At 57.8% G+C, this 57,671-nt stretch carries 41 protein-coding genes (2 of these 41 only partly in view); 17 read left to right on the top strand and 24 right to left on the bottom strand.

All coding sequences use genetic code 11. The features are described from left to right. The 3 genes from Z947_RS0107530 to Z947_RS0107520 form a co-directional block, all read right to left on the bottom strand. Nucleotides 1–455: the 5' end (the start) of a TRAP transporter substrate-binding protein gene (locus tag Z947_RS0107530; protein WP_025043696.1), read on the bottom strand. The gene continues 526 nt to the left of window position 1, outside the view; 455 of the gene's 981 nt are visible here — the first part of the coding sequence; the start codon lies at nt 453–455; its stop codon lies beyond the left edge, outside the window. A 66-nt stretch (nt 456–521) separates the two neighbouring features. Next, complete coding sequence (locus tag Z947_RS0107525; protein ID WP_025043695.1) at nt 522–1,808, bottom strand: TRAP transporter large permease; 1,287 nt, start codon at nt 1,806–1,808, stop codon at nt 522–524. After that, the gene (locus Z947_RS0107520) at nt 1,808–2,977 is read right to left on the bottom strand and encodes an NAD(P)/FAD-dependent oxidoreductase (RefSeq protein ID WP_025043694.1); all 1,170 of its coding nucleotides are present in this window, start codon (nt 2,975–2,977) and stop codon (nt 1,808–1,810) included. The genes Z947_RS0107525 and Z947_RS0107520 overlap by 1 nt, the downstream gene beginning before the upstream one ends. Nucleotides 2,978–3,092: 115 nt before the next feature. Between Z947_RS0107520 and Z947_RS0107515 the strand changes: the two genes are divergently transcribed. Continuing rightward, nucleotides 3,093–3,740 (top strand): helix-turn-helix domain-containing protein, encoded by a 648-nt coding sequence (locus Z947_RS0107515; RefSeq protein ID WP_025043693.1) that lies wholly within the window; start codon nt 3,093–3,095, stop codon nt 3,738–3,740. After that, nucleotides 3,737–4,339 (top strand): class I SAM-dependent methyltransferase, encoded by a 603-nt coding sequence (locus Z947_RS0107510; protein WP_025043692.1) that lies wholly within the window; start codon nt 3,737–3,739, stop codon nt 4,337–4,339. Before Z947_RS0107515 ends, Z947_RS0107510 begins: the two co-directional genes overlap by 4 nt. 79 nt (nt 4,340–4,418) lie before the next feature. Here the strand turns inward: Z947_RS0107510 and Z947_RS0107505 are convergent, their stop codons facing one another. From Z947_RS0107505 to Z947_RS0107485, 5 genes are all read right to left on the bottom strand, one after another. After that, a complete protein-coding gene (locus Z947_RS0107505) occupies nt 4,419–5,432 on the bottom strand; it encodes an ABC transporter ATP-binding protein (protein ID WP_025043691.1) in 1,014 nt (337 codons plus the stop codon). After that, nucleotides 5,429–6,412 (bottom strand): ABC transporter ATP-binding protein, encoded by a 984-nt coding sequence (locus Z947_RS0107500; protein WP_025043690.1) that lies wholly within the window; start codon nt 6,410–6,412, stop codon nt 5,429–5,431. The genes Z947_RS0107505 and Z947_RS0107500 overlap by 4 nt, the downstream gene beginning before the upstream one ends. Then, complete coding sequence (locus Z947_RS0107495; RefSeq protein ID WP_025043689.1) at nt 6,409–7,290, bottom strand: ABC transporter permease; 882 nt, start codon at nt 7,288–7,290, stop codon at nt 6,409–6,411. Before Z947_RS0107495 ends, Z947_RS0107500 begins: the two co-directional genes overlap by 4 nt. Beyond that, entirely contained in the window at nt 7,287–8,261 is a 975-nt protein-coding gene (locus tag Z947_RS0107490) for an ABC transporter permease (protein ID WP_025043688.1), read from the bottom strand. The genes Z947_RS0107495 and Z947_RS0107490 overlap by 4 nt, the downstream gene beginning before the upstream one ends. A gap of 83 nt (nt 8,262–8,344) precedes the next feature. Beyond that, complete coding sequence (locus Z947_RS0107485) at nt 8,345–9,931, bottom strand: ABC transporter substrate-binding protein (RefSeq protein WP_025043687.1); 1,587 nt, start codon at nt 9,929–9,931, stop codon at nt 8,345–8,347. Nucleotides 9,932–10,062: 131 nt separating this feature from the next. On the opposite strand from Z947_RS0107485, the gene Z947_RS0107480 reads away from it, so the two are divergent. From Z947_RS0107480 to Z947_RS0107455, 6 genes are read left to right on the top strand one after another with little or no spacing between them, the layout of a single operon-like run. Continuing rightward, on the top strand, nt 10,063–10,641 hold the full coding sequence (locus tag Z947_RS0107480) for a MarR family winged helix-turn-helix transcriptional regulator (RefSeq protein ID WP_025043686.1): 579 nt from the start codon (nt 10,063–10,065) through the stop codon (nt 10,639–10,641). Beyond that, a complete protein-coding gene (locus Z947_RS0107475) occupies nt 10,638–11,354 on the top strand; it encodes a creatininase family protein (RefSeq protein WP_025043685.1) in 717 nt (238 codons plus the stop codon). Before Z947_RS0107480 ends, Z947_RS0107475 begins: the two co-directional genes overlap by 4 nt. Continuing rightward, nucleotides 11,347–12,366: a ketopantoate reductase family protein gene (locus Z947_RS0107470; protein WP_025043684.1), complete on the top strand. Its 1,020-nt coding sequence runs from the start codon at nt 11,347–11,349 to the stop codon at nt 12,364–12,366. The genes Z947_RS0107475 and Z947_RS0107470 overlap by 8 nt, the downstream gene beginning before the upstream one ends. Next, nucleotides 12,363–13,106: an SDR family NAD(P)-dependent oxidoreductase gene (locus Z947_RS0107465; protein WP_025043683.1), complete on the top strand. Its 744-nt coding sequence runs from the start codon at nt 12,363–12,365 to the stop codon at nt 13,104–13,106. Before Z947_RS0107470 ends, Z947_RS0107465 begins: the two co-directional genes overlap by 4 nt. Before the next feature lie 11 nt (nt 13,107–13,117). Beyond that, nucleotides 13,118–14,530 carry a M20/M25/M40 family metallo-hydrolase gene (locus Z947_RS0107460; RefSeq protein ID WP_025043682.1) on the top strand — a complete coding sequence of 471 codons (1,413 nt, stop codon included), beginning with the start codon at nt 13,118–13,120 and terminating at the stop codon, nt 14,528–14,530. Then, nucleotides 14,527–15,396, top strand: a complete 870-nt coding sequence (locus tag Z947_RS0107455; RefSeq protein WP_025043681.1) for a DMT family transporter — start codon at nt 14,527–14,529, stop codon at nt 15,394–15,396. Before Z947_RS0107460 ends, Z947_RS0107455 begins: the two co-directional genes overlap by 4 nt. A gap of 33 nt (nt 15,397–15,429) precedes the next feature. On the opposite strand, the gene Z947_RS0107450 is transcribed toward Z947_RS0107455, so the two are convergent. Then, entirely contained in the window at nt 15,430–18,552 is a 3,123-nt protein-coding gene (locus Z947_RS0107450; protein WP_025043680.1) for an efflux RND transporter permease subunit, read from the bottom strand. Continuing rightward, complete coding sequence (locus Z947_RS0107445) at nt 18,552–19,697, bottom strand: efflux RND transporter periplasmic adaptor subunit (RefSeq protein WP_025043679.1); 1,146 nt, start codon at nt 19,695–19,697, stop codon at nt 18,552–18,554. Before Z947_RS0107445 ends, Z947_RS0107450 begins: the two co-directional genes overlap by 1 nt. Nucleotides 19,698–20,231: 534 nt before the next feature. Between Z947_RS0107445 and Z947_RS0107440 the strand changes: the two genes are divergently transcribed. After that, on the top strand, nt 20,232–21,257 hold the full coding sequence (locus tag Z947_RS0107440; RefSeq protein ID WP_081781123.1) for an alpha-hydroxy acid oxidase: 1,026 nt from the start codon (nt 20,232–20,234) through the stop codon (nt 21,255–21,257). Here the strand turns inward: Z947_RS0107440 and Z947_RS0107435 are convergent. From Z947_RS0107435 to Z947_RS0107415, 5 genes are all read right to left on the bottom strand, one after another. Beyond that, nucleotides 21,242–22,087 carry an energy transducer TonB gene (locus tag Z947_RS0107435; RefSeq protein WP_025043677.1) on the bottom strand — a complete coding sequence of 282 codons (846 nt, stop codon included), beginning with the start codon at nt 22,085–22,087 and terminating at the stop codon, nt 21,242–21,244. The two genes, Z947_RS0107440 and Z947_RS0107435, sit on opposite strands and share 16 nt — an antisense overlap. Then, entirely contained in the window at nt 22,084–22,551 is a 468-nt protein-coding gene (locus Z947_RS0107430) for a biopolymer transporter ExbD (RefSeq protein ID WP_025043676.1), read from the bottom strand. Before Z947_RS0107430 ends, Z947_RS0107435 begins: the two co-directional genes overlap by 4 nt. Nucleotides 22,552–22,556: 5 nt before the next feature. Then, nucleotides 22,557–23,411, bottom strand: coding sequence for a tonB-system energizer ExbB (gene exbB / locus Z947_RS0107425; protein ID WP_025043675.1), 855 nt, complete (start codon nt 23,409–23,411; stop codon nt 22,557–22,559). A 3-nt stretch (nt 23,412–23,414) separates the two neighbouring features. Then, nucleotides 23,415–24,098, bottom strand: a complete 684-nt coding sequence (locus tag Z947_RS0107420) for a Fe2+-dependent dioxygenase (RefSeq protein ID WP_025043674.1) — start codon at nt 24,096–24,098, stop codon at nt 23,415–23,417. Between the two features lie 61 nt (nt 24,099–24,159). Beyond that, nucleotides 24,160–26,643 carry a TonB-dependent receptor gene (locus tag Z947_RS0107415; RefSeq protein WP_240477518.1) on the bottom strand — a complete coding sequence of 828 codons (2,484 nt, stop codon included), beginning with the start codon at nt 26,641–26,643 and terminating at the stop codon, nt 24,160–24,162. Between the two features lie 372 nt (nt 26,644–27,015). Between Z947_RS0107415 and Z947_RS0107410 the strand changes: the two genes are divergently transcribed. From Z947_RS0107410 to Z947_RS0107395, 4 genes are all read left to right on the top strand, one after another. Beyond that, complete coding sequence (locus tag Z947_RS0107410; protein ID WP_025043672.1) at nt 27,016–28,350, top strand: hypothetical protein; 1,335 nt, start codon at nt 27,016–27,018, stop codon at nt 28,348–28,350. 13 nt (nt 28,351–28,363) lie between these two features. After that, on the top strand, nt 28,364–31,156 hold the full coding sequence (locus Z947_RS0107405) for a hypothetical protein (RefSeq protein WP_025043671.1): 2,793 nt from the start codon (nt 28,364–28,366) through the stop codon (nt 31,154–31,156). 17 nt (nt 31,157–31,173) lie between these two features. Continuing rightward, complete coding sequence (locus tag Z947_RS0107400) at nt 31,174–34,320, top strand: hypothetical protein (protein ID WP_025043670.1); 3,147 nt, start codon at nt 31,174–31,176, stop codon at nt 34,318–34,320. 345 nt (nt 34,321–34,665) lie between these two features. Continuing rightward, complete coding sequence (locus Z947_RS0107395; protein ID WP_025043669.1) at nt 34,666–37,962, top strand: AAA family ATPase; 3,297 nt, start codon at nt 34,666–34,668, stop codon at nt 37,960–37,962. Here the strand turns inward: Z947_RS0107395 and Z947_RS0107390 are convergent. Genes Z947_RS0107390 through Z947_RS0107370 form a run of 5 tightly spaced genes read right to left on the bottom strand, consistent with a single transcriptional unit; the run spans nt 37,941 to nt 45,797 of the window. After that, on the bottom strand, nt 37,941–39,281 hold the full coding sequence (locus Z947_RS0107390) for an NAD(P)/FAD-dependent oxidoreductase (RefSeq protein WP_025043668.1): 1,341 nt from the start codon (nt 39,279–39,281) through the stop codon (nt 37,941–37,943). The two genes, Z947_RS0107395 and Z947_RS0107390, sit on opposite strands and share 22 nt — an antisense overlap. Continuing rightward, the gene (locus Z947_RS0107385) at nt 39,268–40,590 is read right to left on the bottom strand and encodes a radical SAM/SPASM domain-containing protein (RefSeq protein ID WP_025043667.1); all 1,323 of its coding nucleotides are present in this window, start codon (nt 40,588–40,590) and stop codon (nt 39,268–39,270) included. The genes Z947_RS0107390 and Z947_RS0107385 overlap by 14 nt, the downstream gene beginning before the upstream one ends. Beyond that, nucleotides 40,587–42,401 (bottom strand): ferritin-like domain-containing protein, encoded by a 1,815-nt coding sequence (locus Z947_RS0107380; RefSeq protein ID WP_025043666.1) that lies wholly within the window; start codon nt 42,399–42,401, stop codon nt 40,587–40,589. The genes Z947_RS0107385 and Z947_RS0107380 overlap by 4 nt, the downstream gene beginning before the upstream one ends. Continuing rightward, complete coding sequence (locus Z947_RS0107375) at nt 42,398–44,215, bottom strand: hypothetical protein (RefSeq protein WP_156026633.1); 1,818 nt, start codon at nt 44,213–44,215, stop codon at nt 42,398–42,400. Before Z947_RS0107375 ends, Z947_RS0107380 begins: the two co-directional genes overlap by 4 nt. After that, nucleotides 44,202–45,797 carry an FAD-binding oxidoreductase gene (locus Z947_RS0107370; protein WP_025043664.1) on the bottom strand — a complete coding sequence of 532 codons (1,596 nt, stop codon included), beginning with the start codon at nt 45,795–45,797 and terminating at the stop codon, nt 44,202–44,204. Before Z947_RS0107370 ends, Z947_RS0107375 begins: the two co-directional genes overlap by 14 nt. A gap of 320 nt (nt 45,798–46,117) precedes the next feature. Between Z947_RS0107370 and Z947_RS0107360 the strand changes: the two genes are divergently transcribed. The 4 genes from Z947_RS0107360 (at nt 46,118) to Z947_RS0107345 (ending at nt 48,682) form a co-directional block, all read left to right on the top strand. Then, nucleotides 46,118–46,525 (top strand): hypothetical protein, encoded by a 408-nt coding sequence (locus Z947_RS0107360; protein ID WP_025043663.1) that lies wholly within the window; start codon nt 46,118–46,120, stop codon nt 46,523–46,525. Continuing rightward, a complete protein-coding gene (locus tag Z947_RS0107355) occupies nt 46,522–47,376 on the top strand; it encodes an HNH endonuclease (protein ID WP_025043662.1) in 855 nt (284 codons plus the stop codon). Before Z947_RS0107360 ends, Z947_RS0107355 begins: the two co-directional genes overlap by 4 nt. 17 nt (nt 47,377–47,393) lie before the next feature. Next, nucleotides 47,394–47,939, top strand: a complete 546-nt coding sequence (locus Z947_RS0107350) for an SMI1/KNR4 family protein (RefSeq protein WP_025043661.1) — start codon at nt 47,394–47,396, stop codon at nt 47,937–47,939. 71 nt (nt 47,940–48,010) lie between these two features. Next, nucleotides 48,011–48,682: a cell division cycle protein 123 family protein gene (locus Z947_RS0107345; protein WP_162171868.1), complete on the top strand. Its 672-nt coding sequence runs from the start codon at nt 48,011–48,013 to the stop codon at nt 48,680–48,682. Nucleotides 48,683–48,701: 19 nt separating this feature from the next. Here the strand turns inward: Z947_RS0107345 and Z947_RS0107340 are convergent, their stop codons facing one another. From Z947_RS0107340 to Z947_RS21470, 4 genes are all read right to left on the bottom strand, one after another. After that, the gene (locus Z947_RS0107340; RefSeq protein WP_025043659.1) at nt 48,702–49,133 is read right to left on the bottom strand and encodes a response regulator; all 432 of its coding nucleotides are present in this window, start codon (nt 49,131–49,133) and stop codon (nt 48,702–48,704) included. Between the two features lies 1 nt (nt 49,134). Next, nucleotides 49,135–50,916: a sensor histidine kinase gene (locus Z947_RS0107335; RefSeq protein ID WP_240477517.1), complete on the bottom strand. Its 1,782-nt coding sequence runs from the start codon at nt 50,914–50,916 to the stop codon at nt 49,135–49,137. Between the two features lie 545 nt (nt 50,917–51,461). Continuing rightward, nucleotides 51,462–55,778: an Ig-like domain-containing protein gene (locus Z947_RS0107325; RefSeq protein ID WP_025043657.1), complete on the bottom strand. Its 4,317-nt coding sequence runs from the start codon at nt 55,776–55,778 to the stop codon at nt 51,462–51,464. 93 nt (nt 55,779–55,871) lie between these two features. Further along, a protein-coding gene (locus Z947_RS21470) for a caspase family protein (RefSeq protein WP_156026632.1) crosses the window boundary here: on the bottom strand, nt 55,872–57,671 show its 3' portion. 672 nt of this gene lie beyond the right edge of the window; the window shows 1,800 of its 2,472 coding nt (coding positions 673–2,472); its start codon lies beyond the right edge, outside the window; its stop codon occupies nt 55,872–55,874.

The following is a 57,671-nucleotide window of genomic DNA, read 5'->3' as shown; positions in this document are numbered from 1 at the left end:
AAAATGCCTGCGGCCTGTCCCACGGTATCCACCGCGAGCACACGCACGCCTTCTTGGGTTGTGGCGGCATTGATTTTCTCAAGCATGCCGCCTTCGTTCAGGGCGCGATCAACCTCTGCCATGTCCTTGAAAAAATAGGGCAGACGCAAACCATAGATGGTTTTGTCGATCGACCCGACAATGCCAAGGGGAGACATGCTGACTTCCAACAATCCCTGACTGATCTGGTCGAACAGTTCGTCGTCCCCGCCAAGCGCGCCGCGCTGGAATTCTTCGGCCTCCATCCCGTTCGCTTTGAGGTGTTCGGCAAATGTATGCGCCCAGACATAGCTGCCGGATCCTTCGAGATCAGCAGGGCTGTCGAGGGCCACTTTGACCTGCGCAAAACCGGCCTGTGCCGCAACGGCCATCGCCGCAGCAAGCAATGTGGTTTTCAAAAGTGAAGCAGTTTTCATTTTTTCGTCTCCCGTGTTGAAGTTTATTATTTTGGTTCGTTCGAATGATTTGGAAAATGGGGCCGCTTATCCCCCTGCAAGGCCAAAGGCTTGTGGCAGGGCCAGACTGATCTGCGGGAACGCCACCAGCAGCCCCAGCACGATAATTTCGACCAACACAAAAGGCAGGATCGCGCGGGCAAGTTTCCAGTAATTCAGGCCGGTGACGGTCGAGACCACCAACAGGCACCCCCCCATCGGCGGCGAAATCAATCCGATACACAGATTGAAGCTGAGCACGATGCCCAGATGCACAGGATCCGCGCCCTGTGCCAAGGCAACGGGGGCCAGCAACGGCACCAGCAGCGCCAGCGCAACCGGAATATCCAGCACCATCCCAGCCACGATAAAGATGACGTTGAGCGTGATCATATAGCCGACCGGCCCAAGACCCAGTGACGTGACAAGATCCGATATCGCCTCGGGGATACGTTCCAACGCGCCGAGGTGACCAAGCGCAGAAACCGCGCAGATGATGATAAAGATCGATCCTGACAACATCGCCGTACGGCGGAGCCCTTCAAGGATCGAGGCGGCGGTCAACCCCTCGTAAAACCAACCGGCAAACAGCGCAGTCACGACCGCAACCGCCGCCGCTTCGGTGGGTGTCATCCAGCCGAATACGATGCCGCCCAAGATAATCACCGGCAAGGCGAGCGCCGGGATCGACCGTATCAATGTGGGCAGAAAGGGTGGCATATCCGCGCGCGCGACGCTGGGCAAATCATCGCGCCACGCATAAAATGTGTTCAACGCGATCAACGACGCGGCCAGCAACAAGCCCGGTACGATCCCCGCGAGAAACAGCGCCGTAACAGAGGTTTGCATCAACGCGCCGTAAAAGATCAGGATGATCGAGGGCGGCACAATCGGGCCAATCACGGAAGACGCCGCAGTGATCGCACCCGCATAGGTCAAGCTGTATCCGCGCCGCGTCATTTCGGGGACCAACGTGTTCGACAACGCCGCTGAATCCGCCACGGCGGAGCCGGAGATGCCGGCGAAAAACACGGACGTCAGCACATTCACATGCCCCAATCCGCCCTTAAGCCGCCCGACCAAAGCCATTGACAGGTTGATCAAGGCAGAGGTAATGCCGCCGCGGTTCATCAACTCCCCCGCAAGGATAAACAACGGCATGGCCATCAGGGCAAAAACGTCGATCTTCGAAAAAATCTGCTGCGGCAGGATCGCCAGATAGCGGGCATTGTCCGTCGCCACAAAAGTGACAACAGCGGCCCCCCCGATGACATAGGCAATGGCCAAACCGGAGGTCAGCAGGATAAGCGCCAGAACGGGGACAAGGGCAAGCATCAGGACGCAACCTGTTCTGTGACGTTCACGCTCGGGTCTACACAAAGGCTGGCGGCTGTGACCCCTTCGTCCGCGATGTCTTGTGGGATCGGATCGCCCTGCACCAAGGCAGCCGCGGCGCGCGCAAGAGCTGGCGCGGTTTGAATGCCGTACCCCCCTTGCCCGGCCAGCCAGAAAAATCCGGCAGCCTGATCGTCATAAGCCGCAAGCGGGCAACCGGACGGCAGAAAGCTGCGCAAACCCGCCCATTTGTTTTCTATCCGCCGCACGGACAGATCAAACGCCCGCTCGATCCGGTCCACGCAATGGGCGACCCACAATTCGTCCGGTTGGGCATCACAAGGCGCTGAGGGCTCGGCATCAGCTGGCGAAATCAGTAACTTGCCAGCATCCGGTTTAAGATAGAATTGTTCTTCGACATCGACCACCATTGGCCAACTGTCTGGTGTCACGTTCGCAGGTGGGGCGATGATCATTGCGGTGCGTTGTTTGGGCGTCAGACCGCGCGGCGCAACACCGGCAAGGGCCGCAATTTCGTCTGCCCATGCACCAGCTGCATTCACAATGACCGCAGACGTGAACCGGCCCGCCTTGGTATCGACGATCCATTCGGTGCCCTGCGAAATCGCGGTCACATCCGCCCGCGCAACCAACCGCCCGCCCGCGGCTTTGAACGCACGCAGGTAATGTTGGTGCAAGGCGTGCACATCGATGTCGCTGGCCGTTTTGTCAAAAAGACCCGCGGCGGCGTAGCCCTGCCGCAAAAGGGGGACCATTCGTGAAACGTCGCTGGCGTCCAGCGGATCAACCGCATCCCCGAGTTCGGATTTCAGCGCCGCCATCGCCTGCGCCTGATCGGCGCGGGCCACGAACACCACGCCACGTGGCGACAACAGCGGGGCGCTCAAATAGGGGCTTTGCGGAGTGTGGAAAAACGGGCCTGACGCGCGGGTCAGGGCCCGGATCACGGGCGGCCCATATACAACTGTATATAGCGCAGCAGAGCGGCCCGTGGTGTGATAACCGGGCTGGCTTTCGCGCTCGATCAGAACGACGCTCATCTTCTGAGCCAGCTCTGCCGCTACGCTGGCACCAGCAATCCCTGCGCCAATAACGATGCAGTCAAAATCTCCGCCTTTTGAGGGGTCCTGATCTGTCGGCTGAATCATTCCACTGATACTCCTTTCGCAAAGGCTAGCACAGTTTTCCAATTGGAAAAGGGAAATTTTCCCATTGGAAAATATATCTACTTGTCAGGAAGACCTCCCGCTTTATGATTCAGCCATGAAACAAGACAGCGATCTCGCCACACAGCGCATCGAATTCGGGCACCGTATCAAGCGGTTGCGCACCGATAAGGGGTGGACGCTTGTCGACCTTGCCGAACGGACCGGCCTTGCCATTTCTACGATATCCAAGGCGGAACGGGGCATCATTGCGCTGACTTACGACCGCTTGGGCCAGCTTGCACATGGTCTGGGCGTGGACATGTCCGCCTTCTTTACCGATGCAGGAAAGGGTTTCGAACGCGGCAGTTTCGCCATTGCCCGCAAGGGGGATTTCCAACGGCAGGAAACCGATAATTACGTTTACGAAATGCTGTTTACCGAAACCTGGAACAAGTCGATGTTGCCGATGATGGGCACATTGAAAGCACGCGAGCTCTATCATTTTGATGCGTTCGTCCGCCACAGCGGGCAGGAATTCCTGATCGTGCTTGAGGGGGCTGTCACGGTGCACCTTGATGGGCGCGATCCCGTGGAGCTGGCACAGGGTGACGCCGTGTATTTCGACAGTGATATCGGACACTTATACGCGTCCAACGGGGGCGAGGACGCGCGTATTCTTGTAGTGTGCGAAAACGCTGCCGTCCGACCAGATCCGGCGGGGGATAACCGCCCCAAAGGGGTGATCAAGGCGGGCGACGTTTGAAACGGGCGCCGACCGAGTTGCGGGTGGATTTTGTGAACGGCCCCGTCGCGCACCGGCTGCGCTTTGGTGGCGGTCGCGGACAGGACCTTGCAAAGGCGATGGGGCTGCGCGGCGGCAAGACTCCAACAATCATCGATGCAACTGCCGGTTTGGGGCGCGACGCATTCCTGCTCGCATCCCTCGGGGCCGAGGTGACGCTGATCGAACGCTCTGACAAGATGCACGCGCTGCTGGAACAGGGCATGCAGCGCGCAGCGGCCGAAGGCGGGCAACTGCGCGAGATTATCGACCGGATGACGCTGTTGAAAGGCGACGCCAAAGACCTGCTGCCCGATCTTTCGGGCGAGTCCATCTTGATTGACCCCATGCATCCGCCCCGCAAAAGCAGCGCGCTGGTAAAGCAGGAACTGCGCCAAGTGCGCGAAATCGTCGGGAGCGACGAAGACGCCGCCGATCTGGTGCGTGTCGCACTGGCCAATGCAACGAAACGGGTGGTGTTAAAGTGGCCTGCAAAGGCGGATCCAATCGAGGGTATTCGCCCCTGCACCCATCAGATCCTGGGGAAATCAACCCGATACGACGTCTTTATGACCGGTTGAGACGCGGTTTTCACCGACCCATACGGTCGTTTGCAGGCCCTGCCCCCCGTCAAGGAAACCGCAAACGCGCGGCGGAGCTTCAGGCGTCAACCTCACCGGCCAACTGATCTTCAAAATGATGGCAGGCAACCGAGCGCAGGTCCGAAACCCCGCGCGTTTCAGGTTGCTCGGCCCGACATTCAGCCGTGGCAAGCGGACAACGCGGGTGATAATAGCACCCTTGCGGGGGTGACAGGGGCGACGGCACCTCGCCATCAATCGTGTCGAAATGCACCAGCTCTTCAGCATCAAGCACCAGCTTCGGAACACTGCCGAACAGCGCAGCGGTATAGGGATGCGCGGGCGTCCCGAAAACCTGTGCCACCGGTCCCAGTTCCACAATCCGCCCCAGATACATCACCGCAACGCGGTCGCTGACATGCTGCACCACTGATAAATCATGGCTGATGAAAACGCAGGTCAGCTCCAAACCTTTGGTCAATTCCAGAAACAGATTGATGATCTGCGCCTGAATCGAAACATCCAGCGAGGCCACAGGTTCATCGCAAATCAATACGTCCGGCTGCATGGCCAAAGCGCGGGCAATCGCGATGCGCTGGCGCTGCCCACCGGAAAACTGGTGCGGATACCGGTCGACCCATTCGGGATCAAGACCGACACGGGTGAACCAATCGGCTACATAGGATTTCGCATTTGCCTTGCTCGTCAGCCCGTGGGCAATCGGCCCTTCGCTGACGGTAGCGCCGACTTTCATGCGCGGATCAAGGCTGGCAAAAGGGTCTTGGAACACCGTCTGCACGCGGGTCGTTACCTTTTTGCCGTTCTCCATGACCGGCTTGCCGTCCAGCGTTACCGTACCTGTGGTCGGGGGCAGGATACCGGCGATCAGCCGGCCCAGAGTGGATTTCCCGCAACCGGATTCACCAACCAGCCCTAATGTTTCGCCCTTGCGCACAGACAGGGATACATCCGACACCGCACGTACCGAACGGGTTTCGACAGATGCGCCCAGTTTGGCGGCGATCTTTTCGCCAGTGGTGAGTTTCGGACCAAACAGGCGGCTCACGTCCGAGATTTCTAGAAATGCGCTCATGCCGGAAGTCCTGTGGTTTTGCCTGTGGGATGGAAACACCGCCATCCGCGATCCCCCGCCAGCGTCATTTCCGGTTTTTGGCCGCAGGCCTCGGTGCTGTAATCACAGCGCGGTGCAAACGGGCAGCCCTCTGGCAGGGACAAAAGCGATGGCGTGGTGCCACGGATTTGCGTCAGCGGCGTGCCGGGTTCCGCCATGGCTGGCAGGGACGCAATCAGCCCGGCCGTGTACGGGTGGCGCGGATCACGCAGCAAGGTCGCGGTCGGTCCCTGCTCGACAATGCGGCCGGCGTACATGACGGCCAGCTTGCTGGCGAGGCTCGACACGACGGCAAGGTCATGGCTGATCCAGATCATCGCAGTGCCGGTTTCTGCCGCCAGATCGCGCATTTGCAACAGGATTTGCGCCTGAATGGAAACATCAAGCGCGGTTGTGGGTTCATCTGCGACCAACACCGCAGGACGGTGGAGCAGCGCAATTGCGATTGCAACGCGCTGACGCATGCCGCCCGAGAATTCATGTGGATAGGCGCGCAAACGTGACTGCGCCGACGGTATGCCCACCTGTGTCAGCAGGTCGGCCGCGCGGGCCATAGCGGCGCGGTTGCTGAGCCGCTCATGCGCATCAATGGCCATCTTCATCTGCTGGCCGATGGTCAGCATCGGGTTCAGCGTCGCAATCGGATCCTGAAAGATCATCGAAATATCGCGGCCCCTGCGGGCGCGCAACTGGGCCGCAGACAATCCCGTCAATTCGGTCCCGTTCAATTTGACCGATCCCGACACAATCTTGCCCGGCGCATCGACCAGCCCCAACAGGGAAAAACCGGTGACCGTTTTGCCGGACCCGCTTTCGCCGACCAGCCCCATGATCTCGCCCTCGGCCAGATTAAAGGAAACACCGTCCACCGCTTTGACAACACCGGCGCGGGTGAAAAAATGGGTGGTCAGGTTTTCGACACTCAATACTGCTGCGCTCATTTGCGTAACCTCGGATTAAACTGGTCGCGCACCTGATCCCCGACGATATTGATCGCGACGATCAGGATGATTAGCGCCACGCCCGGATAGACAGAAATCCAGTAGCGACCGCTCATCATATACGGAAACCCGTTCGAGATCAGCATGCCCAGTGACGGCTCGGTCACCGGCAGGCCAAGACCAAGGAAACTTAGTGTTGCCTCAAGCGAAATAGAGTTGGCGATTTGGACCGTCGCAACCACGATGAGCGGCGGGGCGCAGTTGGGCAGCATATGACGCCAGACGACCAAACGCGCACTTAGCGGTGTTGCAAGGGCGGCTTCGATGTAATCCTTGCCGCGCTCGGCCTTTGCCGCGCCGTAAGCAGTGCGCGCGAAATAGGCATATTGTGCCGCAACCAGCGCGCCGATCAATTGCGCCTTGCCCTGCCCCAACATCGCAACAATGACGAGGGCCAGCAGGATCGCAGGAAAGGACAACTGCAAATCGACCAGACGCATGATCAGGGTTTCGACACGTCCGCCAAGGTAGGCCGCAAGTATGCCCAACGCGGAGCCGATGCTGAGGGAAACAAGCCCCGCCGCTAGGCCGATCTGGATCGAAATGCGCAGGCCATAGAAGATTGCCGACAACAGGTCCCGCCCCTGCGGATCCGTGCCCAGAATATGGGTGTAGCCGCCGGAGCCTACGAAACCGGGCGGTCTGCGGCTGTCCATCAGCGACAGGTTGGCCAAATCATATGGGTTCTGCGGCGAGATCACGGCGGCAAACAGCGCCATCAGGATCATCAGCACCACAACAGCAAGCGCCACGACAGCGATCTTGTTCTCGCGGTACTCCTGCCAGAACCGGCCCAGCGGGCTGGAAGCGTTTTTCATGCCGAAGCCCCTTTACGCACACGCGGATCAATCAGGGCAAAAACCAGATCAATCACAAAGTTAATGGTTACAAACAGGAAGGCCACAAGGATTAGATAGGCGACCATCACGGGGCGGTCCAACACGGCTATGCTGTCGATGATCAGCTTGCCCACACCGGGCCAGGAGAAAATCGTTTCCGTCACAACCGCAAAGGCAAGGGTGGATCCCAGTTCTAGGCCAAAAACAGTTATGATCGGAATGGAGATAAGTTTCAACAGATGCCGGCGCAGGATCGTGCCTTCGGAAAGGCCAGCCGCGCGGGCGAATTTGATGGTGTCGGTCAGCATGATTTCTCGGGTGCCTGCACGGGCCAGCCGGATCATCATCGCCAGCTTGAAAAGCGCAAGGTTCACCGCGGGCAGAATGATGTGCGACAGCCCGTTCAGTGTGGGGAAAGACCATGCCACCCCCCAGATTTCCACGGTTTCACCGCGCCCGCCCGCAGGCAACCACCCCAGATTGACGGCGAAAAACAGGATTAAGATCAGCCCAACCCAAAAGGAGGGCACCGAAAAGCCCAGAACCGAAACCGCCATAATGGCTTTCGACACCAGACTGTCAGGGCGATACCCCGCATAAATGCCAAGACTGACACCCAGCACGGTGGCCGACACAACAGAGATCAGAACCAGTTCCAGTGTGGCCGGAAGGCGTCCGCCAATCAGTTCGAGCACCGGCATATTATAGACAAAGGACCGGCCCAGATCACCCTGCAGCAGGTTTCCGACAAAGGTGAAATATTGCACAAGCAGCGGCTGGTCGAGGCCCAGCCGGCGGATCGCTTCGTCGCGGATGTCCTGTGTCGCGTCGGGCGGGATCACGATGTCGATCGGATTGCCAATGGCGTAAACGCCAAAAAACACGATCACCGACATCACGGCCATTACACCGCAGGCCTGCAAAAATCGCTGGATAACAAAGCCGAGCATCAGAGATCCTTTGGGGGGAGGAGAAAGAGATAAGGTCGGGCAGCATGGGGGCCGCCCGACCTGTTGCAATCAAGAAATCACATTCAGGACGCAGGCTTGATGAAGAACGCCAAGGTGTCTTCGTCAAATCGGGTTTCAAAGTCGAGTTTACCAGCCTTGGCACCCCAAACCGTCTGCAACTGCACCAGCGAGATATAGGCCTTGTCCGCCATAACCTTTTCCATCGCTTCCTCATAGGCCGCGCGGCGCTCGTCGGGGTTCATCATCGTGGCCCCCGCTTGCATCAATGCATCAACTTCGTCGTTTTTGTACTCGATGCGGTTGAACGCACCCAGCTTGACCTCTGGGTTGTTGGAATGTGCCAAGCTGCCCACGGTATAAGACGCCTCGCCTGTCAGCGTGCCCCAACCGTTCATAAACATGGAATACTCCAACCGCGCCTGAGCGGGGAAATAAACAGTCTTGGAAATCGCGTTGACGTTTGTCTTGATGCCGACCTGCGTCAGCATTTGGCCCAGCCCCTGACAAATCGCGGCATCGCCGGGCAAACGGTCACCCGTGCAATACAGATCAACCTCAAAGCCGTCGGGATAGCCCGCTTCGGTCAACATTTCCTTGGCCTTTGCAGGGTTGTACTCTGGCGTCGGGATTTTCTCGCTTGAACCGAAAAAACCTGCGGGCATCATCTGGTTGGCCGGTTTGCCCAGACCTTCCAATACGACCTCGACCATGGTTTCACGGTCAATCGCCAGATCAATCGCCTGACGGACCTTCAGATCGCGAAACGGGTTTTCATCCAGTTTGGAGCCGTCCTTGGCACGTACCAGCGGTGTTTCCTCGCGCTGGTCCAGCTGCAAGTTCATCACGTAAACACTGTCGCCTTTGATCGCATCAACGCTACTGTCGCGCTCAAGCGCCAGATAGTCTACGGACGACACGTAGTTGATCACATCAACCTGACCCGACTTCAGTGCCGCAAGCCGCGAACTGTCGTTAGGGATCTCCTTGCGGATCACTTTTTCCCAAGCGCCTTCACCGCGCCAGTAGTCATCATTGCGCTCCAGAACCAGATCGGCTTTCGGCTCCCAGCTGACATATTTGTAAGGGCCGGTGCCAATTGTCGCCTTGCCGGAGTTGAACCCTTCGGCGGCGGTTTCTGGGGTGGAGTAATCTGCGGCCGCCTCGGAAGAAACGATAAACAGACGGATGAAATCATTTGGCAGCGTCGCAGCCTGACCGTCCGTATTGATGTGCACCGTGTAAGGGTCGATGATATCAACGCTCGCCACGCGACGCACATAGATCGCTGTGGTCGTGGGGCCGGTCACAACCGGAATGCGCTCGATAGAGAACTTCACATCCTCGGCGTCAAAATCGCTGCCGTCGTGGAACTTCACGCCTTCGCGCAGTTTGAATTCCCACGTATCGTCATCAATCGCTTCCCAGCTTGTCGCCAAACCCGGTTCGATCTGCAAATCGGTGCCGGACCAGACCAACGTGTCGAAAATATGCTTGGCCGCCTCCGCGTGGGAGCCCAGCGCCGAGAAATGCGGGTCCATTGATTCAGGGCCGCCGCGCACGCCCATTGTCAGCGTCTGAGCCGATGCGACCCCCGCTGCAGCCAAGCCCAATGCGAACGCTATGGGGGCAAGGAAATTCTGGTGTCTCATGAGTATCCCTTCCAGTTGGTATTTTGTTTCGTTTCTAATTTAGTGTTCCATTTGGAACTTGCTTTATCAGAATGTGCGTGAATAATGGTGTAGTCAAGTTCAATTTGGAACTCATTTTGTTTAGGATAGATATGGCAGGCCCGCAGACAGCACATGATCAAAATTTCGGCAAACATGATGCCGAAAACACGCCCGACATGCTGGAGGCCAAGTTGTGGGACAACCCCTGCCCCTTCACATTCCGGCTCAACTATCTGGCATTGCTGTACAATACGCCCCTTTATACGTGGATTCAGGACACCTACGGCTTGAAGCGGCCCGAATATGTCGCGCTTTATTCTCTGGCGCTCGCCGATGGCAGCAGCGCGCGCGATATTTCCGAAACATCCGGTTTTCCCAAAAACACGCTCAGCCGCGCGATCAAACGTTTGGAACTCATGGGCATGATTGAAGAGCGTGAAAAAGCCCCCGGCGGTCGGCGCAAACAGGCGCTGCACCTGTCGGCAAAAGGGCGCGCGCTTTATGATGAAACCCGCCCCGCTTTTCAGGCGCTGGAGGAACGGATGTTGACCACCCTGACCCAAGGCGAGCGGCAGATCCTGTTTGAACTGATGTCAAAGGTTGTGGTGGGAGCCCCCGAATGGGCCGGCGAACTGCCTGCCGAAACCCGCCTTGCCACCCCGAAGTCCCAAATAGGAGAGCCGCAATGACAATTGCACAAATGAACTGGCGCGACATCGAAGCGGCGGCCGCGCGCGACCCGCGTTGTATTTTGCCCATCGGCTCGACCGAGCAGCACGCGCAATTATCGGTTTGCGTTGATATGATTCTTGCCGAACGCGTCGCGACAGAAGCCGCAGCGCCCCTGAACATCCCCGTTTTTCCCGTAATGCCCTACGGCCTTGCGCCCTATTTTAACGATTTCCCCGGCACGATCTGTTTGCGGGTCGAAACCTTGATGGCCGTTGTGCGCGATATCATTGCTTCACTCAGACGGGCCGGGTTTTCGCAAATCCTGATCGTGAATGGTCACGGCGGTAACAATCCCGTCGGCGCTTTGGCGCAGGAATTGATGTCGGAATACGGTGACGTTTCGATCAAGTTTCACAACTGGTGGAACGCGCCGCAGACCTGGGCAAAGATTCAGGCGACCGACAGCACGGGATCACATGCCAACTGGATGGAGAATTTTCCATGGACGCGGCTGGCCCATGCCCCCGCGCCGGAAGGTGAAAAGCCAATGGTCGACATGGCCCTGATGAAAGCCTGTCCGCCTGCCCAAACCCGCGAACTGCTGGGTGACGGATCGTTTGGCGGACCATGGCAGCGGCCCGATGCCGAAATGCAGGCGATTTGGGATGTTGGCGTTGCAGAAACCCGCGCAGCCCTTGAGGGCCCATGGGCGGCGTTGTCCCATGAATGATCCGGTTCTGATTTGGGGTGCCGGTGCGATCGGCGGTATTCTGGGGGCCTATTGGGCACGTGCAGGTGTGCCGGTATTGATGGTTGATATCGTGCCGGAACATGTCACCGCCTGCGCCACCAAAGGGCTGGTGATCGAAGGGCCAGTTGAGGAGTTTCAACAGCTTGTTCCCTGTGTAACGCCCGAAAACCTGACGGGCACCTATTCGCGCATTGTCCTCGCCGTGAAAGCACACGCAACCGAAGCGGCCTTGGCCCAGCTGATGCCGCATCTGGCCGAAGACGGCTATGTCCTGTCGGCGCAGAACGGTTTGAACGAACACGTGATCGCCAGCCATATCGGAGCAGAGCGCACCATCGGTGCCTTTGTGAATTACGGTGCCGACTGGGTCGAACCCGGGCGCATTCTGTTTGGCAATCGCGCCGCTGTTGTGGTGGGCGAGATCGACGGCTCCATCCAGAACCGCACAACAGACCTGCACAAGCTGCTTCAGATTTTCGAACCTGACGCGATCCTGACAAACAACATCTGGGCCTATCTCTGGGGCAAACTCGGCTATGGCGCGATGCTGTTTGCCACGGCGCTGAGCACTGACAGTATGACCGAGAATTTCGCAGACCCCGCGCGTGGCCCTGCCCTGATGGGGTTGGCGCGCGAAGTGATGCGCACAGCACGCGCCGAAGGGGTGAAGCCAAAGCCGTTCAACGGGTTTGATCCGCTCGCCTTTATGCCCGAAGCAAGCGATGATGCCGCGCTGCAAAGCCTTGCCGATCTGGCTGTCTTCAATTCGAAAACGGCCAAAACCCATACAGGGATTTACCGTGATCTGGCCGTGCGCAAACGCAAAACCGAAGTGGACCCGCAGGTCGGCACAGTGGCACAGATCGCGCAAAGCCACGGCATTGATACTCCCCTGCTGCGCCGTCTTGTCGAGTTAATCCACGACATCGAGGACGGCCGCCGCGAGATGTCGGCGGATACGTTTCACGAACTGACAAAGGTGCTGTCATGAGCGCGCGTACCGCCCTTGTGACCGGCGTGGTTGGCGGCATTGGTGCCGCCATTGCTACGCGTCTTGCCGCTGACGGTGCGCATGTGGTGCTGACGGATCTTGCAGGTGACGCGCTTGAGGCCACCTCCGCAGAGCTGGGCTTGCCCGCCTTTGGCTGCGATTTGTGTGATCCGTCTGAAGTGCGCGAGCTTCACGCGCGTATCACGGCAGATCACGGTGCCCCCACCCTGCTGGTGAACGCCGCCGGTGGCGTGCGCAATCAGGTCGGCACGCCGCTGGAAGAGGTCGACCCCGACGCCTGGCACAGCATCTTTGCCGTCAATGTCGATGCCACCTTGTACCTGTCCCAAGCGCTTGTGCCGGCGATGAAAACCGCCGGTTGGGGGCGCATTGTGACCATCAGTTCCGGTGCCGGATTGCGGCCCAGTCTGACCGGCATACACGCCTATACCGCCGCGAAACACGCGCTGGTCGGGTTAACAAAACAGCTTAGCCTTGAACTTGGGCAGCACGGCATCACAGTCAATTCCATCGCGCCCGGTTTTGTGCTGTCCAACCCCGCCACACGCCGGCAATGGGACGCTTTCGGCCCTGAGGGGCAAGCGCAGCTGGTGCAACGCATTCATACCCGCAGGCTTGGGACCGCCGAAGACATCGCCGCCGCCGCCGCGTTTTTGACATCCCCCGAAGCGGGCTGGATCACCGGCCAAATTCTTAGCGTCGATGGCGGCATTTCCTGAAGGACCCCAAGATGAGCGATCCCGTAGTAACCCATGCCCTTGCGCATGAAACGCAGCTGGTTGAAGACCTCAAAACGCTGGTGGCCTTTCCCTCTGTCGGGGCGGATCCGGCGATGGCGCAGGGCATGGAAGACGCACGTGTCTTTATCGAACAGCGGATTGCGGCGATGGGGTTTCAGAACACGCAACGTCTGACCCCGCCTGACGGCAGTGGCCACGCCGCCCTATACGGCGAGCGGATAGATGCGCCGGGCAAGCCCACAATGTTGATCTATGCACATTACGATGTGCAACCCGCCGACCCGCTGGAAAAATGGAATACTCCGCCGTTTACCGCTACCGAGGTCGACGGCAAACTGTTCGGGCGCGGGATATCGGACGACAAAGCGCCGATGATGATCGCCCTTGATACCCTCGCGGCTTTTATCGCCGTCGAGGGGTGTTTGCCCATCAATGTGAAACTGTTGATCGAGGGGGAAGAAGAAACCGGTTCGCCTTCCCTGATCGGGATTCTGGAAACCCACCGCGATCTTTTGGCCGCCGATGCGGTTCTGTCGGCAGATGGGGCGCGGTGGCGGCCTGATCTGGTTGCGCTGAATGTCGGCTCGCGCGGCAACACCGGTTTTGAGATGCGCGTGCAAACCGCGACCCAAGACCTGCATTCAGGACGTTTTGGCGGAATCGTTGCCAATCCTTTGCATGTGATGTCCAAACTGGTCGCCAGCCTGCATGACGCAGACGGCCGTATCGCGGCCGACGGTTTTTATGACGGCGTTACCGAACCGACCGAAGCCGAGCGCGCAGAGCTTGCCGCGATCCCGTCGAACGACGCAAACACCTTTGGCGCAATCGACGCGGCCCCCCATGGCGAGGCCGGATACTCCACGCTGGAACGCTTGTGGATGCGCCCGACGCTGGATGTGAACGGCATGTGGGGCGGTTACACCGGGGCGGGGTCCAAAACCGTGATCCCCAACGAAGCTTTCGCAAAAATCACCATGCGCCTTGTGCCGGGGCAGGTGCCGCAAAAGGCCAAGCAGGCCGTACTGGACCATCTGAACGCACAATTGCCGGATTACGCCACCTTGGACATCTACGGCGAGCGCGGACAAGGCGGGGCCTATGCCGTCCCGCCTGAACATCCCCTGCTGGGGGCTGCGGTCACTGCGTTGCAAAAGACCAGCGGACAAGTGCCGTTGAAAGTGCGCATCGGGGCGTCCCTGCCGTTGACAGAGATTGTGCACCGGATTTTGGGCATGGATACCGTGATGTTTTCCTTTTCCCTGTCGGACGAAAATTTCCACGCGCCAAACGAGTTCTTTCGCCTGTCCTCTATCACCGACGGGTTGGCAGCATGGGTGCAGATCATCCGCGAGATCGCCGAGATTGATCCAGCCGATTTTGCCCCCTACCGCCGCTTGTGACGCAACCTGCGGACATTAATAATCGGTACGGTGCGGCGCTGCTGATCCTTGGCGCGGCGGTCTTTACCGCTGACGTTACCGTGCTGCGTTTCCTCAGTCCCGAGGTGCCGTTTGCATTGATCATTTCCTTCCGGTCGATCAGCCAGCTTGTCATCGTCTCGATCTGGATTGCGTTGCGCAACCCTGCCCTGTTTCGTTCGGCCCGCTGGCCCGGTCTGGTGGTGCGCGGTGTCACAAGCCTGATCTGCTGGTGGCTGTATTACGCAAGTTTCCAACGGCTGGACCTTGCACTGGCATCAACGCTGACTTTCACCACATCCCTGTTCACCATTGCGCTGGCCCCGCTGGTGCTGGGCGAACGGATCGGCATAAAACGCGCGACCACGGCGATGCTGGGTTTTGTCGGCGTAATCATCGCCAGCGGGCTAAATGGGTTTCAGGTTGAAACGGGTGTGCTCTTCGGACTTGGGTCAGCCCTTGCCGCGGCTTTGTTGATCTTTCAGAACCGCGTTTTGGCACGCACGGAAAAAACCGCGACAATCATGTTCTGGATCGGACTGGTGGCCAGCCTTGGCACCCTGCCCGCCGCTCTTGCCGGTTGGACCGCGATCACCCTGCAAGATGGTTTGCTTTTGGCAGTTGCAGGCACTTTGGCCACCTTCGGGATGTTATGCACCGTCGAAGCGTACCGTTTTGGCGAAGTTTCTGCTTTGGCGACATTTCCCTACAGCCGCATCCTGTTTGCACTGGTCGTCGGGTATTTCATGTTTGGTGAACTTGCCACGCTGCGCGAAAGCATTGGCGCGGCGATCATCGTGTTTTGCGGGCTTGTCGCGCATGAGCGCAGGCGCAAATTGCAACCCTAGCGCACCATAAACGCGGGCAATGCGCCCGCGTTGTCACACCGTTGCGGGCCGCGCGGCGACGCCTTGGCGCCGGTTGCGCTCCCCCAACATCAACATTGCGGGCGTCACGACCAAGGTCAGAACCGTGGCCACGACCAACCCGCCGGCAATGGCCGAGGAAAGCTCGGTCCACCACTGCGTTGACGGCGCGCCATACACGATTTCGCGGGTGAAGAAGTTGAGGTTCACACCAATCACCATCGGCATCAGTCCGAGCGCCGTCGTCACCGAGGTCAGGATAACGGGACGCAGACGTTGCGCGCCGGTGCGCAATGCGGCCTCAAGCGGGGCTTGGCCGGATTTCTTCAGATCGTTGTAAGTGTCGATCAATACGATGTTGTTGTTCACAACAATACCGGCCAGGGCGATCACCCCGATCCCCCCCATCACCACACCAAAGGGGCGGCCCGTGATGATCAGCCCCAACAGCACCCCCGCAATCGAGAACACGATCGCGCTCATCACAATAAAGGCCTGAAAGAAGTTGTTGAACTGGATCACGAGGATCACAAACATCATAAAGATCGCAGCCGCAAAGGCGCTGACAAGGAAGATCATGCTTTCGGCTTGATCCTCGGCTTCGCCCGCAAAGCTGAAATTCACCCCCTCAGGCAGGTCGGCCCCGTTGAGGGCTGCGGTCAGGGCAACGACCTGATCGTTCACCAGAATGCCCGGGGCGACATTCGCCTCGATGGTGGTGACGCGTTTTTCATCAATGCGGCGGATGATGCCGGTGCGTTCGGAGGGGGCGAAGGTGACAAAATTCGAGATCGGAACAAGACCCGAGGCCGTGGGCACCCGCAGCCCTGCCAGTTCCGACAACGAACGCTCCTCGCGCGGGAAACGCACACGGATGTCCAGCGAACCGTCCACGTCATCAGGGCGGTAATCGGCCACAGTGATGCCTTGGGTCAGCAGCTGCACCGCCTGCCCCAGCAGGCTGACGTCCGCGCCAAAACGGGCGGCTTCCGCACGGTTCACAAGGATGGACACCTCTACCCCCGGAACCGGACGTGTATCGGTCACATCCGTGAACCCGCCCAGACCATCCATGATATCGCGAATTTGCTGGACGGCTTTGCCCTGCACCGCAGGATCACGGGCGGTGATTTGAAGGTTGACCGGCTTGCCGGCAGTCGGCCCGCCACTTTCGGTCTGCACCTGTACGTCGATGCCGGCGATGTCCGCGACGCTCTCGCGGATATCCTCGCCAATTTCGGCAGCGGTGCGACGGGTATCCCACTCCGTCAATTCAAGTTGCAGCGTGCCGATGGTTTCTTCGTCTCCCTGCCCGGCGCTCATCATGGAACGGGCATAGATGCTGGCAATTTCGTCATATCCAAGAAGGCGCTCTTCGACGGCCCGCACCAAAGCGTCCCTTTCAAAGATCGAAAAATTGTCGCGTGCGCGGACCTGAACCTGCATGAATTCAGGTTCCACTGAGGGAAAAAAGCTGACGCCCTTGCCAAAGACACCGTACATTCCGAAGCCGCCCAGCAGCAATGCAAACGCCAACAATAGCGTGGCGGCGGGGCGCAGGATGGCCCATTCCAGCAGCCGGACATACCCGCCCGTGAACCCCGTCATGTTACGCGGGTCGCCCAATTCGGCGGCATGCAGCTGTGATTTCGCTTTGGCGGTCTGGGGCTGGCGTTTGCCGATCAACCCGCCCACCACGGGAATAAAAACCAGTGCCATGAACAGCGAGGCAAACAGGGTGAGAATGACGGTGATCGGCAGAAATTTCATAAATTCCCCCACCATACCGGTCCAGAACAGCAGCGGGAAAAAGACACTCAGCGTGGTCGCCGTGGATGCGATGATGGGCCATGCCATACGTTTCGCCGCAAAGGCGTATGCCTCTTTCGGGGCGGCCCCGTCTTGCAGTTTGCGATCCGCCAGTTCGGTCGTGACAATGGCCCCATCGACCAACATGCCCACCACCAGGATCAACGAGAACAACACAACGATGTTCATGGTGAACCCCATCGACCAGAGCGCAATCACACCAGCAAGAAATGCCCCCGGAATAGAAAGCCCCACAAGGATTGCAGAGCGCATGCCAAGGGCCAGTACAATTACGATCATCACTAGGATCACGGCGGCAATGACATTGGCCTCCAGATCGCTCAGCATGTCTTTGACCTGTTTGCTTTGGTCCTGCAGATAGGTGATCTCGACGCTTTCGGGCCAGTCCACGCGCAACTCTTGGACCAGCGCCTTCACATCCGACACCGTATCAATGATGTTCGCGCCGGACCTTTTGGTCACCTCCAGCGCAAGGGCAGGTTGGCCGTTGATGCGCGCAAATGAACTCGGGTCCTCGAAGGTGCGCCGGATCGTTGCGACATCACCGAATGTCACCACCGCATTGCCGCGCACTTTGACGGGCATTGCCATAACGTCATCAAGATCCTCGATCAGGCCGGGCACTTTCAACACGATACGCCCCGATCCCGTTTCAATCGCCCCCGCCGCAATCAAGCGGTTGTTGCGCTGGATCTGGCCGATCAATTCGTCAAACGACAGGTTGTAGGTCTGGAACACCGTCGGGTCGATCAGCACTTCGAGAAACTCGAAACGTTGCCCGCCGATTTCTGCCTCAAGAACCCCTTCAAGACCTTCGATCTCTTCCTGAAGCCGCTCGGCCAGAGTGTTCAGCGTCCGCTCCGGCACAGGGCCGGACAGAATGGCAGTGATGATCGGAAACAGCGCCGTGTTAATCTCGGTGATGATAACGTCATTGGCATCATCCGGCAGTTCGGATTCCACACGGTCGACCGCCTCGCGCACCTTATCCAGCGCTTCGTCATTGTCGCCACCGGGCAGGAACTCCAGCTGGATACTGGCAAACCCTTCGGAGGCGTCGGATTTCATGCTGTCCAACCCTGCAATGGAGGCGAATTCAGTCTCCATCGGTTCCAAAAGCAACCGCTCGGCGTCCGACGGGCTGATCCCGTCCAGTCCGGTCGAGACATAAAACAGCGGCAGTGGCACTTCGGGATTGGCTTCTTTGGGGATCGACACATAGGCAAAAGCACCAACGGTCAGCACCATCAACAAGGCCATGACAACAACACGCGAGCGGGAGAAGGCCGCGTTGATGATGCCCTCCATCAGTTTAGCTCCTGCGCAGAGGGGGCCACGACCTCGCCCTCGTTCACATACCCCTGCCCGACGGTAATCACATCGACCGCGGCAGGCAGACCCGTGACCCAGATGCCATCAATCTGCGCGCGCACTATGTCGATGGGGTAAAAGGTGACCTGCTTGTCCGCATCGACGGTTTTGACGCCCAAAGTGCCTTCGGTATTCAGCGAAACGATTGAGGGGGACAGAAAATGCGCTGTGACTTCGCCGGTGGGGATCACGACTTCCGCAGAAATACCGGCGGGAATGGCACCATCATCATTGGCAATCTCGACTTCGGCCAGAAAGGTGCGCGTTTCGGAAGCGGCGGCAGTCCCGACAAAAGTAACCTTACCGTCGCGCTCTTCACCGGTGATGAATTTCACTGTGGCCGATTGCCCGACAGCGATGCGCCCAAGCGACTGTTGAGGCACCTGAATGGCGACGGTAAGCGGTGTGATATCAACCAGCCGCCCGACGTCTGCGCCCGCTGCGACAAATTCGCCTGCATCCAGATCAAGCGTTTCAATTCGGCCATCAAATGGCGCCGTGATCGTCAGTGCTTTGGCATCCTGTTGTGCCGTCGTCACCTGAGCTTGCGCCGCCGCTAAAGCCGCACGTGCCTGCGTCACACGGTCCACGGTTGCGACACCGCGGTCCAGTAATTGTTCGGCATTATCAAACTCGCGTTGGGCGCGGGTCAGCTCTTCTGCCGCGCGGCGGGTATCCGCTTCGTTATTGGCGGGATCAAAACGGGCAATGACAGTGCCCGCTGTAACATCCTGCCCCTTGGTCACAAGAACCTCCGCAATATCACCGGAAATTTCGGCCCGCAGTGATGTGTCGCGATCCGGCAAAGCCTGCCCTTCGGCCTGATAAAATTGCGTCACGGTTTCGGCAACTGATTGCGTCACCGCCACGGCGACCGGCTTCAAATCCTCGCGCTTGGTGACAGGATCGTTGTCTGCGGTTGGGAAGATAAATCCGCTGCCCATCCAGCCCACAATCGCGATCACCAATGCCCCCGCGATCCATGTCGAACGGGACGCGCCCTTGTCCGAGGTAAAGGTCAAAGCCTGAGGGGAGCTGCCAGCCCCCTCCGGTCCGGTCGGTTTTGCGATTTCATCTGTCATCGGTCTGATCCTTGGGGGCATTTGGAACTAGCCCGTTTTTATGCGTCGTTCTGGCACTCACATCTTCCAGCGCCCTGGCAACGGCAGCATCTATAAATACGATGCAAAATTTCGCCTTGCGACGGCCAAGCCGACGATATCATAAGTCGCTTAGGTCGAAATGCGGCCCCCTCGCGGTCCTATGCCACCTAGGAACCAGCCCACCTTCTGTCAAGTTTGTTAAGCCCGACCGGAGCCCGCGAGCGACGACCGGTTCAGGCAACGGATATCCCTGCCCATGACAAAGCAGCTTAGTACTTTGAAGGCGTTGGTGAGAGGTCGTGCTGATAAACCCTATTGCTTGGCATCCCTCGCTGCTTTCAACCGGTTGATGAACAGGTTAGGATTGGGCGGTTCGTCGTCACCTGCCGCCCTTCCCCCAGTCGCAGGCGAATGAACGAACAGCCACATCCGTCATAGATTGCAAATCCCGTGCCAGAACCTCACCAACTCCCCGCGACTTTGAATGCGTATTATGCGCGTGCCCCCCAACTGATGAGCGCCGAAAACAGCGCCTATTTCCTTGCCGGTGCCGGTGATGAACGAACCTTGCAGGCGAATACGCATGCCTTTGCGCGCGCGCAGATCACACCACGCCATTTGCGATCACTGGGCGGCGGCTCCACGGCGACGACACTTCTTGGCAAACCGTTGGCGGCACCGTTCCTTGTTGCGCCTTTTGCCTATCACCGGTTGCTGGATGATGCGGGCGAAATCGCAACGGCACGCGGGGCCGAAGCCCAAGAGATCAAGATGATCCTGAGTGCACAAAGCAGCGTGGACATGACCCGATTGCGCACAGCCGCACAAAGCTGTGACTGGTTTCAGCTTTATTGGATGGGAAGTCGCGAGGCGACGCATGCGGTTGCGCAGTCGGCCCTGACCGCGGGATTCACAACAATTGTTCTGACGATCGACGCGCCCGTTCAGGGTGTTCGGGACCGCGAGATTGAAGCGCGGTTTCAACTGCCCCCGGATATCACGCCGGTGAATCTTGCGCATGTGCCGCGCCCTCGTTTTGCCCCGCTCACGGACGGGCAGTCGTTGGTGTTTGATCGCATTGCGCCCGACCTGCCTGATTGGGATGACGTTGCCTGGCTGATTGAAACGTTAAATGCCCCTGTGGTGTTAAAGGGCATTCTGCATCCCGAGGACGCAGCCAAAGCCGTGCAGATCGGCGCGGCCGGCGTCATCGTGTCAAACCATGGCGGGCGGGTTCTCGACGGGGCACCGGCAACACTGGATGTCCTGCCCGCAATTGTGGAAAAGGTCGGTGCGGCTTATCCTGTTCTTGTTGATGGCGGCATCCGGCGCGGTATTGATATTCTGGTCGCGCTGGCATTAGGGGCCAAGGCCGTGTTGGTGGGCCGACCGGTTGTGTGTGGTCTGGCGGTGGCTGGTGAATTGGGCGTCAGCCATGTTTTGCGGCTGTTGCGTGATGAACTAGAGGTCGCGATGTTGCTTGCTGGCTGCGCCACCATCGATGACATCACGCCCGAAATGCTTCATCTGAACCGGTAGCGCAGCGGGATTTGCAGGGTAAATTCGTTCCCTTTTAGATAGTTCGGCGGCGTTGGCATTTTTTCGATCTGCTCAACCGTACGGATCGCAGCTGCGTCAAGAACGGGAAACCCTGATGATTGCGCCACCTCGGCCAGAACCACCGCACCGTAGCGATCCAGCACAAAGCGGATTTGCACGTCGCCCTCGATCTTTTGCCGGCGCGCCTTGTCTGGATAAGTCTTGGCCTTGCTGATCAGCAAGACGATGCTTTTCTGCCATTCCTGAATTTCTGCTGTTTGGTCGGCGGTTAAACCTTCGCTTGATGCCTGTGCTGTTTCGGCTTCGGTTTCGGCCTGCACACCGGCAACGGATTGCTCCGCCGCTTCGCTGTCGGTTGCACCCACCTGACTTTCGACATCGACCTGCTCGGGGTCTTGCTCGGCAGCGATTTCTTCGGCCTTCTCTTCGGTTTCCGCCTCCGGTTCAGGGGCGGCGACGCCGAATTTCAGGCTCTCGTCCTCGACGTCATAAGGAATCTGGCTAAGGATCGGCTGTTCCGCCGCCTGCGCCGCTTCAACTGCTTCAGGGCTTTCCGTAACGGTCGGTGCCTCGCGGCTTTCCTGCTGGGCGGCGCTGTCTTCGGCCAAGGCAGAAGGAGCGGCGATGATGTCCGACAGGTCAAACATGATTGCGCCGGTGATCCCTTCGCGTTGGGGCGGGGCCGGCTCGACCTGTCCGGTCTGGCTCAATATCTGGGCCGGAAAACCGATATGGAGCACCGCACTAAGGCCGATGGCTGGCAGCCAGAACCATGGTTTAACGCCAGCCGAAGGAAAGGTCAGGCTCATGGTTGAACCGCCGATTGCGGGCCATCCACGTCGGGTTCTTGTGCGGCGGTTTCGTCCAGACCAACCAATCCGACCTTTAAAAACCCGTCCGCCCGCAGGATGTTCATCACGCGGATAAATTCGCCGTAAGGCACGGACTTGTCAGCACGAATAAAGATACGCGTGTCGCGTTTCTGCTTTGTGGCAATCCCGACGTCGATAAATAACCGGTCCAGATCGGTACTGGTCTCGCCCACCGAAAGCGCGAGGTCTTCGGTGATCGTGATGAACACAGGTTCTGACGGGCGGTCGGGCGCGTCAGCGACAGCCACGGGCAGTTCAACGGGAATATCAACAGTCGAAAGCGGTGCCGCGATCATAAAGATGATCAGCAGCACCAACATCACGTCAATAAAAGGTGTGACGTTGATTTCGCTGTTTTCACTCAACTCGCCGTCGTCGTCGGCACGGATACGGGATGCCATGCAACTTACTCCGCTGCCTGTGTCGGCACGCTTGCCAGACGCCGTGGTGTTGTGCCCGCGTTGTCCGTCAATGCCGCCAGATCAAGGTCACGCGACAAGGTGCGTTCGACCAACGCACCTGCGTCTGCCAACATGACCTTATAGCCGCCGATACTGCGCGCCAGAATGTTATAGAAAATCACTGCCGGAATGGCTGCGACCAGACCGATGGCTGTGGCCAACAACGCTTCGGCGATGCCGGGGGCGACGATTGCCAGATTGGTCGTGTTGCTTTCCGAAATAGAGATAAAGCTGTTCATGATACCCCAGACCGTGCCGAACAGACCGACAAAAGGCGCGGTCGAGCCGACGTTCGCGAGCACACCGGCCCCAAGGCTCATGCGCCGTGCGGCGCCTGCCTCGATCCGCGCGATTTCAGAACCGGCGCGCTCTTTGATGCCTGCTTTCATCTGCACGCCTTCGCCAGAACTGGCGCGTTCGCGCAGCGCGGCCTGCACCATCCGGCTGACGACACCGTTTTTCTTCGTAAACCTTTCCGGGGCCGCGACCAACGTGCCCAGCTTGTCCAACTGGCGATAGCGACGGCGCAAAACGCCGCGCTCCCACCGCAGGATCATGATCTTCGCCAGAAAGATGACCCAAACCGACGCCGAAGCGAACAAAAGCAACAGCATTACGGTTTTCACGACCCAATCAGCAGCCATGAACATGCCAAGCGGCGACATTTCATCGTGACCGGCCTGCTCAAGCGCAATCATGAATGTGTTGGGGTCCAGAAGCGCCGCCAGATCAAGGGCGGATGCGGGGCCTGACACGGCGATTAAACCGCAGGTGGCGGCGATAAGGGGGATATTTTTCATGTCTCAGGTCTCCGCCCATGTGCGTATCAGGTTGTGGTAAATGCCCGTCAGACGGACGGTTTCATCCGCGTTCGATCCGATGGTTTCGCTGAGGGATTGGATGGTTTGATCCAGATCGAACAAGATGCTGCGATGCGCGTCAGAACGGATCATGCTTTGCAGCCAAAAGAACGACGACACCCGTGCGCCGCGTGTCACTGGCGTGACTTCATGCAGGCTGGTCGAGGGGTAGAGGATCAGATCGCCTGCCGGCAATTTCACGGATTGCGTGCCGTAGTGGTCTTCGACCAGAAGCTCGCCGCCGTCGTATTCATTGGGTTCGCTCAAGAACAGTGTCATCGACAAGTCCGTGCGCAGCCGTTCGTTTGTCAGCGGGTTGATGCGGATGGCATTGTCGATATGCGTGCCGAATGTCTGGGCGGTTTCGTATTTATTAAACATGGGCGGCAGAATGCGATCGGGCAAAGCGGCGGAAACGAACAGCGGATTTGCGGTTAGTTTTTGCAAGATGAACTGCCCCAAGGTCTGGGCTGTGTCGCCGGTGGGTGGCAATTGTTGGTTGCGCTTGACCTCTACTGATTGCGGGCCTGCGGTTTTTGCACCGTCTTCCCAATCGGCGGCGTCCAGACGGGCGCGGACCTGTGTGACATCAGCTTTGCTTAGAACAGCGGGGATCGTGATCAGCATGGCGAAACCTTGGTTTATTGGCGGGGCGACCCGAAAGCCGCCCGCGCCGAGGGGTAAGAATTTAGAATTTCATTTCGTAAGAGATCGAGATTTCCCGACCGGGGGCGACATAGGTGAAGGGCGTGCCCGAACGGTAGCCGGCGTCATACACCGTCTTATCCGCGACATTGGTGATGCCCATCTTGATCGCGGCATTGTCGGCCACTTCATATTCGCCCAGCAAATCGACGGTCCATGCCGACGGCAGACTCTTGCCATTGGCACCGGTGCTGCCCAGATCAATCGCGCCTTGATAGTTCAGACGCCCGCCGAGCATCAGCTTGTCTGTCACCTGATAGGTCGCAAGAATGTTGAACTGTTCATGTGCGATGTTCGCCAGTGACAGGCCTACGGACTCGCTGTTCTGGCTCTCCAGAATTTTGCTATCCATAAAGTTGGCACCGCCGAACAGGCTCAACCGGTCATTGACCTTGCCCGCAACACCCAGTTCCAAGCCACGCACACGGTATTTCAACGTGTCATAGCTTACCGTTGCCCCACGCGGACCGATATCTTCGCGCGCATTGTCCTTGGTCGTTTGATAAAGCGCAGCCGTCAGCAGCAGATTTGGGTTCAAGCTGAACTTGGCACCGACCTCGAAAGAGGTGTTTTCTTCGGGGGCCAGGTTTGATCCGTTCGCATCAAGACCGCCGTAAAAACCGCCACCGGCTTCCAATTCCTGCCCCATAGGATTGGAAGACGTCGCCGCCGCACCATAAACATTCAACCGGTCGGTCAGCGCGTAGGTTGCGCCAAGGTTCCAATTGACCAACGTATCTTCGCGCGACAAGGAATAGGCACTGTCGCCGCTGCCGCCGGAACGTTCGATGTCATACATGTCCAAACGCAGACCACCGTTCACCGTCAAACGAGACGACAAGGAAATCGTGTCCAACGCGTAAAGCGAGGTGGTTGTGACCTTGGTTGAAGTCGCTTCTGTCCCCAACTGCGCCGCCTCGCCGCTCCAGCAGCCATCGCCAATTGGATTGGGATTGATCACGCTCACGGTACACCCGCGCTGACCGGCAGGCGGTTCGTAGTCTTCACTGCTCAGGTTGGAATAACCCAGCTTGGTGATTTTCTCTTGCGACGCGGCAAGGCCGAAGACAAATTTATGCGTTGCACCCGCAAATTCGGCATCGCCGGACAGTTCAAGCACATTGGCAAGAACATCCGTTTCCTGGTTCCAGCTCTTGAAACTCAGACCCGCCTGCCAGTCTTCGGGATTGGTCGATCCGTTGTCGATCAAACGGCTTGGCGCTGTCAAAATATAATCGTTCAGCGATTCAGATGCGCGGAAAGTGTTGGTCAGGGTCAGGCCATTGTCGAACTCATACGTCGCCTTGGCCGTTGCGACCGTTTCCTCGGCGATTTGGAAATCGCGCCCCGGCACGCCGTAAAACGTGTTGCGATCAACGCCGAATTCCGTGACCGGTCCGACCAGCCCAAGCGCTTCGTTATTGACATAGGGTACACCCCAATCCGGCGTCTGCTCGATCTTTGTGTAGCTCAGGTTCCCTTCCAGCGTCAGCGCATCGGTCGCTTTGAACCGCAAGGCCATTGCAGCACCTTTGCGGTCATCCTTCAGGCTGTCGCGCCCTGCGATTTCGCCGTCCTGAAGCATCGCGTTGAACCGCAACTGCACGCGGTCGTTGATGACCTTGTTGGTATCCAGCGTCTGGCGCACTGTGGAGGCATCGGTGACGGTTGTGATGGTGCGGGTAAAATCGATGTCCTGTGGGCTTTTCGAAATAATATCAAGCGCCCCGCCTGTGGTGCCGCGTCCGCCAACCGTTCCGGCGGGGCCTTTTGCGACCTCTACCTGTTCGGTGTTGAATGTCTCTGCAATGCCGGTGCCGGGGCTGCGAACGCCGTCGGTATAGACATCATTGTTGGCTTTGAAACCGCGAATATAGATGTTGTCCCCAAAGGAGTTGCCGCCTTCCCCGAAGCCCAGCGAGATACCGGGTGTCGAACGTGCAATCTCTCTCACACTTGTTGTGCCGGTTGTTTCCAACACCTCTTGGGTGATGGCCGTTACCGTGCGCGGGTTATCCTTGAGGGGGCCGGGCATTCTGCTGTTGGCCAGCGTGTTTGCCTTGAACGGAGAGCTTGGATCGGCGTAGCTGCTGCCGCCCGCTGCGGCTTTCGCGTCGGCCTCCGCGCGGGCCTGCGCGACGGCGCGTTCCTGTGCTTCAATCCGGGCGCGCTCCGCGGCTTCCTCTTCTGCACAAACCGGCGTGCCGGCCAAAGCGGGGGTGCAAACCGTCGGTGTCGCGGCACGGCGCGGGGCGGCGTGTCTTGGTTTGGCGGCCTGACGTACGGGGGGCTTTGCCTCGGTTGTTTCGACATCGACCGGTGGCAGAATGATCAGGTCAGCGTCTTGTGCCGCTGCGCCAGTCGTTAAACAGGCCATCGCCAGCGATGCGCCGATGCCCCCTGCAATCAGGGACGGTTTGTGGTTTGGCGTGCCTTTGCACACACCATTTCTCAGGGATTGACGCATCTTGTCCTCGCATTGAATTTTCAACTTTTATGCTGGCGACTCAGAGCGAGATTGGCTGGCTATCTTGGCAGGCTGCTTATTCCGACTATTTTAGTAAGTAAATACCCCTGCACGCCAAAATCTTATTCAACGAAGGGTTGAACGGCAGTAAAAACGGCTGCTGGCGCAGCGTATCCCAGCAAACCCCTGACACTTTAAAGCACTGATTTTACTATATTAATTACAGGCTCCCAAACACCTACCGGCATGAACCCCCGGTGTATTTGTCAGAAAAGGGGGCACAGCAAACTTGACTTGAAACGCGATGCGAGGCTTACTTGACGTAGCGGCAAATTACGGCCGCGGTCCAATACATATTCTAGGAGACTCGGAGTGTCGGATTTTTCCGTTGAGGGAGCCGAATTAAAAAAGCTTTTAAATTTTTCACGCGCGAAACCTATTTCATTCGCATACTGCCCGGGGTCCAAGGTCGAAACCGACCTCTTCGGACTTCACAAGAAAAAGCCACCTGCCGTCATGGGCAAATCGATCCGCGCCGACGGCGACGGACCGAAAGTTGCGTTCGGAACCTTGCAGATGGAAGGCCGGGTCGTTTCGCTGCAATGCGAAAAATCGATGCCTGCATTGGCCAAAAAGGTCAAAAAGTTCCTCAAGCTGAACAAGCTGTCCAAAAACGTCCGTATTCTGGATATGGATGGCAACGTCGTAGAAGAAGATATCGAGGATCTTCCAGACGAGCCAGATGATGATGAGGCGGCAACCGCACCTCAGGCAGCATCAAGTACGGCCGCCGAACCGCAGGACGCGGAAGAAGCCGAACCGGCCGCTGCACCACCACCGGAAAATACCGCAGGTGAGCAGTTAAAACAGTTGGCGGCCCGCGCCAGAGCTTTGCAATCTCAGGTCGCGGCCGTGCCGAACCCGCCGGGCGACAAGGTACGTAAGGCATTTGCCACAGCAGTGACCAGTTTAAAATCCGGCAATGCCGAAGCTGCCGCCAAAACCTTGGACGCGATTGATCAGATCTTGGCCAAACTGGCTGCCGCTGGTGCCGCCAAAACCGAAAGCCCCCCCGAAGCCGCAGCCGAACCGGCACAGAAACCGAAAGGCGATCCTGCAACACTGAAAAAGCTTCAGGAAGCCGCCGCGCAGCTTGCGCCAAAGGTCAAGGCCCTGCCGGCTGGCGATCATAGTGCCGCCCTGACAAGCCAACTGCGCGAGGTGATCGGCCATATCCGGGACGGCGCGGTTGATCCTGCCCTAAGCGGATTGCGCGCCGTGCAGCAAGGATTGAAATCGGCCCCTGCCGAACCAGCGACTGCGGCACCGGATGCGGATCCGCTGTCGATCTGGAACGCGGCGAAAGAAGCGACCGACGGGGCGATTTCTGCGTTGCAAAACAAGATCCGTCAATTCCCCGACCCCGATCTGGAACGGATCGCAGAAATGGGTCTGAACGGGATCACGCAGGGCAACCAGACGGCGCTGATGAAACACCTGATGGAGTTTCAAAACGTCGACGCAGACGCCCGCCCCAAAGCTGCCGCCGCATTGCAGGCGCAGTGTGCGCAGTATCGCGCATTTCTGGCTGACAGCACCCTCATCACGCTGTGCGAACAAAATCCGTTCGGCGTGACCGTTGATCTGCGAAACCATCTGGGCAAAGCGCTGGACCAGATAGACCAAGCCGCCGCCGCTGCCGCCTGACCGGAGAGAATAAATGACCAAATCGGACACGCTTGTGCTGGATACCCCAACCAGCGAATGGATTGCCGCGTTTAATCGGGCCCGAGGCTGGAAATCGCTGCGCGGCGGCAACGCCTCCAGACCAGACGCCAAAGACTTGAAGAAAAGGCCCAAATCACAATTAATCGAAGACCGTGAATTTGCGCTAGACGGGTATGACAAGGACAAATTGGACGCTCTTGTCGTCGCGCAAGAAAATGAACTGGCGCGGCTCAACAACGCCATCGAAACCGCGCCGCCGGACGCCGATATCGACGCCTGGCTGGAAGAGCGCAAGGAACTGCTGCCCTTCTTGGAAATGAACAAGGCTGATTTGGCCGTTGCAAAGCGTGTGGATGCCCACGTCGCACAGCTTCAATCGGTTGAAGGCCACCTTGGCCGCGACCTGTCCGACGTGCGCCGCGAAATTCGCAAGCTGGAGGCCGCCGCCGTAGATTTCGACCCTGACGATCTGGATCAGGACCTTCTGGCGCAGTTTCGCCAACGGCATGTGGCAGTACAGGGCAACATCGAAAATGCCCGCGCAGAGGTGATGAAAATCACCACGCTGGATGGCAGTAAAACCCGCAGTTACGCGATCATCAACGGGCCGGAATACAAAATCCTGTTCGGAATGTTGGAACAGGCCATTTTGATCCTCGCGACGGGGGATGTGCAGGCCGCGCTTGCGCGCGTCGAAGAGACACAAACCAAGATGAACGCGTTCCGCACCGCCCGCACCGGTGCCACAGCCATCGACCCGCCGCCCAGCGAACACGGCGATCTTGACGGTCCGGTAAACGACGTCGAAATGCAGATTTCCGTGTTGGATAAAAAGGGCTTTACCGAAGCCGCCAACCAATACGGGTTCCGCCTTGCTGCGTTGTCGCATGCGATCCAGCAAGCGGTGAACGCGAACACCCCCGATTTGCGAAAGCAATTTCTTCCCGCTGTCGAAGCTTTGGGCGAGGAAACAGCACTAGCGCGGGATCAGGCACTCACGGTCGAGCAGATCATGTTCGACATTCAAACCGACATTGCGTCGATGCGGGCAAATGGCCATAAACATCGGCCCAATAGGTCACAGCGCGAGCTAGAAGACCTTGAGCGTTTGTCACAAGCGCAGGCCCTGATGTCCATCGTCGTTTCTGACGCACAGGACGCAGCCAAGATTATTCGCGAGCGTTTGGAAGAGACAAAACAAGAAGACCTGCGCAAATCCAATCTGAAACCGGCTGAGATCCAAAAAGAACTGGGTGCCCTTGATAAGAGGTACAAGGATTTCTTCGTGCAAAACCTGCAAGGCGAAATATTCCAGCAAAAGGACACAAAGTCCGGCGAATTGAAGGGGATTAAGAAGAACCGCAAGCTGCCGCGCGGGGCATTGGAAGAGATCGACCTGCAACTGCTGGCCGCACAACAATTGGCACAAAGTGATTCAGTGGACGCCCTGAAAACAGCAGACGATTACCTGACCGGCGTGTCGAACTTTATCGAGGCGATTGAAAAAGATCCCGACATCTATGTCAAACTTGAAGACGAGTTCACCCGCGTCGAAAAGAAGATCACCAAAACCAAGAAGAAATTCCCGCTTTATGAACCCGGTCGGCTGCTGGATTTGAAGGCAGAACTGGACGCGTTGCGTGCCAATCAACTGACGCGGCTGCCGGCAAATGTGACGGCGGATACCGATGATCTGCGGGAACGGGTTCTTGCATTCAGAGCGGAAATGGCCGAGGCGCAAACATTCAAACGTGCACTGCAAAAACAAGCCGACGGGGTCGACAAGACGATTGAAGCCATTGGTAAGCGGTTGAAAAAAGACCATAAAGGCATCGTCAAATTTGACGGCTATTATGGCCCCGAAGTGGTGCGGATGATGACGGTCCGCGATCAGATCGCTGAACGATCGGCAAAATCCCTCAAACAGGCCAGCGCGACACTGGATGAAATCAGCGGCAATCTTGGCTGGCTGTTGCGGCTTCTCGAAAAAGAGAAATCCGGCAAAACCTTGGGCAACAATGAACGCCTGCACGTTGATGAACTGGTAAGCGCTGCGCGATCGGGCCAGCTCGACAAGGATGCAAATGACGCAAAGAAGAAGGAATTCGAAAGCGGTATCAAGGCGTTTACAAAGGACCTCAAGGCCGCGAAGAAATCCCTGAAAAAGATCAAATCCGACCTCAGCGAAGTGACCGCTTTGGACTCAAAATGCGATGGTTTGAAGGCCGAGACAGAGAAGTACGGTAGTTACATTGACGGTTTGGCAGAGCTTAAGGGTCTTCAAAGCCGCGTCGATCAACTTAATACCGAAGCCGAAGTAGCGATCGATATCCTTGATAAAGATCTGGCAACGGCCGTCGACAAATGCGCGCAGACCCTTTTGTTGTTCACCCACAAACTTGGCACTTTTGTCGAGGACGTCATTCGACCCGAAGGTAAGGACGGTAAAGACAACCAGCTTGACCAACCACCGCTGGACGCGGCCAAAATCGGCGCATTTTTTGATAAGCTCAAAGGCTCGCTTGAGAAAATCGATATCGCGGAAATGCGCAGTCAATCCGCCCGCGTTACGGATGGCACCCTGACGGTGAAGGACCGCAAACTGGCCCGCAAGATCGCCCTGCAAGAGTTGCGCAAGTTGATGACCTTGTTCGACAGTTTCGCCCCGATGCAGCATTTTCGCGCGCATCCGTTTGCCAAGGGTGATGCCTCCACCCAGATGGTCAGCGCCCGCAAAGCGTTATCCCAGTTGGAAGTGCGCCTTTTGACTGCAATTAAAGACTGAATGGATCGGAGACTTCCATGGCTTTTACCCAAGCGCACACGAAATGGCTCTCGGCCACCCAGCAAAGTGCAATCAACTATGACGAAATAACGCAGAAACAGGACGCACGTAATGTTCTGTTGGCCGCGGTCACCGGTGAAATTTCCGACCTTCAGGATGATCTGATGGATGCATCCGATGACCTGAAGGTTGAGTGGAAACGCGAAAAATTTCTGGGTTTGTTTGACCGTTCGAACAAATCAATGGACTGGAAAAATGGTGATCGCGACGACGAGGTTGATACCAAGCACGACCTGAAAGACGACTATATGGTCGACGATGAGGCGGTGCGCAAACTGACCAAGCTTCATGAAAAGCTGTTCGATTTACAGTCGGAAATGGAGAACGCCAAAGACGCCGACGGCAATCCCTTGTTCACGCCTGCCGATATCACGCGCGAATTGTGGACACCGCTGGTTCAGGCCGATGTAATCCCGTCCAACGCGGTGGCTGATAAGTATAGTCAGGAAGCGCAGGTTTTTAACGGTGCCTGCGAAATCTATCAGGACAAGTTAACGGATTATTCCAAGACGGCCTCGAAATATACCAATGCCAAACGTGCGATAAAGATTGGCACGGATGTGATTTCGTTAATGGGGTCGCTGGCCGGCGACGCGATCAAAATCGACAGCTTCGAAGCGCAATCCATGTCGCGTCAGGACATGCTGACCTTGGCGCAGGATAACGCCGACAAAACTGCAGGCGTTGCCACACCGGCACAGTTGGAAAACATCGAAAAAATGAACGGGCTCAAGCAACAGGCGCGCGATGCCGCGCTGCAAGTTGCCGCTGTGACCATGACCACCACCGTGCTGACCGGCGGTTTGGGGATCCTTGATTCAACCTTGGACAAACCCGAAGACGGGCGGCGCAGAACCTTTGCCGCGGGCATCGCGAAACAGGCGTTCAACGCATTGGGCAGTGCCGCATCGGCGGCCATTTCGGTCCATTCCGCCAATGTTGTGGCATCAGACGCGACAACAGGGTTTTCCTCCGCATTCCAGACCCAGATGAACATCGCGTCAAAGTCTGTGACGGCCCTGATTGCAGGCGGGAACACCGGCTTTGCCCTGTTCTCTGCCGCGATGAAGTTTTCCGACGGGGATTACAACGGTGGCGTGGCCGGTATCACCGAGGCGTTACAGGGCATTGCAGCGGCCGTCGGGGCCAGCTTTGCCGCCGGTGACGTCAAGCGCGGTACCGATGATCAGGGCAACATGGTGCTTGGCGATCAGGCGCAATGGCAGCAAATGGGCCTGACCATTCAGGCAGCGATCCTTGCCGGTTCCAACATTCCGGCCATCGCCAAACATCTGGCGGATGTTGTGGCCAGCGACGGCGGCAAGGTTGATTTGAAAGTGATCCTCGCCAATGTCGGCTTTTCGGCGATCAGCGCCTCTCTTGCCGGGGCCATGCCGGCTATCGCCGGTGGCACCTATACAGTCGTCGCTGTTGAAGACGTCGAAATGGGAAGTGACAACGCGCTGTTTCAGAAGACGCAGGCCGAATACGATAGCTTTAACAACGATGCCGACGCCGCACAGGGGCTTGGTGAAACCGCCAAGCCGGGCCTTGGTATGGAAACGCCGGTGGACAGCCCCGAGGCCCTGATGGCCCAGAAAAAGTTTCTGGCCGAGCAGGAAAACGCCCGCAAGGCCCGCGCCATGTCGGATTTCAAAGCCGACCTGCAAGATCCAGCCAAGAAAGAAGAGTTCTTTGCTCAGATCGAAGACGCCAGTGCGCGTGAAATGGAAGTGCTGAACGAACTGCTCGAAGATGCGGGGCAATCGCCCCAAGATCTCGACACCGTCGAAAAAGAGCAAAAGGCGATGGCAGCAATGGACAAGCTGCTGGCCGAAGCGCGGTCTTGCAACATGAAATGGCAGGCGCTTGAGGTGATTACCGGCGTTGGCGCAGCCGCAGTTGCTGCCGCATTGCCCGGTGCCGGACTTGCCGTGGCGATCCAGAAACTTTTGATTGATGCCACGACGCTGGTGCGAAAAAGCTATCAGTTGAACAAATGGATGGACAACATGGCGCTGACCGTGGGCAACAGCTCGGTCTATGGTCCTGCGATCAATGGCCGGTTGAATTCGGCCCGTGTGCAAGTCAGCCTTCAGGTGTTGCGCGTGCTTTACGACGCCTTGGGGGTTGCTGCGGAATCGATCAAACTTGCCGATGCGTCGGGTGTAAGTATGGGCGGCGGCACGGCCGCTGGCGTGGGCATTCAGGTCGGCACAAGCATGGCGCGCGCATTGACGGAATTCGCCTATAAAATACAAAAAGAGGCCGAGATTGAGGCCGGTTGGCAGCTTTACCAGATCGCGCTGAAATCGCCGGGCGACCGTAAACGGGCCCGCACCGCGATGAAATGGAATTCCACATTGTCGAAATGCGTTATCGCCTATGGCATTGTGATTGACGGAGATCCCATCGCCAAAGAAGTCGGGCGCAGCTGCGGGATCACGCCCGAAGTTCTGGCCGATCAAAAGAATGTCTGCCAAAAAGTTGTGAGCTATTTTGAAACGCTGTACAGCGACGACCCGCAAATCCTGAAACGCGTTCCGATCAAGAAAGACTGGCACCCCGGCACGCCATCGCCGACATTGGTGAGCTGGTTGCGTTTCAAAGGGGCGGCGGCACAACGTGCGATACCGCCGCTGTCCGAGGCTTCGCTCAAGACACCCGAAATTGACCGCCAACTGTCGTTGCTGGTGGCGTTACTGGGGCCGGATTCTGATTATGCGGCCAAGCGCGACACGGACTTTCCTGAATTCGACATTTCCAATCCAGCGCGTGAAACCCCGGCGTACGGAACGTTTCTTGACGATGTTGCTGGCGCGACAAAAGGGTTGATCGCAGCCTTGCGCTCATATGCACCCAAGAACGCGGAACCCGGAGAAGGCGGTGACTGGATCGGCGGTGCGGCGCATGCCGATTTCGTCGCTGTGGTCGAAAGCCTGACGGCCCAAACCCAGATGATTGAGGGCGAAGTGGCAAATGACAAAAAGCGTCTGGCCGAATTTTTAAAGCAACGCCAAGCGACACTGAATGCTGCCGCACAGTTGGATGATGATGCGGATGATAGCGTTGAGGACGACGATCAAAAGGACGATGGCCAGTGACACCTTGCGCGCCTGCGACCAGATCACCGTCACGAAGGTGCGCCGCCTAAGATAGGGGCGCGGAAATTTCCGCGTCTCAACCCTCGTTTCAAAAAACGCTTTGGCGATCACGCATTTCAATGCCTTTGCGGTCAGGGTTTGCAACTGAACCCATCGCCCCACCAGATGACCCGGCCGAAATGCAATCTCCGGTTACCTCGAGGCGATCCAGCACTACCCAACATCGTCTTCTGGAATAATAATTCAGCGTTGGCCTCATTGCTAAACCGGGCTTACGTAGTCTAAATTCGCGGCAACGGGCTGTATCAAGCATTATGGCCACGTGTGCGGAGATGATCCCATTTCATGACGAGCCCCACGCCTCATATCGCGGAGTTTCTGGCCAGTATCGGCCTGTCCCATCTTCACGACGTCTTTTCCGGTGAAGACATCGATATGTCCACACTGCCGCTGCTGGACAAGGACGATCTGAAAGAACTGGGGCTGACGCTTGGCCAGCGCAAAAAGCTGCTTGCCGCATTGGAGGGGTTAGACTCACAGGTACCTGCCCCGCGACGCGTTGTCGAACCGCCCGAAGATGCCCCGATCCAACTGCGCCGCATCAGCGTGTTGTTTTGTGATATTGTCGGTTCCACCGAATTGAGCCAGCAGCACAGCATCGAGGACATGCAGATCATCATGCAACATTACTACGAAGTTGCCGCTGATGTCGCCAAAGCCCGCGATGGTTATCTGGTGGGTTCGCAAGGCGACGGTGTGGTGATCCTGTTCGGCTATCCGCGGGTGCTGGACGGGTTTGCAGAACGCTGTGTTCAGGCCGCGGAAGATTTCCAGCGCGCGCTGGCCGAACGGTTGGTCGTGTTTGATGGCCGGCCATCGTTTCACATTCCGACCCGTATCGGCATTGCCACCGGTCAGGCCGCCGTCGGACAAGCCAGCGGCGCATTGCGCGGTGACGCGATGCAACTGGTCGGTCCGGTGGTGAACCGCGCGGCGCGGTTGCAAACGGTGGCACATCCGCAAGCCATCGTGGTCGATAGCAAAACAGAATACCTGACGCGCAATGCCGTGCACTATTCCGAAGTCGAAGCACATGATCTCAAGGGGCTGCCCTTGGGGACCGAGGTGTTTCACGTGCTTGGCATGCATCATGTAAACAAGGGCGCTGCCCGTCCTGCCACGCTGATCGGGCGCAGTGGCGAAACCGGCACGCTGCGCCGCCTGTGGGTTCAGGCGCAAGCCGGCAAACCCTCCACGGTGACGCTGACCGGTGATGCCGGCATCGGAAAATCGACCCTGCTTCAAAGCTTTGTCACGGCTGTTCAAACCAATCCGACCGTACGTGTGTTGCAACTGAATTGTGCCGCAATGGGTGCACGTTCACCGCTGCTGCCAGTTGCCAAAATGCTCGAGGCTCTTACGACAGGCAGTGAAACGGCCCCTTCCCTGTCACAAATTCTGGGTGTGCCGGATCCGCAAATGCTGGACCGTATGGCACAGTTTCTGGGCCTAGGTGGTACACCGCGCAGCGATACCACCCTGTCCCTGCGCGATCGTGACGGCGTTCTGGAGTTCCTGTCGGACTGGATCATCAACGGTGCAACTGGTCCAACTTTGGTGGTGCTTGAGAACGCGCAATGGGCCGATGATTCAACCCGCGAACTTTTGAAACGCACCGCAGAACGCGCGCGTCAAGATGGCGCGGCGCTGATGCTGATCGCGGCGGGGCGCGAGGATAGCGCGGACATCTGGCAAGATGTCACCGGACACCAGACCCTGACGCTGACACCGCTGGCCGCGCGCCATTGCGAAACCCTGTTGCAGGGCATCTTTGGCACCAAACCTGTTGCACACTCAATTCGCCAGAACATCCTCGATCATTCTGGCGGCAACCCATTGATGCTGGAAACGCTGGGCCATGCACAAGCGGCGCAACAGTCGGTCGGGCTGAAGGGCCATGTCGAAATCCCGCACACGATTTATGAATCCGTGTCCAAGCGGCTTGACGGGATCCGTTTGGGACGCAGTGTGATCGAGGCGCTTGCGGTGTTGAACAGCCCCGCGAGCCCAGCGCTTTTGGCTGCTGTGCTGGAGCAGAACGAAAACAGCATGACACCGGCGATAGACGCACTGCGACAGGCCGGCCTGATCCAGCACAACGTGGTCGCTGGACAAGACGTGATCAACATCCGCCACCAAGTCTATCGCGACGTGATTTATGAACAAATCGTGGGACAGTCGCGCCGGAAAATACACCGGGCGGCCTATAACGCGTTGGGTGATTTTCACACGGACATGCGCACGCAACAGCCTGATCTTCTTGCCACCCATGCACAGGTCGCACGGGATTGGGAAAACACCGCGCTCCATGCCCTCGCCGCCGGCGAAACCCTGCTGCAACGCTCTGCCCTGATCGAAGCGGGGCACTTTCTGGATATGGCAAACACCGCCTTGCAGCGCCTGCCGGCCGAAGATGCGATAAAACAAAAACGCCTGCGCGCGATCACCGGCCTTGCCTCGGTTGAACGCTCGCGCTTTGGCATTGCAACAGATGCCAGCGCCGATTTCGGTCAGCAAGCGGTGCAACTGGCGCGCGAAATTGGCGATAGTAAAACCGAACTTCTGGCCCTGAACGGGCTTTATGCGCATTCACTGGTGCGGGCGAATTACCCAAGGGCGCAGGAATACGCCGAGACCCTGTTGGAAACGGCAAGCCAGTCGCAGGACAAAACTTTTGTGATGATTGGCACCCGCGCAATCGGGGCCGTGGCGTTTCACCGCTCTGACCAGAAAACGGCCCAAAAAAACCTGAACACGGCCCTCGGCCAGTATGACAAGGACACGCATCTGCATCTGGCCCATGCGCATGGCTATGATCATGCGGAAATTTGCGCGGCGTTCCTGTGTATGTCCAACTGGCTTACCGGTGATTTGCTGCAATCACGTCAGTTCGGCGCGTTCTCCATCGACCATTCCCGCGAAATCCAGCACGCCCACTCGTTAGCGCAAGCGATGGCGTTTCGTCTGCTTTTGGGCGCATTGGCCCGTCATGGCGCAGAGCTAAGTGTGATCGGTATCGAAGCCGTCGCCTTGGGCGAGAAACATGACATTCGTGTCATGCGCGCCGCTGCGATCCTGTTTCCGTTTGTGACCCAGCTTTGCCTGCGGCCAGAACCGCCAAAGCCGGATGAAATGACCGAACTTAGCGAGCGCGTGAAGGAATTCCGTGCGATGAACCCGTTCAATTACGGACCGTTGGTCGCCTCCCTGATTGCGGATGTCTCCCTGCGGGCGGGCGACATTGACGGGGCCGACGACGCACTTTCTGAAGGTGCGAAAGTAGAGCAACGCACGGGGGAGACATGGACAGCGCCAGAACTGCTGCGCTTGCGGGCCCGCGTCGCGGCGGAACGTGGGCACAGCGATATTGCACGACAGTTGCGCGACGAGGCGCTGGAGTGTGCCCGCACATCCGGTGCCCATACCCTTGCGCTGCGCATCCTGTGTGACAGAGCCGAAGCCGACCCCGCACCAGATGCAATCCAAGACGTACAATACGCCGTTTCACAGATGGCGTCTGATGATCACGGTTGGGACATGAAACGCGCGACAGCTTTGGTTCAGGGCGCAACCGCGGCCTGAACAAAGGCACCGCCAAGCGTCAGGCGTTCCAGGACTTCAAAAACCGCCGGCATGTCATGTTGGCGGCCCAGACGGTTGGCGATTTCAGGCAATGGCGCTGCGGGGCGACAGGCCGCAGCAATGTCTAACGCGCTGATCGACCCTAAACCTGTCAGGAAACTGTCACTCGCGGACAATTCGATCGCTGGCCTCCAACGTATGCGGTCGTTTTCCAACACCGGCGCGCGGGTCAACGGTGCCGCCAGCGTGACCGCGCCTTGGCCGATGTCCGGCTGGTCCGGTATGCTGCGGGGTGGTTCGCACGTTGCCCAGAACGGCGCTTCAAAACGCGATTGATCCGCATAGGCCCGCTGCGTGGCAAGCTGCGCCGCAGCTACGGCTTCGCGGTGTTTGTGGCGCATGAAACTGAAAGCGGCATGGCTGTCGCAGTCGCGATCAAGCGCCGTCAGCACCGCCAGCGCCCCTTGGACACCGCTGCGCATGGCATGCACCAACCCGTGCGAGGCAATTGGATCACGTGCCAGTGCCGCATCTCCCACCAGAATATGACGCTCGGATACCAACGGATCAGCCGCGGCCGAAAGTCCCGCAGCAGCAGGTTTCCCCGCATCAATCCCGCGTGCCCCCACAAAGGTGTCCGTACCGGCCAAACAATCCGCGACATAGGCAGCCCGAGCCGGCCCACGCATCCCCGCCAAAACAGCAGCGCGCTGGAACACGGCCCCCTGCACCACGCCGCCGCCAAGTGAGCAGGCCCAGACCCAGCCGTCCGGCAACGCCTCAAGCCACATCTGATGGGGGGGCAAATCGTTTACTGCGGAAAACGGCAGGGCGGTCACATCCGACGCTGCCCGCTTTTGCGCCTGTCGCCCCCGCGCGTCGATCAACATGTCGCATCGGATCGTACCTGCGCTCGTTGACAGCTCGACCTTACGGCCCGATTTCACCACGCCCCGCAGTCGCGCCTGTAAGGGCGTAACATGCCGCAACGCCTCTGCCCGCACCTTTTCATGCAAAGCGATCCGGTCCAGCAGCAGTGGCCCCGCCCCTTCGAACGTACGCGTTTCCGGCACGCCGCGCCACGCCATAAACATCGCTTCGGCAGGGCCGTCACTGACATCGCAAATCGCCGCGAGCAGGCCAATTTCCTCCGCCATTGGCGCGCCTGAGGCCGGAAAACTTTCGATCAGATGCCCTGCCGGCGTCACAAACGGATCGATCAGCACCACATCAAGACCGGCCAGACCCAATTGACGCGCGGCAATCGCACCGGCCGGTCCCGCGCCTGCGACCGCGACCTGAACGCTAGACTTGCGCATCAAACCAGTCGGGCTGTGCCGCGGTCAGCCGCCCGTAGGATCGCAGCCCGTAATCCAGCCACCCCCGTACAAAATCACACGCCGGACGCCCCGCGTGCAATACTTCTTGATGACACCCGCCACCACACAGCCGCCGCGCCCAGCAGGTTTGACACGGGGTTTGGCGTTCCACCGTGCGCGCATCCAGAAACGCGGCGCGCGCTGCATCATCCGGTCCGTTTTCCAGATCACCCATCGCGCCCAGCGGATCTTTTACAAACCGGTGACAGGCCGAATAATCGCCCGAGGCATCCACCGCCAGATAATCACGCGCAGCACCGCAACCATGACTGCGCGGGTTTCCGCGATGGAGTTCGCCCAGCACAGTGGCCAGATTGGCAAACGGATGCGCGCGCCCTGCAAGGGTCGCTGTCATCCATGCCTCGCCGCACTCGGTCATCGCGGACAGCAATTGTGCAAAATCCTGCCCGACCAAAGCCCCCTGTCCTGTAGGCGATGAAATCATCGGTGACACCCCGACCGAAGCAAAGCCAAGTGCTGCGATGTCGTCAATAACCTGTGGCAAATCCAGATTATGCGGGGTCACCGTCACCCGTGCGCCAAGCGAAATCCGGTCGTGATGATCCAGCAAGGGCGCAAGGCGTTTTGCAACGCGCGCAAAGCTGCCTTTGCCCGCGCGATCGGGGCGTAACCGGTCGTTCACCGCCTGTCCGCCATCCAAAGAAACCGTCACGGCAAACCGATGACGGGCAAAGAATGCCGCGTCCTCGGCAGAGATCAACGTCCCATTGGTGGTCAGGGAATATCCGACCTGAACAGCCCGCGCCGCCCCGCGTTCATTTGCATAAGTCACTGAATTTCGGATCAAATCCCGCGCCACCATGGGTTCACCCCCCATAAAGGCAATTTTCACACCGCCGCCCGGCACGGTCGCGTCGATCAGTTGATCAATCGCACGTTTGGCGACGTCCCATCCCATGCGCGTGTCCGCGCCGCCAAAACTCCCCCCCGCCGCATAGCAATATCCGCAGGCCAGATTGCAGGTTTGCGAAACCGTCAGGGCCAACGCCCGCACGGGATGAACACCAACAGCGGGCGGCGCACCAAGGGTCGGTGCCTCCAGCCCCAACCGCGCGAGTTCAGGAGCGGCCGTCGCATCCCCTGCCTGCAGGGCGATACGTAAATTCGCCGCTTGCACGTCGGACAGACCAAAGATCGCAGCAGTTTCCGCCATCAACACCAGATCGCCCGCCACATGGGCCAACCCGCTGGGCGGTTTCCGTTTGATATCTGGCAGAACCCCCGTCATTTTAAACGCGCAAAAAACGGCACGCCAATGTTTTCGCGGGCAAGGGCCAAGGCCATATCGCTAAGGGCGTGCATGGCATCGCGTGCGCTTTTTATCTCTGCATTGGCCGTTGCCATATCGCCAAGGTTTGCTTCGATCAGATACCCCTTGCGCAGGGCTTCCAGCGCCGAGTCAATCAAGGTCAGGGCCGGCTGGACCGCAGACGCGTCTGGCCTCGCCTCTTCGATGGGGCGCAGATACAGGGCTTCCTGAGCGGCGTAGGGTTCCAGGATACGCTTCACATCGCGGAACTTCTGGTAGTGTTGCATCCCGTCGCTGTCGATCCGCACGGCAAGTTGATACAACCCCTCGGGAAAATCATCCATATATTCGCGCAAGTATGCGACCAGTTTGACGTATTCCGTATCAAGATCCCCACCGGGGCGTTCGATGTCTACAAAGTTCTGCAAAACGTCCTGTGTCGCGGGGCGCAATTTCCCCGTACCGCTTTGGCCCACTGCGCTGTTGGGGTCTGCTTCGACCGTGCTGGGTGACAGGACGGGTTCATAAGTGCCGATATCGGGATAGGCCGCAAAGATCAGCCATAGCGTTTGATTGACCCAACGCAGATGCGTCATTTCACTGAGCGCAACCGAAAGGATCAATTGCCGTGCCGCGCGCAAGTCTTCTGTCAGGCCGGGCCATGCGGCCTCTTGCTGCGGCGTCACTTCGTCAGGTTCACGCAGGCTGAAATAGGCATAAAGGTATTCCAGTGCCAAGGTCAGCTCCATCCCCGCCAGTTCGTGCAGGTCGGCAATCAAATCGTCGAGCTCTTGGTAGGGCGCGTGCGGTTGCAGCTTTTTCAAATCAGTTGTCGCGTCGGTCTCCTGCCCCTGCAGGACGAAATCCAGCTCCTCCCAATGCAGGTTGATTTCGTAAGGATCGTATCTATCGGGGCGCGCTTTTTCCAAGGTGGTCTGGGCCGATACATCCCTCAGCGGCAAATGCCGTCTGCGCATCCAGTCGATAAACGTGACCGCCTGTGCCGGATCGTTCTTGTCCGTCCCGTCGGGCAGTTGTTGCTGCGGGTCGTCAACGTCACCCAAGACAACATCGGGGTGGTTCGACGCCCAATAGTGGCAGGCACAATCGCGAAAATCATGTGTCCAGGGGCTGCACATGGACGAGGTAAGTTCACCAGGGTGGTAAACCGGATCAATCATCCCTTCGTCGTTCAGGAACATACGCCGCCGTCCGGTCAGCACAACGGGTGCGCCGCTGGGCGATCCATCCGGCGCGCGTTGCGTCAGGGCAATGGTCAGCGGCTTTTCCGGCTCGATCAGGCGGATGATCCACCACGCGGTTTCCCCCTCATAAGGCACCAGCCCCACGCCATTCTGATAAAGCGAATAGTCATACAGCATGATCCGCTTGCCGTCCTGTTCGACGAAATGCAGATACCACGTACCGCTGCCCAGCGCCGAACCGGCCGGACCGGCAAACTGTTTTTTCAGGTCAGTGACCCAATCGGGGCCGTCATCGGTGTATTTATCCGCGATGATCGGATCGCCCTTGGGAAAAGCATAGGTCAGCCGCGCGCCTTGCGTGCCATCCGGTCCCGCAGGGGTGATGCCAAGGAATTCAAACACCAAGCCCGGAAAGAACCGCACATCTAACTGGCGCAGATCGAATTCCAATCCTGGAAAGCAATTCCCGACACCGGATTCCATCAAGGTCGACACCGGATTGCCCAAGACCGGTTCACGATATGCGGGGTTGCCGTCGGGATCGGCCCTGCGGGCCTTGTTCAATTGTCTGGGTCCGGCTGTCATGCTTGTTCCTCCGCGGCGGGTATATCGACCTGAGGCTGCACGGTGTGCTTCCAGACCCCCTCCAGCTTTTCGAGATATCTCATCAGCAGGTCATATTGCCGCCGTGTCACCGACAGGGGCACCCCCATCGAATGGCGCATATAAGGCGGCATGCGCATGTCGTAGGTCTGGGCAAGGGTCACGCGCGGATCGCGAAATTCGATGTCGTCAGGCCCGTTTGCGCCAAAATTCACAGATGGTCCTTTTTGCACTCCGGGAATTTTCGCAAGCTCCCCCACATGCGCAAAAGGTGGGCGCACAAGACGGCGAACACGGTCAGGATCACGCACCAAAAATGCGCGTAGGATCGGGCTGTCACACATGCGCGCATGTACTTGCTGCACAACTTGCGTGTAGGGCAGACGGTCGTTCGCACCCGAGCGCGGTTCAATGGTATCGCCCTGCCCCGGTGTGTATTCCGGCACCAGACTGGCATAGGGCGCATCGCTTTCGCGCATGGATTTCAGCCCCAGATGCGGTGTGATACCCGCGTCCCAATCGGGGTCGTTCTCATCCGGTTCGCTGAGCAGTTGCGCATTGCCATCCAGCGCCCAAGACCGGCGTTGATCCAGATTGATCAGGCTGGCGGTTTCAAAAATCCGGCGGAACAGGTCCAGTATTTCAACCGGCGTTTCGTCGATATCCAGTGTCGCGGGCGGCAGATCGCGGTCTTCCAATTCATCCTGTATCGAATACATCGGGCGTTTGTCCGGCGCAAAATCGGGCGGACCTGCCATTGCGCGTGCCTGCGCTACATGTGCCTTGCCGTCCACTGCCATCTGCGCTGTCAGCACCAGATCGCAAGTGTCGTCAATCAACCCCCACCCGTTACCGGAGCCGACGCGCGCCCCGTCATAACTGTCCATCGGCGTGGGCCATTTCGGCGCATCATCGGTGCGAAAATTGTACCCCAGCCACGGGGTATCCGAACTGAGGATGCGGTTTTCCTTGCGGGTCATTTTGTGGATCGGACCGTATTCGGTCATTGGCGGTTCGAACCCGCCCGCAGGTAGCGGGGACGCCGGTGCCTTGGCCGCTTCGGGTGGACCAAAACTGTCGCCCTTGCCGGGAATGAAGCGGATGCGCACCTGATCCAGCCGCGTTTTACAGCTGATGTTTTCGAGGTTTTCTTTAAACGTCCTGATCGTGCCCAGTGGCAACGGCGCATCCTCGCGCACCAGTGGCACCTGCCCTTCGGTATGCGGGCTAATAGCGTCCAGATGGTGGGTTTTATAGTGATCGGCTGCAAAAACCTTGCGGGCCACCGCTGCGCAAGACGCCAGCTTGGTGCGCGATTCCGCCTTGCGGTTGGCCGCTTCGACGGTAAACAGCAGGTGTTTCAGACTGGTGCCGCGTTGTTCCAGAAAGTGGCGGGTCACAGGGACTTGGACAACCGAACCGTCAGCATCCTGAAGGCGCGCCCAAAGCTCAAAGAACGGTGATACCGGTTTGATCTTGCCATGGCGGTCCTTGAACGTCACCTGTGCTGGCGTCTGCACCTTCAAGGTAAAGGGGTGATGCCCGTTGCCCTTGACCGATGTCTCGATCAGGCTCGGCGCGGGTTCGATCATGGTCTGCACGCCGCGTGCCGGATTTTCATCCAGCTTCCATCGGTAGGCCGGCATCGGTTCTTTTGACCGCCCCACCCGTGCAATCGCCATGGGCGGGTCAAAGAAAATACCCAACATCCGCCCCTGTTTCGGATCACGTCCACACCAAGGTTCGCAAGTTTCAGGGTCCGCATGCGTGCAGGGTTTCAATTTATCGGTCGTCATGGCGTTCATCCCCCGTTTCATCCGCTAACGCTTCCTGCTCGGGTGGTTGTCTGTCAGGTTTGGGACCTATGCTTTGCTCAAACCAGAACATGTTATGCGGATCAAATTTCGCCTTCGCTTCTTGCAAGCGCGGCAGGTTGCTCCCGAAATATGCCTGTAAGAAATCTTTGGTCCCGCGACGCGGATAGTTTTGATAGCGGTGCCCGTTGCCCATCGGCCCCGCGATCGCGCCCAATCCGTCCAGCCAGCCAATCGAGGCGTCCTTGTGGGTATCAAATGTCCAAAATGCCCAGCTGAACAGATCAACCGATGGCGTGCGGTGGTAAAAAGCCATCTCGTCGGGCTTCGGGTCTGCAATCGCACCACCGTAAAACTCCATCGCAATGAAACAGGTTTTATCCGGCGCATCCAGAAAATGATCGACCACGCCCCGCCACCGGTCCGCGCTATGGTGTTCTTCGATCAACCACCCCTCGACCAGCGGCTTGGTGTTCATCGACACCGTTGGCATGTCATGGCCCGCCGGATTTGCAGTCTGCAACAACAGCTCGTTCAGGCGGGTATAATGATGTTTATGCGTCCAGATTTCCACGTCTTTGCGCGGGTCTTCCAAAGTGGCGAGTAACGGGCCAAGGGCTGCCTCTGCTTCCGCACGGGTCCCGTCATAGAGGCCCCGTAAGGACAGGCAGGGGATCTGTCCGTCGGGGTGATCCGCATCCGGTAAGTACATTAACAAGGCCTGATGCCCCATCTTGGCCGGCCCAGAATTGGAGTATTCCGCCTGCAAGGTTTCCAGCACGCGGCACACCCGCTGAATGTCGGCTTCATGTTTGTGGCGCATGTTCCATAGCAACCCGAAACCGAAAAACTTGCGGTCCAGCGGCACAGGGTCATAGGTCACTTCCAGCAGGATACCGAACTGGTTGCCGGTGCCCCCGCGTATCGCCCAGAACAGATCGGCGTTCTCGTCGGCGTTGGCCGTCACGACCGTCCCGTCCGCCAGCGCGACCTTAACACCAGTCACACGGTCACAATTCATCCCGAACAGCCGAGACGTGAACCCGTAACCGCCGCCCATCATATACCCCGCGACGTTCACCGTTTCACAGCCGCCGCCGGGCAGGTGTAGCTTGTGATGATCAAGCATGCGGTTCAGTTTGCGAAACGTCACACCCGGCCCGCAGCGCACGGTCGGTGTTTCACATTCCACCACAAGATGGTTCAACCCCGAGGTATCAATCACGACTTGATCGTTCACCGAATACCCCGCCGTGCAATGCCCCCCCGAACGGGCCGTCACCTGAAGCCGCGATTTAAGTGCGAACTCCAACGCGGCAATCACATCCGTTTCGCATTCGCAAAACACAATGACCTGCGGATATTGCTGATAGGTATGCATGAAAACCATGCGGTCGTCGTTATATCCGGGTGCCCCTGCCAGTTGAATACGGCCACTGAGGCGTTGTTGTAACTTGTCTAAGTGTTTTTGTTTGTAATTCGGTAGGCCGGATTCTTTGGTTTTAAATGTTTTCCACTTTGCCTCGCGGCTATGGTGGTGGTGGCGATGATCACCATGCGTCATAAAATGTCTCCCCCCATAAAGTGTTAACCAGTCTTTCAAAGTCTGTCACCTGCGTCGGGCGTTGTATCGGGGGGCAGCCAACGTATCCGACCGCAAAATGCGGACAGATCAGGCAAGGGCCACCCCACCCTTGCAAACAGGTCCGTCCGCGGCCGAAGCGTGGAACATGAGGCGGATGACAAATCGGCAAACAACGATGGCAATTTTCCGGCACCGTCACGCCTGTATCACCTTATCGGCTTATGTGCGCCGCAAGGGATTGCACTGGCCACATAGGGCGGTACAATCATGACGCGCATTGTAACCACGGCGGCCGACTGATGAAGCTTTCTGCACAACAGATGCAAACCGGATTACATCCCGATCCGGCTTTTGCCGCGTGGTACGGCGAAGAATTTATGAAAATCCATTTGCCGCAGTCCTATTTCGGGGTCTCCGATGAGGGACGGCCCGAAATGATTCTGAACGGGCGGCGCTATGCGGAGCAATTCGGCTTCACCGACATCCGCGCCCAGATGCGTTTTATCACGCTGATGTGGCAGATCGGCGCGAACTTTTTCGTGCATCCGGGTTTCCGCGAAGTTCTTGCGGATCGCAGCCTGCCCGAACTCGACCGCATTGATCAACTTTACAACGTCCCAAAAGATCAAGCGACCTATGCGATTATGAACCCCGATGACCGATACTGGTATCCATATATGGTGCCAAAACAAGGGCCTGCGACATGAGCCGATATCTGGAAGCTGACGGGGTAGATGTGGCCCAGACCCGCACAGCCTATGGGGAACTGCGTGACTTGCAGGCCCAATACGGCGAGCTTGCCACCGAAGCCAGCCTTGCTGCGGCAAGCTTTCTGCCGCCGCCAGCGGGCACTGCCGCCGATATCGCCTCGCTTGGCCGTTCGCTGTGGAAAGGCAACTGGGGCGACGCGTTCTTTGATATTGTCGGCGTCGTGCCCTTGGGCGGGGATGCAATTAAGGGCACGCGACTGGCCAACAAGTTGAATGACTTTCGCCGCGCGCTGGATGTTGCCTCCACAGGTGTGTCGCGGGCCTTTCGTGGTACGAAAGACGCCGCAGCGCGGTATTGGGACGATGTGGTTGCCGCTAACAAGGCCGAATATGACGAAGCCCTCGCCGCCTGTAATGGCAGTCGTGCCTGCCGCGAAGCTGCGGCCGCGAAGAAGGGCCCGCAATACAACAACACACCCAAAAGTGGCGATAACGGAGAATGGAGCAGCGGCGAACGCGGCGACGGTGTTTGGACCCCTTCCAACGGGGGACCGCCGATTACCTACAGCAACGGTTTTCCCGACTACAGCCCGCATTCCGCTGGGAATGTCGACATTCCGATGCGCGGCAACCGGACAACCGATTTCACCGCAGCTGACAAGGCCATGCGCGAACAACTGGGCGATCCGGACTGGCGTCGCCCCTCCGGCCACACGTGGCACCACAATGAAAACGGCGTCACCATGGAACTGATACCGCAGAATATCCACGCCACGGGTGGCGGCGCATCCACACCGCACATGGGCGGAGCCTCCTTGTATGAAGGCTCCAACGCCAGTGAATTTTAAAGGACGAAGGGCTGATAATGAAAATTGCTCCTGAAAAAGGCCGCGCGCCTGTTCCAGCTGATCAGGCCGCCCGCATCGCGGATTTTGCGGCAGGCGTCGGGGGGAAACTGCCCGCTGATTATACGGCATTTCTTACCCGTTATGACGGTGGTTTTCCCTATCCGAATGTATTTGACGAGGTGACGCCGGATGCGGTCCGCCGCTCCGTTGACCGCCAGGCATTTTGTGACCGGCTGTTCAGTTTGGAAAACGTCGAATCCCATGCACGGGGCGAGATCTTCGGCAGCGCTGTGCCTGAGGGCTTTTTGCTGATCGGCGAAGACCCCGGCGGGTTGATATTTTTGCTTTCGTTGCGCCCGAGTGATTTTGGCCGTGTATTTCTATGGCAGGCAAACAGCGCGGATTGGGGCAGCGAAGACAACAATGAAGCCCATATTTTTCAACAGTCTGAGAGCTTTACAGCTTTTCTCGACAGTCTGTATGACACCGATGACAAGATTGGCTATGATCATTGGGCAACCCCGTTCATCGTCGCGAACGCGGTTGATCTCGACCTCAAATGAGCTTTCCCTTTGCCATCAGTCAGACGTTTCCGGAAAACTGGCCTGCACCCTTGAAAAATTTGGCTGCACCGATGACTTCCATCGTGCTGACCCCGGAAGATGCATCGGCGCTTGGTGCTTTTTCCACGGCATTTCGTCAGCAGTTCGATGTCAGGGCGCGGGATTTTCTGTCAAAAGCTCTGCTTACCGAAATTGACTCTGCTTTGCTGAAGTATCCCGAAGGGGTCATGCCGCGTATTGGCTATTGTAGCTGGAAAGCATCGCTGATTGAAAAGCGAGCCGCCAAGACCCGTAATGACGTTATGCAAATCATCACGACCGATGACCCGCGTGTCGGGAACGCCCTGTCGGTCTTGGTCGGCAGTGACGATCCTGTTGTCCTGCACCTGCGCGCGTGGCGCAAGATACCGGACTGGTCCGAGGTAAGGCTGTTTTTCAAGAACGGCAGATTTGTTGGTGCGTCACAATATGCCTACCGACGCAGCTTTCCCGAAATCACCAGCAATGCAAAAGAAATCGAAACCATGGTGGCGCGCGCCGCTTCAGTCATCGTGGAAAAACTGCATCTTTCCGACGTCATCGTTGATCTTGCGCTGCTACCCTCGGACGGCAAATCGCCAGTATCTGGCCTGAAACCATTGTTGATCGAGCTGAACCCTTTCAGCCCCCTGACCGACGCGTGCCTATTCTCATGGGAAAAGGGCGGCAACTTTGACGGACGCTTCCGATGGACCCAAGCTTAACGCGCGATAACATCGCGTCTTACGCAGCATCCGGCATTTTACAAAGGCTCCAATATTCTTGCAAAGTCTTAAGCACGTCAGAGAGTTCAGAAGAGCTGTCGGGCTTCACGATATACCCGTTAGCGTAATTCTCGTAAGCAAGCTCGATATCTTTTTTGCTTGCTGATGTGGTGAATACAAAAACACGGGCCGACTTTATGCCCTCCGTCTGGCGCAGCTGTGCCAGAAATTCGTGCCCATTCATACGGGGCATATTGATGTCCAGCAATATCACGTAGGGTCGAACAAGCTGCTGCCGCAACACGTCGTCAGATAGTATTTCCAACGCTTCGACACCATCCTTGGCCCGCATCAAAGATCCGGTTGAACCCAACTTACGCAGGGATCGCTTGAGAATTTCGACGTCGATATCGTTATCTTCGACAAGCAAAATGTTCATATCCGGTTTCATTTTATGCGGCCTCTTTCAGAGGCAAGTCAGAAGCTTGCGTGCCATCGGCTGGCCAGTCGAAAGAAAATGTCGCACCATGGCCAAGCTCGGATTCGAGCGTGATATTCCCGCCATGCCGTTCGATCGATTTCTTTACGATTGCGAGGCCAATTCCAGTGCTTTCCGGCATATCCGCCGACCTAAGCGTTTGAAAAACCTTAAAGATTCTTGTGTGGAATTTCGGATGAATACCCGGTCCGTTATCAGCCACAGATATCATACAGCGGTCGCCCATCCGCGTTGCAGAAACGGCAACCCGCAATGGCTGTGCGCCGTCATGATATTTAACTGCATTTCCAATCAGGTTTTCCAGCACTCTTCGAAGATTGACCGTGTCGGCATCAATCGACGTAATGTCCCCCTTCAATTGCAACTGTTCTTTCTCAAGTCCCAAATCGAACTCCAAATCAGCCAGTGTTTTTTCAAGATCCAAAGGCGCATTGACACCAGCGCTGACCTCAATCTTGGCATAGTCCATAATGCCCTTTGTAAGCTGGTTCATGCGGGTAATACGCGCGTGGATGAGAGCAAGGTTCTGCTTTACTTCCGGGTTTGCGTCAGAAGAGGCAAAATAATCCTCAAGATCTTCCTCAATCATTTCCGTTAACCCGTTGATCCCCCGGATCGGGGTCTTGAGGTCGTGGGACGCAATATATGCAAACTCCTCAAGAGCTTCGTTTTTGATGCTCAATTCCTTATTCATTGCATCCAGTTTTACAGTTTTCTTCTTGAGCGAGCGTGTCACGTGATCCGCAAAAGAAATCGCACGTTTGTTTGCCTTGGCCATTAGAAACAGAAGCGAGATGATCAACGCTTCAATCACCAGACCAGCAATCAGAATGTAAGTTGATTGAGCGTATGTATTCTGGTCGCGAAACGCCAGATTGGTCCGCACGTCCACTGTCCAAGTGCGTCCGTACAAGTCCACCTCGACCCGATCGGAATACATCGGATCCGCGTCGTATAACTCATCTTCCGCGGTATGTTCATTATAGATCACGGTGCTGGCATCATGGATGCTAAACCGTACGTTGCGCAGTTCGGTCGCCAGCAGCCCTTCCATTAACTTATGCACAACAAACGGTGCATATACGGCCCCTTCTACGGCGTCTTCGGCTCCGAACGGAGTATAAAACAGGAAACCGGGTGTGCTGCTTTCATCTTGGACAAGCGTTATCGGTCCGGTAATTTGGGCCGTCCCCGTGTCACGACTTGCCAGCGCAGCCATCCGTCGGTTCGTTTCATGGGCGACGTCCAACCCTATAGCCGCGGCATTGGTACTTTCGGGTTCAATAAAAGTGATCGGCATATAAATGGATTGGTCATGTTCCGGGAAAATCCGGAACGTTGGTCGGACCTCTCGTTGTTCCCCCAGATAGGCGTTTAATGTTTCCGCCGAATGAAAGTGGATTACGCCGATGCCGTTAATACCCGGGTATTTTTCGTGAATATCCAGCGATTGGGCAAAAGCGTGCCAGTCGGGATAGGAGATATCGCCACCGTGGGATTCAATTGCGGCGACCCCAGCCCGAAGCGCATCCTCATATTTCGCCATCCGGTCGACGATGAGCCCTATCGCACTGTCGCGCGAGGCCTCGAACCGCTGGCCAACGCGTGTCTCGATCTGCTGTCGGGAAAACTGCCACGCAAAAAGCGTCAAGAACAACGAAAGGCACACAACGATGACATGAATGCCTTTGATCCGGCCCTCTGCTGGCGCAGCAATTTCGTTCAACTGAGTCAAAAAGCTCTCCTCCTGTTGGACCCCTGCTACCCAGAATGTGTTTAAATTCTATTTATCTTTCCGAAATACCGGCCGTTATGTGGCATGTTTCCTTGCTAAGAGGTTACGTTTCTCAGACCCGCTTCACACGGATGCCAAGCCAGTTTGACTGGAGTTGCATTCGCGGGACCGTCCCGTGAAAGACGCTGGAAATATGTTTAGCTTTCAACGTGACGTCGACACGCACTTTGCAAGCAAATTTGATAAAATAAATAAATATCAAAGCCTTGCCAAATAACATCGAACGACTCCGGCTATCGAAAAAGTCCAACGCAACGATTTTCCAAGACCAACCTCAAGATCCAAATACCGTGAATTGACCGCACGAACGGCTGCAATCACAGACGTGAAAACCACCGGCAAAATTTTAACTGAAAGTAATTTTTGTTAACGCGCCTGTCGAACGTACCTTACGGGAGCCGCAACAACTGCAAACTCTTGTCCCTTTCCGACGAAGCGAATGCTTTCTCGGAAAGGGACATGCAGTGGTTGAAGGACGCGCCGGGTCAGAACCGCGATTGATAACTCAACTCGGCCGTGGAAGCATCATTGCCCGAACTGCGAAAATTACGCGACACATTGAGGTTCAGATTACTATTGCGCGACATCTCTTTAGTGAAGCCCAACGTCAGATGCTGCGACGTCAGCCCGCCGCCTGAAAAGTCATACCCATAGTTCAAATCCAGCTGACCGCTCGGTCCCACTGAAATAACGGTCCCGATTTCGATGCCCGCACCCAACCCATAGGTGCCCTCCTCACTGACCAGAAACCGGGGCGCATTTTGTCCGGCAGCCGCGAAAGCGGAAGATACCGTGCGGTCCTTGTCCAACAATTCGCCGCGGATTTCGATGCCACCGTAAATCTCCGCACGGGTGTCGGCCCCGATATAGATCGGCCGGCTCGCATCAACGCCGAAGGCAAGGATCATCGACTGATAGGTCTCGGACTCGACATTCAGCGCAAGCCCGGCACCACCGGTTTCCGTGTAATCATCAAGGGCCATCCAAAGGTAGTCGAGCGAGGCCGACCAAGTCACCCTTGTCCCTGTGCGCAGCGCCCCGAGCGGGTCCCCATAATCTCCCAAAGTGCGGGCATAAGACAACTTGGGCGCGATGTTGATATAGGTGCCGTCAAATTCAGCGCTGGCGATCGTGTCCACAACCGCACCGCCATTGGAAAAATTGATCCGCCGGTCCGAATTGAATGCCATCTGCCCGACCGAAATATACCCCTCGAACGTCAGATCACGGCGCAGGAAATCCTTTTGCACCGCATAGAATGTCGCCTGATATCCTTCGCTTTCAAGTTTGCCGCCGCCCCCGAAATCTGTCGTGGTTTCGGCATACCCAAGCGCAACGCCAAGGCTGTAGGTGTCACTAAGCACGCGGTCATAGCCGATCATCACATTGGTCGCCTCCAGATCGTAACCGCTTGAATTGCTGTTCGCATCGCGCTCTGCCCAAGCAATGTCACCGGCGATAAACAGGCCCCATTTTTTGTTCCCAAGCGGATCATCTTCAAAGCCGAGGAAGCCGCGCAGGGCTTGGGTCACCACTTCGGTCGGGATCGTCTGGTCGCCAACACGCAAGGACATGCCGGCCATGTTGAACCCGCGGGCGCCGCCGTCTTTTATCTGCGACAACCGTCGGCTGACAACGCGCCCCAAACCCCGTGCGACCGTGGCAGTCGCGTCAACGGCAGCAAAATGTTCCTCATTGCGCAAGGCTCTCATCGCCTGTGCAAGATCTTCGTCATTGCTGGCAGCAATGGTGAGTTGCGTACAGATATCAAGAAACTGTACCGCCTGCGTGTCAAGCGTATCCATGCCGCGCACAATGGAACAGGATTGTTCGAACACCCGCGCCACCTTAAGCAACTCGGGATCGGTGATCTGTGCGGAAATGACCTCGCCCCCAACGGCCACCACAGACAGGGTAACCGTGGCACTTGACCCGACATCGCCGTCAGATGTCGGGTTTTGCGCAAGATAGGTGAAGGACGTCGTGCCGGTAAAACCATCTTGCGGCGTGAACAGGATTGATTGTCCGTCCAGCGTTACGCGCCCTTCGGTATCGGCGTCAGGGTTGCTGGTGATCGAAACGATTGTCGCATCCGCGCCATTGCGGCGCACGTTTTGGTCGTTAGCCAAAACGTCAATCACAGTGGTGCGCCCCTCGACCGCAGTCGCATTATCATCAAGCGCCAGAACCGCGCCTTGCGACAGCACTGACAAGGTAACGGTTGCGATGTTGGCGGCCTCTCCTGATCCGTTTCGACTACGATAGGTGAAACTGTCCGACCCCGTGAACCCTGCATTCGGCGTGTAGGTGACCGTCAGGTCGGCATTTACCGCTGCCGTTCCGTTTTGCGGGGCACTCACGATGGTTACGCTGTCCGGTGCACCGCCGCTGTCATTGGCGATCACGGCAAAGGTATTCGCTGTATCACTCACTGCATTCACCAGATCGTCGACGGGCGTCGGCGCATCCCCGATAACTTCGATGGTCACCGCACTTTCGGGGCCGGGCGATTGCCGGAAGAACCCTGCCCGTGCGATGCGTGTCCCACTGTTATCGCGCTGACCTGCGTCATTTACCGGAAAGACCGTCATCGTATAGGTGCCAGCAACAAGGGCCGAACTTGCAACAGAAATCTGCCCGCTTTCGTCAATCGCGAACTGGCCTGTCGGGTCTGTCGTCGCTGGCGTTCCTGTCTCAGCGTTGATCAGATAGCTGTGAATACGGGCCGTTGACCCAAATACATCAAGTCCAGTGGACGATGTTGTCAAAGGCGCACCGATGGCTGTACCCGCAGTGGCCGATTGGGAAATCTGCAAGGTGTCGGTCGGTGTCAGCACCGGTGCATAGCTTGCTTCGGCCGCGGCCATCCGGCGCACCAGATCCGTCAACGGCGGTGTTCCCGCATCCCTGTTCAGACACAGATCCAACCCATATTGCGTAAAGACGTTGGGCGTCTGAACACATTGATCAACAGTTTTCACATCCGCATCAATGGTTGCAAGGCTGGCGTGACACACCAAACAGGATGACGGGGCCGCGCTTTGTCCGTCGAAATGCGGACCGAACGTATTGCTGACATAGCGCGACGACAGCGTGTCGGCATAAGCACCGGCGACGCGGCCCAGATCGTCATCAAGACCAAGGATGGTAATGCGCAGCGTATTCGGCACCGTTTCGATCCCGTCACTTACGTCATAGCTGACGGTAATGTTTGCCGTCTCGCCACTGTCCAGCTCTTCGAACAGGGCTGGTGTTATCGTGACCACGCGGCCTTCAACCGTGACCGCGCTATCTGGATCAAAGCCAACGGTGGTGCCGGCGGGTAGTAAACTTGTGGAAACCACGATATTTTCAGCGCTCAACGTATCCCCGTCGGGATCACTGACGCTGCTTGAAATCAGCAAATCGGCGGTCACCGGATCACGGGATTCATTGGCACTGACCAGCTGGATCGGGCTGACAACCGGTGCGTCGTTCCCATCGGCGACACGGATTGTCACGGTGGCGCTGTCGATGCTTGTGCCATCTCCCAGCCGGTAGACGAAAGTCGCATCCCCCGAAAAATCAGCCGCTGGCATGTAGTCAAACGTCCCATTGCTGCGGAAGGTCAACGTGCCCGATGAGACGTCATCGCTGGTAAACGTAACTTCGGACAGCGTCGCCCCATCCAGATCATCCGCACCGCTGCCATTGTTGATCTTGACGTCAGCCCCGGTAAGAATCGCATCCTCGGCCAGAAGGAACAGATCGTTGTTGGCCACAAAGTCCCGCGTCGCAGGCGGCGCTGCCGCAGCGGGCACGTTGATGGTTACCGTGGTGGCGACACTGGTGCCGCCTTCCTCATCGACAGCAGAATAGCTGAAGGTCACCGTTTTGGATGTCGGATCAAGTGTCGCAGGTGCCGTATAGACATACCCTGTGCCCGTCCCGTTGCGCGCAATGCTGCCGTAGGTCGGATCGCTTAAAACGGGCGATGCGGGTGTCACGATCAGCGCCGCACTCGCATGATCAGGGTCCACATCGCGTCCATTGCTAAGTACATTTAAGGCCAGCGGAATTGGCGTGCCTGACGCGTTCTGAACCTGTGACAACACCGGGTTGAAGGTATCGGGCGCTGCAACGGGCGGGGTATTCGCCGTGCTGACAGAAAAACGGTTGCTTGCATGCAATCCTGCGCTGTCTGAAAACCCCATGGTATTTGTAGGCTGAAATTGAAGCGCATAAGGTTGCACCGCGGCTTGACGGTTTGCCCGCCGCGTTTCTGCGTCCGGCATCGAAATGGTGAAGCTGTTACTGCCCGCCGCTGATATCGCCCCACCGGGGATTGTGCTGGAAAACGCCGGTGCGTTCACGCTTGGGGCCACCACGCCGTTATAGGTGCCGAAAAACGGAATTGCGCCGGGGTTGAATGTCACGCTTAACCCGTCTGTGCCCGCCGGAAACGAAACCACACCGGACGGTGACGCTTGGGTGCTGATCACGGCCCCGCCCTGCAGCGCGGAAACGGAACTGATGCTGGGTGCTAGGTAACTTCTAAGGCTTTGCATCGCGGATAGAACCTGCGCGGGGGGAACACGGTCAATGCGGTCGGCACCATTATCAGGATAGGCCAACCGGCTGGAAAGTTGTTGCGCGTAAGGCGACAGGGTTGTGCGTGCGCCGGCGGCGCTGGTGTCCTGATGGCAATTGCTACACCCCGGAGTGCCCGTACCATGCGCCGCAGCCCATTGCGATGTGACTGATCCGTTGGCCCACCCTGCGTTTGGTACCGTGCCAATGACAGCAACTACAGTTGCCGCCATCACATGCTGCGCCGCGGCTCTGACAGAACCTATCGTCCTAATTGCCTTAAGCATCTCATTGCTCCCTCGTCCCTTTGTCGTTGCAAAGGGGGTTTAAAATAGATCGACCCTGAATTTGGAACGCTCCCAGAATATCTGGGCCAGCACCATCAACCGGTCCTGTCTGCTCGCCGGAATACTTCGGCCTGTTACATGTAAAAATTCTTCAAGTTTCTGGCGGCTTTGCGGGCCAAACGATCCGTCGATTTCAATATCGACCCCCAGATCACGCATCAGCGCCTGCGCCCCGCCATCAAGCGCTTTCGCTGAGAGGCCCGTCAAAATGTCCAGCGCCGCTTTGCGTGCCTGCGGATTGCGCAATGTCGCGGATTTCGCCGCCCGCACCGCCGCGTCATGCAGCGCGAAACCGGCGGGTGTGCGGTTGGTGATGACCCAAGCCGCATTTGCACCGCCCCAACTGTCCCCGCGCTTCAACCCTTCATCATACCATTTGACGGCCAGCACGGCATCCGCGCCGCTTTGCAGGGCACCCCCGATGTAAAGCCGCCCCAAGCTGGTCGGCGCGGTCGGATGCCCGCCCGCTGCCGCCTGTTCGAACAAGTCGCGGGCCAGCTCTGCGTCCTTTGGCTCACCGGCCAATCCGTTCGCCGCGACGAAACCCATATTTGCGATACCGTAAATATCATCACGCGCCGCACTGCCTTGCAGATAGCGCAGCCCCCGCTTGGGGTCGTAATGCGCGCTGCTCTCATCCAGAAAATAGAGACCAAGCGCGTTCATCGAAAACGTATGACCCAGCTCAAGCGCGCGCGACAGCAATTCAAAACCGCGCAGCTGTTCGGTCCCCGAGGTCGGGTAGCGTAATAATTGCAGGCCAAGAGAGTGATAGCCATATGGGTCCCCTCGCGCCACGCCTGCCGCAAAGAAGCTGATTGCCCGCTCGGATGCCCGACCGGACAAACGCCCCTTGGTGGCTTCAACCCGCGCGATCTCCAAAAGACCAAGACCTTGAAATGCCCGCGTGTGCCCCAAATCCCGCGCCTTGAGATAGGCGGCTTCAGCGGCATCAATCTTGCCGCTCGCCAAAAACACGCGGCCCAGCTGATACTGGAAACGCCCGCTTTTCGGGTCGCCCGCGACAGCGGCTGTGCAGGCTACCAATGCTGCCTCAAGATCAATTTCGTTCGGGTAAACCGCGAAACCCACCCCTTCAGGGTCCAGATGATCCCCTGCTTCGCGATCACAAGGGTCGACCGTTAGCGCGACATCCACGCTTTGGCGCCCGCTCACGGATCCGATGTCAAACCGGTCGCTCAACGTGCCCGCCGTTCCAACACCCGCATGCACGATCTGCGAGGCCGGCCGGTAATAGAGATTTGCCATGTCATCCGCGCGCAGCGTCGCGTTTTGAGGCACCTCAAGCAGCCGTCCTTCCCGCTGCACTTCGATCCTTCCCGCTGAGGGGTGTGACAGAAGCGTTAAACCGGCCGGGCTGGTGTCCTGGGACGTCAGGTTTAATCCAACGCGCACTTTCGGATTCAATGTACCCGTGACGGCAATCGGCAACGCCTTTTGCCCCTCCGCCACGTTCGCGGCGGCTGGATCTACCCGCCATGCAGTTTGTCCCTCTTGTCGGGCCAAATAGACCGGTTCGATCAGGGACGAGCTTTGCCAGGGCAGTTGGCGTTGTCCTGTTCTTTGATACACATTGCGTCGAATATCCTTGAGCAGATCATCAAACGACGCTTCGGGACGCGCGCTGATCGCCTCCACCATAGCTTCGGTAAAGGGGCTGTTGTCCCCGACGCCATCAAGCGCGACCGCGCCTGGCGAAGTCGAGAAAACGATAAGCGAATTGATTGGCGATTCCTGCGTATTGAATCCGTTACGGAC

The organism is Sulfitobacter geojensis (assembly GCF_000622325.1).
GTDB classification, from domain to species: Bacteria; Pseudomonadota; Alphaproteobacteria; order Rhodobacterales; family Rhodobacteraceae; genus Sulfitobacter; species Sulfitobacter geojensis.
The sequence above is the reverse complement of the archived record's forward strand: the minus strand, read 5'-3'. Positions and strand labels throughout refer to the sequence as shown.

Excerpts from the sequence above, each read along its gene's own strand:
- Z947_RS0107525 (WP_025043695.1), bottom strand. The coding sequence starts at position 1,808 with ATGCTTGCCCTTGTCCCCGTTCTGGCGCTTATCCTGCTGACCTCCGGT.
- Z947_RS0107520 (WP_025043694.1), bottom strand. The coding sequence starts at position 2,977 with ATGATTCAGCCGACAGATCAGGACCCCTCAAAAGGCGGAGATTTTGAC.
- Z947_RS0107515 (WP_025043693.1), top strand. The coding sequence starts at position 3,093 with ATGAAACAAGACAGCGATCTCGCCACACAGCGCATCGAATTCGGGCAC.
- Z947_RS0107505 (WP_025043691.1), bottom strand. The coding sequence starts at position 5,432 with ATGAGCGCATTTCTAGAAATCTCGGACGTGAGCCGCCTGTTTGGTCCG.
- Z947_RS0107500 (WP_025043690.1), bottom strand. The coding sequence starts at position 6,412 with ATGAGCGCAGCAGTATTGAGTGTCGAAAACCTGACCACCCATTTTTTC.
- Z947_RS0107495 (WP_025043689.1), bottom strand. The coding sequence starts at position 7,290 with ATGAAAAACGCTTCCAGCCCGCTGGGCCGGTTCTGGCAGGAGTACCGC.
- Z947_RS0107490 (WP_025043688.1), bottom strand. The coding sequence starts at position 8,261 with ATGCTCGGCTTTGTTATCCAGCGATTTTTGCAGGCCTGCGGTGTAATG.
- Z947_RS0107485 (WP_025043687.1), bottom strand. The coding sequence starts at position 9,931 with ATGAGACACCAGAATTTCCTTGCCCCCATAGCGTTCGCATTGGGCTTG.
- Z947_RS0107480 (WP_025043686.1), top strand. The coding sequence starts at position 10,063 with ATGGCAGGCCCGCAGACAGCACATGATCAAAATTTCGGCAAACATGAT.
- Z947_RS0107475 (WP_025043685.1), top strand. The coding sequence starts at position 10,638 with ATGACAATTGCACAAATGAACTGGCGCGACATCGAAGCGGCGGCCGCG.
- Z947_RS0107470 (WP_025043684.1), top strand. The coding sequence starts at position 11,347 with ATGAATGATCCGGTTCTGATTTGGGGTGCCGGTGCGATCGGCGGTATT.
- Z947_RS0107465 (WP_025043683.1), top strand. The coding sequence starts at position 12,363 with ATGAGCGCGCGTACCGCCCTTGTGACCGGCGTGGTTGGCGGCATTGGT.
- Z947_RS0107460 (WP_025043682.1), top strand. The coding sequence starts at position 13,118 with ATGAGCGATCCCGTAGTAACCCATGCCCTTGCGCATGAAACGCAGCTG.
- Z947_RS0107450 (WP_025043680.1), bottom strand. The coding sequence starts at position 18,552 with ATGGAGGGCATCATCAACGCGGCCTTCTCCCGCTCGCGTGTTGTTGTC.
- Z947_RS0107445 (WP_025043679.1), bottom strand. The coding sequence starts at position 19,697 with ATGACAGATGAAATCGCAAAACCGACCGGACCGGAGGGGGCTGGCAGC.
- Z947_RS0107440 (WP_081781123.1), top strand. The coding sequence starts at position 20,232 with ATGAGCGCCGAAAACAGCGCCTATTTCCTTGCCGGTGCCGGTGATGAA.
- Z947_RS0107435 (WP_025043677.1), bottom strand. The coding sequence starts at position 22,087 with ATGAGCCTGACCTTTCCTTCGGCTGGCGTTAAACCATGGTTCTGGCTG.
- Z947_RS0107430 (WP_025043676.1), bottom strand. The coding sequence starts at position 22,551 with ATGGCATCCCGTATCCGTGCCGACGACGACGGCGAGTTGAGTGAAAAC.
- exbB (WP_025043675.1), bottom strand. The coding sequence starts at position 23,411 with ATGAAAAATATCCCCCTTATCGCCGCCACCTGCGGTTTAATCGCCGTG.
- Z947_RS0107420 (WP_025043674.1), bottom strand. The coding sequence starts at position 24,098 with ATGCTGATCACGATCCCCGCTGTTCTAAGCAAAGCTGATGTCACACAG.
- Z947_RS0107415 (WP_240477518.1), bottom strand. The coding sequence starts at position 26,643 with ATGCGTCAATCCCTGAGAAATGGTGTGTGCAAAGGCACGCCAAACCAC.
- Z947_RS0107405 (WP_025043671.1), top strand. The coding sequence starts at position 28,364 with ATGACCAAATCGGACACGCTTGTGCTGGATACCCCAACCAGCGAATGG.
- Z947_RS0107400 (WP_025043670.1), top strand. The coding sequence starts at position 31,174 with ATGGCTTTTACCCAAGCGCACACGAAATGGCTCTCGGCCACCCAGCAA.
- Z947_RS0107395 (WP_025043669.1), top strand. The coding sequence starts at position 34,666 with ATGACGAGCCCCACGCCTCATATCGCGGAGTTTCTGGCCAGTATCGGC.
- Z947_RS0107390 (WP_025043668.1), bottom strand. The coding sequence starts at position 39,281 with ATGCGCAAGTCTAGCGTTCAGGTCGCGGTCGCAGGCGCGGGACCGGCC.
- Z947_RS0107385 (WP_025043667.1), bottom strand. The coding sequence starts at position 40,590 with ATGACGGGGGTTCTGCCAGATATCAAACGGAAACCGCCCAGCGGGTTG.
- Z947_RS0107380 (WP_025043666.1), bottom strand. The coding sequence starts at position 42,401 with ATGACAGCCGGACCCAGACAATTGAACAAGGCCCGCAGGGCCGATCCC.
- Z947_RS0107375 (WP_156026633.1), bottom strand. The coding sequence starts at position 44,215 with ATGACGACCGATAAATTGAAACCCTGCACGCATGCGGACCCTGAAACT.
- Z947_RS0107370 (WP_025043664.1), bottom strand. The coding sequence starts at position 45,797 with ATGACGCATGGTGATCATCGCCACCACCACCATAGCCGCGAGGCAAAG.
- Z947_RS0107360 (WP_025043663.1), top strand. The coding sequence starts at position 46,118 with ATGAAGCTTTCTGCACAACAGATGCAAACCGGATTACATCCCGATCCG.
- Z947_RS0107355 (WP_025043662.1), top strand. The coding sequence starts at position 46,522 with ATGAGCCGATATCTGGAAGCTGACGGGGTAGATGTGGCCCAGACCCGC.
- Z947_RS0107350 (WP_025043661.1), top strand. The coding sequence starts at position 47,394 with ATGAAAATTGCTCCTGAAAAAGGCCGCGCGCCTGTTCCAGCTGATCAG.
- Z947_RS0107345 (WP_162171868.1), top strand. The coding sequence starts at position 48,011 with ATGACTTCCATCGTGCTGACCCCGGAAGATGCATCGGCGCTTGGTGCT.
- Z947_RS0107340 (WP_025043659.1), bottom strand. The coding sequence starts at position 49,133 with ATGAAACCGGATATGAACATTTTGCTTGTCGAAGATAACGATATCGAC.
- Z947_RS0107325 (WP_025043657.1), bottom strand. The coding sequence starts at position 55,778 with ATGGCGGCAACTGTAGTTGCTGTCATTGGCACGGTACCAAACGCAGGG.